This window comes from Corallincola spongiicola (assembly GCF_004284785.1).
Classification (GTDB): Bacteria; Pseudomonadota; Gammaproteobacteria; order Enterobacterales; family Neiellaceae; genus Corallincola; species Corallincola holothuriorum.
Genome location: NZ_SHLY01000001.1, coordinates 923594 through 981264, shown reverse-complemented (window position 1 = coordinate 981264; position 57671 = coordinate 923594). Strand labels below are relative to the sequence as shown.

At 49.3% G+C, this 57671-nt stretch carries 43 protein-coding genes and 1 pseudogene (1 of these 44 cut by a window edge); 31 read left to right on the top strand and 13 right to left on the bottom strand.

Features of this window, described 5'->3' with window-relative positions; genetic code table 11:
* Positions 1-44: 44 nt before the first annotated feature.
* From ybfE to EXY25_RS04305, 3 genes are read right to left on the bottom strand one after another with little or no spacing between them, the layout of a single operon-like run.
* Entirely contained in the window at positions 45-317 is a 273-nt protein-coding gene (gene ybfE / locus EXY25_RS04315; protein WP_114338030.1) for a LexA regulated protein, read from the bottom strand.
* Positions 318-319: 2 nt separating this feature from the next.
* Complete coding sequence (locus EXY25_RS04310; RefSeq protein ID WP_114338031.1) at positions 320-547, bottom strand: DUF2788 domain-containing protein; 228 nt, start codon at positions 545-547, stop codon at positions 320-322.
* A 54-nt stretch (positions 548-601) separates the two neighbouring features.
* On the bottom strand, positions 602-1375 hold the full coding sequence (locus EXY25_RS04305; RefSeq protein ID WP_130565837.1) for an alpha/beta fold hydrolase: 774 nt from the start codon (positions 1373-1375) through the stop codon (positions 602-604).
* 162 nt (positions 1376-1537) lie between these two features.
* Between EXY25_RS04305 and seqA the strand changes: the two genes are divergently transcribed.
* From seqA to EXY25_RS04290, 3 genes are all read left to right on the top strand, one after another.
* Positions 1538-2071, top strand: a complete 534-nt coding sequence (gene seqA, locus EXY25_RS04300) for a replication initiation negative regulator SeqA (protein ID WP_114338084.1) — start codon at positions 1538-1540, stop codon at positions 2069-2071.
* A 30-nt stretch (positions 2072-2101) separates the two neighbouring features.
* Entirely contained in the window at positions 2102-3754 is a 1653-nt protein-coding gene (gene pgm / locus EXY25_RS04295; protein ID WP_114338033.1) for a phosphoglucomutase (alpha-D-glucose-1,6-bisphosphate-dependent), read from the top strand.
* A 214-nt stretch (positions 3755-3968) separates the two neighbouring features.
* On the top strand, positions 3969-6470 hold the full coding sequence (locus EXY25_RS04290) for a glycogen/starch/alpha-glucan phosphorylase (RefSeq protein ID WP_114338085.1): 2502 nt from the start codon (positions 3969-3971) through the stop codon (positions 6468-6470).
* A 155-nt stretch (positions 6471-6625) separates the two neighbouring features.
* On the opposite strand, the gene EXY25_RS04285 is transcribed toward EXY25_RS04290, so the two are convergent.
* The 3 genes from EXY25_RS04285 to EXY25_RS04275 form a co-directional block, all read right to left on the bottom strand.
* Positions 6626-7588, bottom strand: coding sequence for a GGDEF domain-containing protein (locus tag EXY25_RS04285; RefSeq protein WP_130565836.1), 963 nt, complete (start codon positions 7586-7588; stop codon positions 6626-6628).
* Between the two features lie 198 nt (positions 7589-7786).
* Complete coding sequence (locus EXY25_RS04280) at positions 7787-9760, bottom strand: exoribonuclease II (RefSeq protein WP_130565835.1); 1974 nt, start codon at positions 9758-9760, stop codon at positions 7787-7789.
* Between the two features lie 52 nt (positions 9761-9812).
* The gene (locus EXY25_RS04275; RefSeq protein WP_114338036.1) at positions 9813-10292 is read right to left on the bottom strand and encodes a type III secretion system chaperone family protein; all 480 of its coding nucleotides are present in this window, start codon (positions 10290-10292) and stop codon (positions 9813-9815) included.
* Positions 10293-10485: 193 nt separating this feature from the next.
* Between EXY25_RS04275 and astE the strand changes: the two genes are divergently transcribed.
* The 3 genes from astE to EXY25_RS04260 all read left to right on the top strand — a co-directional run bounded on the left by astE (position 10486) and on the right by EXY25_RS04260 (position 15565).
* Positions 10486-11529 carry a succinylglutamate desuccinylase gene (gene astE / locus EXY25_RS04270; RefSeq protein WP_165419256.1) on the top strand — a complete coding sequence of 348 codons (1044 nt, stop codon included), beginning with the start codon at positions 10486-10488 and terminating at the stop codon, positions 11527-11529.
* Between the two features lie 165 nt (positions 11530-11694).
* Positions 11695-14760 carry a D-2-hydroxyglutarate dehydrogenase YdiJ gene (ydiJ, locus tag EXY25_RS04265; RefSeq protein WP_130565833.1) on the top strand — a complete coding sequence of 1022 codons (3066 nt, stop codon included), beginning with the start codon at positions 11695-11697 and terminating at the stop codon, positions 14758-14760.
* A 256-nt stretch (positions 14761-15016) separates the two neighbouring features.
* Positions 15017-15565, top strand: a complete 549-nt coding sequence (locus tag EXY25_RS04260) for a DUF2569 domain-containing protein (protein ID WP_207232102.1) — start codon at positions 15017-15019, stop codon at positions 15563-15565.
* Between the two features lie 96 nt (positions 15566-15661).
* Here the strand turns inward: EXY25_RS04260 and ybaK are convergent, their stop codons facing one another.
* Positions 15662-16132: a Cys-tRNA(Pro) deacylase gene (gene ybaK, locus EXY25_RS04255; protein WP_130565832.1), complete on the bottom strand. Its 471-nt coding sequence runs from the start codon at positions 16130-16132 to the stop codon at positions 15662-15664.
* A 199-nt stretch (positions 16133-16331) separates the two neighbouring features.
* Here ybaK and EXY25_RS04250 point away from each other — a divergent pair, with 199 nt between their 5' ends.
* The 23 genes from EXY25_RS04250 (at position 16332) to EXY25_RS04145 (ending at position 47609) form a co-directional block, all read left to right on the top strand.
* Positions 16332-16889: a Pvc16 family protein gene (locus EXY25_RS04250; RefSeq protein WP_130565831.1), complete on the top strand. Its 558-nt coding sequence runs from the start codon at positions 16332-16334 to the stop codon at positions 16887-16889.
* Positions 16886-17620: a hypothetical protein gene (locus EXY25_RS04245; protein ID WP_130565830.1), complete on the top strand. Its 735-nt coding sequence runs from the start codon at positions 16886-16888 to the stop codon at positions 17618-17620. Before EXY25_RS04250 ends, EXY25_RS04245 begins: the two co-directional genes overlap by 4 nt.
* Before the next feature lie 85 nt (positions 17621-17705).
* Positions 17706-19193 (top strand): phage tail sheath family protein, encoded by a 1488-nt coding sequence (locus tag EXY25_RS04240; RefSeq protein WP_114338042.1) that lies wholly within the window; start codon positions 17706-17708, stop codon positions 19191-19193.
* A 33-nt stretch (positions 19194-19226) separates the two neighbouring features.
* Positions 19227-19661 carry a phage tail protein gene (locus tag EXY25_RS04235; RefSeq protein WP_114338087.1) on the top strand — a complete coding sequence of 145 codons (435 nt, stop codon included), beginning with the start codon at positions 19227-19229 and terminating at the stop codon, positions 19659-19661.
* 16 nt (positions 19662-19677) lie between these two features.
* Entirely contained in the window at positions 19678-20124 is a 447-nt protein-coding gene (locus tag EXY25_RS04230; RefSeq protein WP_130565829.1) for a phage tail protein, read from the top strand.
* A 39-nt stretch (positions 20125-20163) separates the two neighbouring features.
* The gene (locus EXY25_RS18730; protein ID WP_158538013.1) at positions 20164-20328 is read left to right on the top strand and encodes a DUF5908 family protein; all 165 of its coding nucleotides are present in this window, start codon (positions 20164-20166) and stop codon (positions 20326-20328) included.
* A gap of 29 nt (positions 20329-20357) precedes the next feature.
* The gene (locus EXY25_RS04225; protein ID WP_130565828.1) at positions 20358-21038 is read left to right on the top strand and encodes a CIS tube protein; all 681 of its coding nucleotides are present in this window, start codon (positions 20358-20360) and stop codon (positions 21036-21038) included.
* Positions 21038-22789, top strand: a complete 1752-nt coding sequence (vgrG, locus tag EXY25_RS04220; RefSeq protein ID WP_130565827.1) for a type VI secretion system tip protein VgrG — start codon at positions 21038-21040, stop codon at positions 22787-22789. The genes EXY25_RS04225 and vgrG overlap by 1 nt, the downstream gene beginning before the upstream one ends.
* 28 nt (positions 22790-22817) lie before the next feature.
* Positions 22818-23111 (top strand): PAAR domain-containing protein, encoded by a 294-nt coding sequence (locus EXY25_RS04215; RefSeq protein WP_114338046.1) that lies wholly within the window; start codon positions 22818-22820, stop codon positions 23109-23111.
* 2 nt (positions 23112-23113) lie between these two features.
* Positions 23114-23518 carry a GPW/gp25 family protein gene (locus tag EXY25_RS04210; protein ID WP_130565826.1) on the top strand — a complete coding sequence of 135 codons (405 nt, stop codon included), beginning with the start codon at positions 23114-23116 and terminating at the stop codon, positions 23516-23518.
* A complete protein-coding gene (locus tag EXY25_RS04205) occupies positions 23518-27192 on the top strand; it encodes a baseplate J/gp47 family protein (protein WP_130565825.1) in 3675 nt (1224 codons plus the stop codon). The genes EXY25_RS04210 and EXY25_RS04205 overlap by 1 nt, the downstream gene beginning before the upstream one ends.
* Positions 27192-30569, top strand: a complete 3378-nt coding sequence (locus EXY25_RS04200) for a baseplate J/gp47 family protein (RefSeq protein ID WP_130565824.1) — start codon at positions 27192-27194, stop codon at positions 30567-30569. The genes EXY25_RS04205 and EXY25_RS04200 overlap by 1 nt, the downstream gene beginning before the upstream one ends.
* A gap of 29 nt (positions 30570-30598) precedes the next feature.
* Entirely contained in the window at positions 30599-34018 is a 3420-nt protein-coding gene (locus tag EXY25_RS04195) for a carboxypeptidase-like regulatory domain-containing protein (RefSeq protein ID WP_130565823.1), read from the top strand.
* A 24-nt stretch (positions 34019-34042) separates the two neighbouring features.
* Complete coding sequence (locus EXY25_RS04190) at positions 34043-35521, top strand: contractile injection system tape measure protein (RefSeq protein ID WP_130565822.1); 1479 nt, start codon at positions 34043-34045, stop codon at positions 35519-35521.
* 2 nt (positions 35522-35523) lie between these two features.
* The gene (locus tag EXY25_RS04185; RefSeq protein ID WP_130565821.1) at positions 35524-40110 is read left to right on the top strand and encodes a hypothetical protein; all 4587 of its coding nucleotides are present in this window, start codon (positions 35524-35526) and stop codon (positions 40108-40110) included.
* A gap of 40 nt (positions 40111-40150) precedes the next feature.
* The gene (locus EXY25_RS04180) at positions 40151-41545 is read left to right on the top strand and encodes an ATP-binding protein (RefSeq protein ID WP_165419255.1); all 1395 of its coding nucleotides are present in this window, start codon (positions 40151-40153) and stop codon (positions 41543-41545) included.
* A gap of 332 nt (positions 41546-41877) precedes the next feature.
* Positions 41878-42996: a methyl-accepting chemotaxis protein gene (locus EXY25_RS04175; RefSeq protein WP_130565819.1), complete on the top strand. Its 1119-nt coding sequence runs from the start codon at positions 41878-41880 to the stop codon at positions 42994-42996.
* Between the two features lie 2 nt (positions 42997-42998).
* Entirely contained in the window at positions 42999-43880 is an 882-nt protein-coding gene (locus tag EXY25_RS04170) for a nitrate- and nitrite sensing domain-containing protein (protein ID WP_130565818.1), read from the top strand.
* A gap of 813 nt (positions 43881-44693) precedes the next feature.
* The gene (locus tag EXY25_RS04165) at positions 44694-44915 is read left to right on the top strand and encodes a hypothetical protein (RefSeq protein WP_130565817.1); all 222 of its coding nucleotides are present in this window, start codon (positions 44694-44696) and stop codon (positions 44913-44915) included.
* 78 nt (positions 44916-44993) lie between these two features.
* On the top strand, positions 44994-45437 hold the full coding sequence (locus EXY25_RS04160; protein ID WP_165419254.1) for a DUF4279 domain-containing protein: 444 nt from the start codon (positions 44994-44996) through the stop codon (positions 45435-45437).
* Positions 45438-45527: 90 nt separating this feature from the next.
* Complete coding sequence (locus tag EXY25_RS04155; protein ID WP_130565815.1) at positions 45528-45959, top strand: hypothetical protein; 432 nt, start codon at positions 45528-45530, stop codon at positions 45957-45959.
* A gap of 87 nt (positions 45960-46046) precedes the next feature.
* The gene (locus tag EXY25_RS04150; protein WP_130565814.1) at positions 46047-46553 is read left to right on the top strand and encodes a hypothetical protein; all 507 of its coding nucleotides are present in this window, start codon (positions 46047-46049) and stop codon (positions 46551-46553) included.
* Between the two features lie 150 nt (positions 46554-46703).
* A complete protein-coding gene (locus EXY25_RS04145; protein ID WP_130565813.1) occupies positions 46704-47609 on the top strand; it encodes a hypothetical protein in 906 nt (301 codons plus the stop codon).
* Positions 47610-47715: 106 nt separating this feature from the next.
* Here EXY25_RS04145 and EXY25_RS04140 read toward each other — a convergent pair.
* The 5 genes and pseudogenes from EXY25_RS04140 to EXY25_RS04120 form a co-directional block, all read right to left on the bottom strand.
* A pseudogene (locus EXY25_RS04140) lies at positions 47716-48401 on the bottom strand (transposase family protein).
* An 839-nt stretch (positions 48402-49240) separates the two neighbouring features.
* On the bottom strand, positions 49241-50890 hold the full coding sequence (locus EXY25_RS04135) for a cryptochrome/photolyase family protein (protein ID WP_130565812.1): 1650 nt from the start codon (positions 50888-50890) through the stop codon (positions 49241-49243).
* Positions 50887-51057, bottom strand: coding sequence for a DUF2256 domain-containing protein (locus EXY25_RS04130; protein WP_130565811.1), 171 nt, complete (start codon positions 51055-51057; stop codon positions 50887-50889). The genes EXY25_RS04135 and EXY25_RS04130 overlap by 4 nt, the downstream gene beginning before the upstream one ends.
* Positions 51058-51076: 19 nt before the next feature.
* Positions 51077-52504: a DASH family cryptochrome gene (locus EXY25_RS04125; RefSeq protein WP_207232101.1), complete on the bottom strand. Its 1428-nt coding sequence runs from the start codon at positions 52502-52504 to the stop codon at positions 51077-51079.
* Positions 52505-53704: 1200 nt separating this feature from the next.
* A complete protein-coding gene (locus tag EXY25_RS04120) occupies positions 53705-54859 on the bottom strand; it encodes an IS110 family RNA-guided transposase (RefSeq protein WP_130565810.1) in 1155 nt (384 codons plus the stop codon).
* A 568-nt stretch (positions 54860-55427) separates the two neighbouring features.
* Here EXY25_RS04120 and EXY25_RS04115 point away from each other — a divergent pair.
* Both EXY25_RS04115 and EXY25_RS04105 read left to right on the top strand, forming a co-directional pair.
* Positions 55428-55859 carry a flavin reductase gene (locus EXY25_RS04115; protein WP_130565809.1) on the top strand — a complete coding sequence of 144 codons (432 nt, stop codon included), beginning with the start codon at positions 55428-55430 and terminating at the stop codon, positions 55857-55859.
* 485 nt (positions 55860-56344) lie between these two features.
* A complete protein-coding gene (locus EXY25_RS04105; RefSeq protein WP_130565807.1) occupies positions 56345-56662 on the top strand; it encodes a hypothetical protein in 318 nt (105 codons plus the stop codon).
* A gap of 277 nt (positions 56663-56939) precedes the next feature.
* Here the strand turns inward: EXY25_RS04105 and EXY25_RS04100 are convergent, their stop codons facing one another.
* Positions 56940-57671, bottom strand: partial view of an outer membrane protein assembly factor BamB family protein gene (locus EXY25_RS04100; RefSeq protein ID WP_130565806.1) — the end only. 834 nt of this gene lie beyond the right edge of the window; the window shows 732 of its 1566 coding nt (coding positions 835-1566); its start codon lies off the right edge, out of view; the stop codon is at positions 56940-56942.

Here is a 57671-nt window from a genome sequence, read left to right as displayed (position 1 = left end):
ATTTTTAGTTACTTTAGTAGAGGACCTTGCTTAGGCAAAGTCGTTCATTCCGATAATGCATTTTGCAATATTAACGCGATCATGGCACTTCGATTCAGTGCGTGTTGTTCGCATTGTGCATCTAGCTGATCAATCAGCGTTTGATGCAGTTTAACTTCTACGCGTTTCAGCCCATTGGCTTTGTCGCGTTTAAGTTGGTTACGTTTATTGATCTTTAGTTGGGCATCACGGGACAAAGGACTGGTTTTAGGGCGTCCTGGACGTCTTTGTTGCTCAAATAGATCTATGGTTGTTCGGTCGGTATTTTCTTTAGCCATGTTCAGCCATTGACTCCACTACCACTTTCCATAATGAACTGAATAACTCCCTTTGCAATGAACCCTGCACAACCAAAAAACAGCACCAACCAAACTACTGCGCGCCCAAATTTGGGCACATCGCCTTTTTTCAACACATCTTGAATGGCAAGTCCGATAAGTAAGAAGATGGCTGCAAAGAACAGGTTAAGGCCAATCGCCTCTATCTGTTCAAAATGCTCTGCGAGCATATCAGGCTCCTGATGGCAAAGAGGCGCGCACTATATCACAGGGATAAAGTTGGGTTAATCCTCATCTGGCAGCAAAAACTGTTCTACTAAGCGATTAAACAAGCCTGGTTTTTCGGCATGCAGCCAATGCCCTGTTCCCTGGATGATTTTCGCTGTTGCATTAGGGAATCTCGTCATGATGGCTGGACGATGTTCCGGCAAGATATAATCGGACTGCTCACCTTTAATAAACAGGGTAGGTCCAATAAATGCAGGCTGCTCTGAGGTCGGCTCTCGGATAGCGTCGTAACTGGCTAAGGTACCGCGGTAATTGAATTGCCATATCAAGCCGACATCTGAGCGCGTGACATTTCGCAACAGAAACAGGCGTACGCCGACATCGGGTAAAAATTCCTGCAAAATCTGATCGGCTTGCTGGCGGTTTGCCACGGGTAACTGCTGGTTGAGAGCGGCCAGCCCTTTTAGCACCTGAACATGATGGCTGGGATATTTAACTGGGGCGATATCTGCGACGACTATTCGTTTAAAGCGGTGGGGGGCTAGCATGGCTAACTCCATGGCGACTTTGCCGCCCATAGAGTGACCAACACAATGCGCTCGCTCAATGTTTAGCGCGTCCATAGTCTCTATTATGTCGCCCGCCATATCGATGTAGTTGGTGGCATCCTTATGACCAGAGCGACCATGGTTGATCAGATCAACACTGACGACATCAAAATGAGTTTGTAGATGTCGGCTCAGGGTGCCTAAGTTTTCCAGGCTGCCGAATAGGCCGTGAATAAGGATAACGGTAGGTCCTTGACCTTGGCGCTGAAAATGTAATTGCATGCTCTGTTCTCGTTTCTTTTAGCGTGGCGAAGTTTGCCTTTGGAATCGGGGCTGGGCAAGTAATCATTGCATTGGCTGAATTAGCGAAGTGGGAATTTCAGTGCGGGTATGTATAATGTTGCCCATTTTGTGCCAGCGCAAACGGAAGCGGTGACAAGAAGAATGAAAACCATCGAAGTAGATGAAGACCTATACCAGTTTATAGCGAGTAAGACGGAGCGCATCGGTGAGAGTGCTTCGGATATCCTCCGCCGCTTAGTGGCAATGGACGAAGAAGCGGCCAAGCCGGTTGAAGAAACGTCCGTTGGTGCGCCAAAAGAGGTGGTGCCTACCACTTCAGATTTTTCCATTGATAGTCGCCAACTAGCCAGTCAAAAAGGGGCGGTTGGGCGGTTCGTTTACCTTTTATCTTTGCTTCATAAGTATGCGCCTAAGCAATTCTCGTCGGTACTAGAAATCAAGGGGCGTAACCGCATCTATTTTGCCACCAGCCAATCTGAGTTGATGGCGGCGGGGAGCAGCACTGCGCCTCGTCAAATCCCAGATTCCCCCTATTGGGTTATTACGAATACAAATACCGGAAAGAAACGCGCCATGCTTAAGCGTGTTGCGGGCATGTTGGCGTTGAATGAAACACAGACCGAGCTGTTATTAAAAAGCTTGCCTGTGGTCGCCGGCAAGAAATCCAAGAGATAGTTTCATAATAGAGTAGGGTAGGTAATACCTATGGCATTACATCCACAAGCCGGCAAACCCGCTGGTGCAGAGCAGTTGTGTAATATTCCACGGCTAATGGCTGCGTACTATCAGTATCAGCCTGACGTCAGTGAAGCATCACAATTGGTGAGTTTTGGTACCTCTGGGCATCGAGGCTCTTCATTAAAGCGTTCGTTTAACGAAGCGCACATTCTCGCTATCACTCAAGCTTTAGTGGAATATCGTGCAGAACAAGGCACGACTGGACCTATGTTCGTAGGTTTTGATACCCACGCATTGTCTGAAGCTGCGTTTGGTTCAGCACTGCAAGTGCTTATAGCAAATGGTATTGAGGTGCGTTACCAAGAAGGGTTGGGATACACTCCTACGCCAGTGATCTCCCATGCGATTTTAAGCTACAACCAAGATCGTAGTGAAGGTCTCGCTGATGGTGTCGTGATCACGCCTTCTCACAATCCACCTGAAGATGGCGGTTTTAAATATAACCCCACCAACGGTGGACCAGCAGATGGCACGGCAACGGCCATCGTTCAGGCGAGAGCTAACCAGCTGTTGGCTGCCCACTTGGATGGCGTTAACATCGTCACCACGGAAGAGGCGATGGCCTCTCCGCTTGCTGTCGCTTATGACTACGTCACGCCTTATGTTGATGATTTAGGCAAAGTTATCGACATGGAAGCGATCAAAAAGGCGGGTGTTAAGTTAGGTGTAGATCCTCTCGGTGGCTCTGGTATCGCTTTCTGGCCCGCGATTAAAGCCAAGTATGGTATCGATATCGAAGTCGTTAACGACCGTGTTGACCCAGCGTTTGCCTTTATGACCGTTGATAAGGATGGCAAGATCCGCATGGATTGCTCCAGTCCTTATGCAATGGCAAGCCTAATCGAGCTAAAAGATAAGTTTGATGTGGCAGTCAGTAACGATCCTGATAATGATCGTCATGGCATTGTGACAAAAAGCGTTGGCTTGATGAATCCAAATCATTATCTCGCCGTTGCCATCGAATACCTGTTTACCCATCGTAAAGATTGGGGCGCAGATATGGCGATTGGTAAGACGCTTGTCTCTAGCTCGATGATCGACCGCGTGGCCGAGAGTTTAGGTCGTAAGCTATGTGAAGTCCCTGTTGGCTTTAAATGGTTTGTTGACGGCTTGTTTGATGGCAGCTTTGGCTTTGGTGGTGAAGAGAGCGCTGGTGCCTCATTCCAGCGTTTTGATGGCACTGTATGGAGTACCGATAAGGACGGCATCATTCTGGCGCTACTCGCGGCAGAGATCACCGCTGTCACGGGGAAAGACCCAGGGCAGTTGTACCAGCAGCTTGAAGCTAAGTTTGGCAGTCCCGTCTATGAACGCCTAGACGCGCCAGCCAACCACGAACAGAAAAAAGTGCTCTCTAACCTCACTCCTGAGATGGTAGAAGCTGCAACACTGGCAGGTGAGCCAATTGTTGCTAAGCTGACACATGCTCAAGGAAATGGTGCAGCTATTGGTGGCCTAAAAGTGGTTACGGAAAATGGCTGGTTTGCAGCACGTCCGTCAGGAACGGAAGAAATCTACAAAATTTATACAGAAAGCTTCATTGGTCGAGATCATTTGAAGCAGATCCAAGAGGAAGCGCAGCAGATTGTTGCGGCTGCTTTTGCAAAATCAGGCTGTTAATGCTGCTTTTTTGTACTGTTTTCGCGGTTTTATTGAAAAATGATGAAAACTCATTACAGTAAAGCCGCGAAAAATCAGACTTGGATCAAAAAAATATAGTGTGTCACCCGTTACGATTTGGCACCTTTGAAATTTTACAACAGAATGTTTGCTCGATTTTTAATCGGTAAGCAACAGTATGTCCCGTAACAACTTAACGAAGGACAGTAATACCATGGCAACCAAGAAAACTACTGCTAGTGCAAAAAAGAAGGCGGCTCCTGCAGCGTCATTCTCTTTGAACACAACAGATTTTAAGGAAAGCATCCTGAAGCATCTGCACTCAACTTTGGGTACAGATGAAAACAAGGCAAGCAATCGTGCATGGGCTGAAGCAACTGCTGCAGCTGCAAACGATTTCGTATACGAGCGTCTGCGTCAAACACAGAAAGCTCACTTCGAAGCAGATACCCGTGCAGTGCACTATCTGTCTGCTGAATTCCTTATGGGTCGTCTGCTTTCAAACAACCTCCATAACCTGGGTGTATTTGATGCAGCCGCAGATGCGCTTAAAGATCTTGGTCAAGACATCTCTGTAATTCTTGATGAAGAGCCAGACATGGCATTGGGTAACGGTGGTTTAGGCCGCCTTGCAGCATGTTTCATTGACTCGCTTGCAACCCTGAACTACCCAGCTATCGGTTACGGTATCCACTACGAGCACGGTTTATTCCGTCAGGAATTCCGTGATAACCGTCAGATTGAGCGCCCAGATGAGTGGCGTGAGTACGGCAGCCCGTTCGAAATCTGCCGTCCTGAGTCTGTACAGCAGGTTCCTCTGTTCGGTTACGTTGAAACTGTATTCGACGAAACTGGTAACATGAAGAAGAAGTGGCACCCTGGCCGCGTGATCAAGGGTATTCCTTGGGATGTTCCAATTGTTGGTTACGGTGCAGAAACTGTAAACATTCTGCGTCTGTGGGAATCACGTGCTTCTGATTTCTTCAACTGGGATGTATTCAACGCTGGCGGTTACATCGATTCACAAGCAGAGAACGCAGAAGCTGAAGCAGTTTCTAAAGTTCTTTACCCGAACGATGAAACTGAAGCTGGTAAGCAGTTACGTCTTATTCAGCAGTACTTCTTCTGTGCATGTTCACTGAAAGATATCATCCGTCGTTATAGCCGTGCACACGGTAACGATTGGAGCAAGTTCTCTACTCAGAACGTGATGCAGCTGAACGATACTCACCCAGCGGTAGCTATCCCTGAGTTGATGCGTCTGTTGGTTGACGAGCATGACCTGAACTGGGATGACGCTTGGACTATCTGTCGTGAGTCATTCGCATACACTAACCACACTCTGCTGCCAGAAGCATTGGAGAAGTGGGACGTATCTTTGTTCGAGCGTGTTCTTCCTCGCCACCTTGAGATCATTTACGAAATCAACCGTCGCTTCCTGGAAGACGAAGTTGAAGTTAAGTGGCCTGGCAACGATGAAATCAAAGCTAAGCTTTCTATCATCGAAGAAGGCGACTCTCGTAAAGTTCGCATGGGCCACCTGTCTGTTGTTGGTTCATTCAAGGTTAACGGTGTTGCTCAAATTCACTCTGAACTGGTTAAGAAAGACTTGTTCCCAGAGTACGACGCACTGTTCCCAGGCAAATTCACTAACGTGACTAACGGTATTACACCGCGTCGTTGGTTGAAGGCTTGTAACCCACGCCTGTCTGCATTGCTGACTGAAAAAGTTGGTGAAAACTGGCCGCGTGACCTTGAGTTGCTTCGTGATATCGCTAAGTACGCTGATGATCCTGCATTCCAAAAAGAATACATGGATATCAAACTTGCCAACAAAGTTGACATGGCTGCGACTATCCTTGAACTGACCGGCGTTGAAGTTGACCCAACGGCTATCTTCGATATTCAGATCAAGCGTCTTCACGAGTACAAGCGTCAGCAGATGAACCTGTTGCACATCTTGGCTCTGTACCGTCGTCTGTTGGAAAACCCAGACTACGACATGAATCCTCGTGTTGTTATCTTCGGTTCTAAAGCAGCACCTGGCTACAAGCTGGCGAAAGACATCATCTACGCACTGAACTGCATTGCAGAGAAAGTGAACAGTGATGCACGCATCAAAGGTAAGTTGAAGGTTGTATTCCTGCCTAACTACCGTGTAACTATCGCTGAGAAATTGATCCCTGCAGCTGACTTGTCACAGCAGATCTCTCTGGCCGGTTACGAAGCTTCAGGTACTGGTAACATGAAGCTGGCTCTGAACGGTGCCTTGACTGTTGGTACACTTGACGGTGCTAACATCGAGATCGCTGAAGAAGCCGGTGAAGAGAACGTATGTATCTTCGGTATGAACGTTGATGAAGTTCAGGCGTTGCAGGCTCAGGGTTACAACCCTTGGGACTACTACTACAGCAACCCAGAGCTGAAAGCTGTTCTGGATTGGTTAGATACTGACTACTTCACACCTGGTAAGCCTGGTGAACTGTCTAGCATCAAGCGCAGCTTGCTTGACGGTGGTGACCCGTACATGGCTCTGGCTGACTTCCAGTCTTACTCAGATGCTCAGAAAGATGCTGACAGCCGTTATAGCGACAAAGCTGGCTGGGCACGTGCAATGATCATCAATACAGCGACTATGGGTAAATTTAACTCAGACCGCTCTATGGAAGATTACGTACGTGACATCTGGAAGCTGACCAAGTGTCCAGTAAAATAATTCTTTAGATAATAAAGAACGTTGAAAAAGCCACCTTCGGGTGGCTTTTTTATTGCCCTATCAGCGGCAACTGATTCTCCATTTATGGTTGGTCGGTGTTGCAAGCAGGGAAATGGTTTGGTGGAGCACTGAACGGTGGCTTACTAAATCGAATACTATTCAGCGACGACTTGGTTCCTACCGGAATCTTTGGCTTGATAAAGTCTCGCGTCAGCACGTTTTAGCCAACTGTCAGTGGTTTCGTTCAGAACTAACTCGGCAACACCAAAGCTTGCCGTTAGTTTTATATCGTTGGGTAATGCAATGTTTGTTATTGCATTACGTAGCTTTTCTGCCACAGCCATGGCATCCATCTGCTCGGTCTCAGGCAATAAGATGGCAAACTCTTCACCGCCAAAGCGGTACAGATGATCGGTTTTTCGTAGCTCTTTCTTTAAGCACTGAGTCGATAACTTAAGCACATCATCGCCGACAGTATGACCATGTTCGTCGTTTACTCGTTTGAAGTGATCAAGGTCAACACAGATAAGCGTGTAATGCCTGTGGTATCTGAGTTTCAGACGGATCGCTTCCTGCAGCGCGGGCTTCATTGCTCGGCGGTTCAGCGCGCCGGTGAGGGGATCCCGATTTGCCTGTTGTTCTAATGCGTCGTTTTTATCTTCTACCTGATAAGCGAAGAAGGCCGTAAAAATCAGTGATAGGGCTAAACCGATGGCAAATTTCAACACCATGATCGCGGGCGCACTATTGAGTGCTGCGAGCAGGGCAAAACTGGTAAAACAGATACTGAGTATTAAGCCGAGGCGGAAGCCAAAGACAAAGAACAGCATGGATGTTAAACCAAAACAGAAAATTAGCCCTCTAATACCGAGGAGATAGCAGATAGCAAGCATACCTCCGCTGGCCAGTAAGATAAAAATGCGGCTGTAGAGAACGTTGTTTTTACTTTGGGCTAATCTGACCGTTGAAAGAATGAGTGGCAGTGCGATGAGCATCAGCAGAGTGCCGACAATGACGTTTTCTTTGAACAAGTGGTATAAGCCGTAGCCAACGATGGGCACCAGCATCACCAAATGCAGTGGAATAGATATTTTCTTCGACAGGCCTGAGCTCAGCATCCGTTTGATAAATAGTCCGCCGTACCAATAGGTTAAGCGTACTACCTATTTGTCTAATTAGTAGTAACTATCGCTGATATAGATAGGAAATGTGAGGGGGCTTACATATGTTGGCGGAGTGACCTGTTGCTAGTTGAACGGGAAGGGGACGACTGATTGCCATCCCCGTTCTTAACGATTCAATGAAACTGGCGCATTTTAGCTTAGTGTCTCGGCGAGACGGGCGACTAAGGAGCGAGTGGCGCTGCGTGCTTCTGTTAATACCACAGTTATCTGGTCGGCAAGCTTCAATGCCACTTCCTGTTTTATTTTGAGGGTTCCGGCATCACGGTCGATCTCTAGCTCTTCTTTTTTACTGTGAATAAGAGAGGCCGGTACAAATGCCATCGCGCCATTATCAAGCAACCTTACGCGCGCGCCGCCACGATTAAGATCGATAATTTCTGCACCAAATTCAGTTTTCTCTTTTACCGCTTTTTCGAGAAAATTCACATACAACCAATCCGACATAGAGCGCTCGGCTTGGCGGTTACGCTTGCGCTGAAGGGTAAGGTGGTCGACGAGTTCTGCAGTGGGTTTCAACACAACCTCGGTTTTGTTCGCCAGAACCGCTTTTAATAACCGATGATTGATCATATCGCCGTATTTTCTGATTGGCGATGTCCACGTCGCATAGCTTTCAAAACCCAAGCCATAGTGTGGGCCCGGCTCATAGTGGATCAGGCTATAACTCTGTTTGGAGCGGATCCGCGCATCAAGGTAGCCGGTCTCCTGTGCATCAAGCCAACGCCGAAGATCGCAGAAGCCATCTAACGTCAGCAGGGTTTCGCGATTAAAATTGCCGCCCTGTTCATTCACTATCGCAATAACGTCATCAACCTTCTCTGGATCAAGCCCGTTGTGAACATTGAAGATGCCACTGTTTAGTTCTGCTTTCAGCCAGTTTGCAGCGCTTACATTGGCCACCAACATAGATTCTTCAACCATGCGATGGGCAATGTTTCTATGCTCAACATGGATCGCTTCAACCTCTCCCTGAGCATTCACTTCAAAGCGGTAATCGGGACGTTCAGGGAATATTAACGCATGTTCGTGACGCCAATTGCTACGCGCCAGGGTAAATTGGTGCAGCGCTTTAAGTTGTGCCGACAAAGCATCATCGGGTTGCCAGTTGAGGGTATCGTTGTCTGAGCTTTGCGCTGTGTTGTCATCTAAGAAAGCGGCGACGTTACTGTAACTGAGTTTGTGTTGCGATTTAATCCAGGCGAGGAAGAATTCGCTATTTCCGCTTAGGGCACCATCCTCATTTATGGTGACACGACAACATAATGCTGGGCGTTTCTCTCCTGCCACCAATGAGCATAACTCTTCGCTCAATTTCGGCGGTAGCATAGACACATTGTGTCCGGGAAGGTAGAGGGTAAATGCCCGTTGCTTAGCTTCTTCGTCCAGTGCAGAGCCATCTGCAATGTAAGCGGTTGGATCGGCGATAGCGATGGTCAGTTCCCAACCATTGCCCGTTTCGCGGATCATCAAGGCGTCGTCCATATCCTTGGTCGATGCACTATCGATGGTAAAGAAAGGTTGCTCGGTCAGGTCCAGACGTTCGCTTTCATCCTGAAGTTGTTCGTAGGCTTGTTCTGCCGGCGGTTGATCCGGTAACTCGTGCGTGGCTGGAACTACCTTCCATGCCGCCAGTTTATCATTTGCACTGGTGATCTTTCGTTCGATACTGGCAAAAAACGTGTTATCACCTTTAAGCGGATGGCGTTGCAGGCGAGCAACCACCCAATCTCCCTCTTCGAAAGTAACGTCTTGACCCGCGTCATTTCGAGCGTTGATCTGGGTTTTGATTTGCGGATGGTCAGCAACAAGCGCAGGACGGCGGTCTTTACGATATTTAATGCGGGCGATAAATCTGTCTAGCCCTGCTTCGAGCAAACTGTCTGGCTCAACACTCTCTTTCTCGCCATCTTTACGCAGTACAGCGACAACCCGGTCTCCATGCAGAACGGTTTTCATTGCCGGAGGCGGGACAAAGTAGCGTTTGCCTTTGTCGGTCTCTAAAAAACCGTAACTCTTGTCTGTGCCACGAATAGTGCCTTCGACCTTAGGTGCAGCCGCTTTGATCTCGCTTTTCAGCTGTTGCAGAAGAGGGTTATCTTTAAACATATTTTTCCTAAATAAACTTTACTGGTCGCCGAGATAGAGACTATCAAGGAGATTAATGCACCGTGTTAGTAGAAGAGGCCTCGACTGGAGCTTCTTCATCATTCGGCATCAGTACACCATTATCATTACACTCACCAACGACCTGCTCGATTATTTCACTGGTCTGGGTAAAGAAATGTTCAAACTGTTTGAGCGTGACCCCTGCGCCCACATACAGGGATTGACTGACGACAAGGCGGGGTAAAGTCGAATCCTGAATATCGACAAAGATCTTCGTGGTGGGGTAAGTTGCATTGAGATTCCCCATTTCTCCCAGCAGCGGCAGTAAGCCCGTGGGTTTTAATTCTGCCTCACAGGAAAGCAATACCCATTCAGGATCGGTGAATAGGCGTGCTTCCATTACCCCTTCGCAGCGCTGCAAAGCGGTTAAGTGAATAGCTTGGCAGTTGTCGCAGAGATAGGTTTCTACGCTGAAAGAGTCGAGCCAATGCTGAATTTGATCCCGGTCGGGACGGATTAAGGTGTCGACCATCTATCTGGTGATCCCGTGATGATAAAGTGAAGAGTGTAGGTGAGAATACTGGATAAAAACCTACACCTGTCATACAGACGTTACAGCGCCGAAGTATACGCATTTTGCAGCTTTTAAGACAGCCCTTGCCGCGTGTTGTAACGCCGTTATAGTAAAGGTCTGTTGGCACTTAGCTGTGAAAAAGGATAAAAGCTTGAACGCTCAGCACCTACTCGATAATAGTGATTTTCTAACCGAGCTTCTTTCTGCAGCAGGGAACGATTCTGCGCAACTGAACTGGCAACATCGTGGCGTTCAATATGCTTGGCTCGGCGAGGGCATACTCTTGTTGGAGCCATTAGCTAAGGCTGCGCAGACAGATTTAGTGTTGTCCTGTGGGATCCATGGGAATGAAACGGCGCCAATTGAGATCTGCAACCGACTGGTTAATGCGATCGTGAATGGCACATTGACGTTGGGCGTTAGGCTACTGGTGATTGTTGGCAATATTCCAGCGATGAAGCAGGGCACCCGTTTTGTTGATGAGAATTTAAATAGGTTATTCAAACCCGAACAGTTAACGGGTGATGCCAATCAGGAGCAGTGTCGGGCCACTGAGCTGATGACGGTATTAGATCAGTTTTATACTGCCGCAGGTGCTGGCCGGCGTCGTATTCATCTGGATCTACACACGGCAATTCGTGGTTCTAAGCATGAGAAATTTGCTGTACATCCTTTCCTTCATGGTCAACCTTATTGTGCCGATTTTATCCAGCTGCTGGCTGCACTTGAGTGCTCGGCCATCCTGTTGTCCCACGAGCCAACCGGGACATTTAGCTATTTCAGTTCGCGGCAATATGCTGCTCAAGCAGCTACCGTTGAGCTTGGAAAAGTAAAACTGTTTGGTGAAAACCGACTGCAAGATTATCTCGCTACTGAGCATGTTTTGCAGGAACTAATCGCTGAGCGATTCTCGCCGTCATCTGCTGGCTTGCCATCTACCGTGAGCTTCTTCCAGGTGTGTCGCTCTATTCATAAACTCTCTGACGAGTTTCACCTGAGTTTTGCTGACGATATTGATAATTTCACTGGTTTTGCCAAGGGAGAGCGCTTGTGTCATGACGGTGATGTTAGTTATGTCGCCGAGCATGAGGGGGAAGCGATAGTGTTTCCTAATGCTGGCGTTGCGATTGGTCAGCGTGCTTTATTGACGCTGAAACGGCTAGATGATCCGGTTGCGCATCTGCCCTTAGCATAAGCTGTCCCGTTTGAAGTAGCGCCGAAACATTAGATAACAATGATCCAAATGCCTAGCTCCCGGTGAATAACTGGTAAGCGCTCTCTATTTGTGAGAACAAAGCGGCGATATGCCGTGATATAATGCGCCCCCTTTTATGTTTAAGCGGCGAGAGATTGGCATTTCATGATACCCAAGATAGGTCATCAACACCTGCTGGCGCCTGAGTGTCTGGCATACCTACAAGCCTTAGAGCAAGCCGGTTTTGAAGGCGATATTGAAAAACAATATGGCAGTCGGTTAGCTGTTGCTACCGACAACAGTGTTTATCAGCAGCTTCCCCAAGGGGTTTTGTTCCCTAAGCATCATCAAGATGTGCAGCTGATGACTGTATTAGCCAATGAAAAACGTTTTCAGACTATTACTTTTAGCGCTCGTGGCGGCGGTACCGGCACCAATGGACAATCCTTAACACCTGGCTTAGTCGTGGATCTGTCGCGACACATGAATCGCGTGCTGGAAGTCAACGCTGAAGAGGGCTGGGTTCGGGTCGAAACCGGTGTGGTTAAAGACCAACTCAATGATGCGCTCCGCCCCCATGGTTTGTTTTTCTCACCGGATCTCTCCACGTCAAACCGTGCCACCGTTGGCGGCATGATCAATACCGATGCCTCAGGACAGGGGTCACTGGTTTATGGCAAAACCAGTGACCATATTCTTGGATTGCGATCTGTACTGGTCGACGGCACCGAAATTGACACCCAGCCGATCCCCCTAGCCGAGGCAGAAACCTTAGCAGCAGGTGAGGGCACGGTCGCCAAACTTTATCGTCAAATTCTGGCCAGTTGTCGTGATAAGCGTCAGGCTGTCTTGGATAAGTTCCCCCCATTGAACCGCTTTTTGACTGGCTATGATCTCAAGCATGCGTTAAATGATGATCAGACTGAAGTGGATGCAAGTCGCTTGTTGGCGGGCTCGGAAGGCTCTTTAGCAATAATCACAGAAGCCAAGCTTAATACAACGGTGATACCTAAGCATCGTGCTCTGGTTAACGTGAAGTACGACAGTTTTGAATCGGCCTTACGTAATGCACCTGTGATGGTGAAAGCGGATGCATTGTCGGTTGAGACGATCGACTCAAGGGTACTGAATTTAGCCAAAGAAGATATCGTTTGGCACTCGGTGAAAGAGTTGATCACCGACGTTCCGGGTAAAGAGTTGCTTGGTATTAATATTGTTGAGTTTGCCGATCACAGTGCTGATGATCAGCAAGCCAAATTGCAGGCTTTACGTGTGCAGTTGGACAAACTGATCGCCGATGAGCAAGGCGGCGTGATTGGTTATCAGGTCACAGAAGATCTGGCTTCCATTAACCGCATTTATGGTATGCGCAAGAAAGCTGTGGGCCTGCTCGGCGCTGCCAAAGGGCGTAAAAAGCCGATCGCTTTTGCTGAAGATACCTGTGTGCCCCCAGAAAACTTGGCAGACTTCATCATGGAGTTTCGCCAGCTACTGGATGATCATCAGCTTAACTACGGTATGTTTGGACATGTGGATGCGGGTGTGTTGCATGTGCGTCCGGCGCTGGACATGTGTGATCCCGAACAGGAAGTGTTGCTGCGTAAGATCTCCGATCAAGTGGTGGCATTGACTGCCAAGTATGGCGGATTGATGTGGGGTGAGCATGGCAAAGGCTATCGTAGCGAATATTCGCCAGCGTTTTTCGGTGACGAACTATGGGGTGAGTTACGCAAGATTAAATCCGCATTTGACCCATTTAACCGCTTAAATCCTGGCAAGATCTGTACGCCGTTTGAATCTGACGCTCAGCTGGTGTCGGTGGATGCAACTAAGCGTGGTTTTTACGATCGCCAGATCCCAGTTAAGGTGCGTGATAGCTTCACCCAAACCGTTGATTGCAATGGTAATGGCCTGTGCTTTAACTACGATCTGACTAGCCCAATGTGCCCATCGATGAAGATCACCAAAGATCGTCGTCATTCGCCGAAAGGGCGTGCCGGTTTAGTGCGCGAATGGTTGCGTTTAGCTGAAAACGAAGGGGTGGATGTACTCGCTCTCGAACAGCAAACGCAGCGTGGCGGATTAAGCATTAAGCATCTGGTAGATAAAGTGGGTAACACATGGCGCAAGTCGCAGGGCGAATATGATTACGCCCACGAAGTGATGGAAGCGATGAAAGGTTGCTTGGCGTGTAAAGCCTGTACCAGCCAGTGTCCTATCAAAGTCGATGTACCGACATTCCGTGCCCGCTTTATGAACCTGTATCACACGCGATACTTGCGTCCCGCGCGTGATTATTTGGTTGCGAATATCGAAAAAGCACTGCCGTTGATGGCCAAATTCCCAGGGTTTATTAACTTCTTCCTTAAGCAAGCATGGATTAAGTTCTTGACCAAGAAAACCGTAGGATTTGTGGATGCGCCGTTGATCAGTACACCGACGTTAAAGCAGTCAATGCACGGCCATGCTGCCTTAGGCTATGAACTGTCTGATCTGCAGGCGATCCCTGAAGTGCAACGCGGTGAGTATCTGCTGGTGGTACAGGATCCGTTCACCACCTATTACGATGCTGATGTCGTCCGTGATCTGCTATTGCTGATCGAAAAACTGGGTTATAAGCCAGTGCTACTGCCATTCAAACCCAATGGTAAACCACAGCATGTGAAAGGCTTTTTGACTGCATTTGCCAAAACGGCTAAAGACAGTGCTGAGTTTTTGCAGCAAGTGAGCGAACTCGGTATGCCGATGGTCGGTGTTGACCCATCGCTGGTGATGACCTATCGCGATGAATATGTTCATGCGCTGGGAGAAGCTCGTGGTGATTTCGAGGTGATGCTGTTCCAGGAGTGGTTCCTGAAAACCCAGCCGGAGCCGCCGAAACCGACAGTGGAACTGAGTAAGCAACCAGCCTACAAACTGTTTGGTCACTGCACAGAAAAAACCGCGTTACCTACCAGTGACAGCGATTGGCAGAAGATCTTCGAACTGTTTGGGATTCCGCTGGCGAATCAGCCGGTAGGGTGTTGTGGCATGGCGGGTACCTATGGTCATGAAGCGCCAAACTATGACAATTCGAAAGGGATCTACGAACTTAGTTGGCAAGATCCGATCAAGGATAATCCTACTGAGGCTGTACTTGCTACCGGTTACTCATGCCGTAGTCAGGTGAAGCGTTTTGACGGCTTTAAACCTAAGCATCCAGTGCAAGCGTTGTTGGCGCTTTATCAATAGGCCCTAGCGGCACGCATCGCATGTTGTGTTAATAAAAAGCCACTTGGGTCAAACCAAGTGGCTTTTATTATGGTGTCAGTTTATCGAATAGCGGGTTAGGGCGATAAGAAATTGATTGGCTGTTTTTAAATGGATCTAGTTGTGGGCGTGTTTATATCAGTGCATGATCCGGTTAAACGCGGTGAATAGTGTTGTCGCTTACATGACAAATTATGTGTGCCAGTGGGCGCTGTTATCTTAGATATAAGGGAAGCTGATGGAAGACCGTCAAATGGATGATGACAAAAAATATCAGGGAATCGGAGGGTGGCTGATCTTAGTGGCTATCGGTGTGGTGCTGAAGCCCATAGTTTTACTTGTGAAAACCTTACCTATCTTTGTTCCTATTTTTATCGACGATACGTGGCAGCAGCTAACCACGGCCGGCTCTGAGTATTACCATCCAATGTGGGCACCATTAATTATTGGTGAGGTGACGTTCAACATCGGGATGCTGATTGCTTCTGTTGCGCTGCTGTATCTGTTTTTTACTAAGCACTACCGTTTTCCGTTGCTGTTCATTCTGGTTTCAGTTGTTTCATTGGGTGTGTTGCCTTTGGACGCATGGCTTACCTCATTCCTATTTCCAGATGAACCGATATTTGACCCGGCAACTGTGAAAGAGTTATCTCAGACAGCGATTGTGGCGCTTATCTGGATCCCTTACATGTTGGTGTCAAAAAGAGTGCGAGCGACCTTTATCGAGAAACGTCCAATCGCTGCTGATGGCCTCACGGAGAAATCAAGCGTCAATACTATCGGTTAATGTAAGCATGTTTCTGTACTATATTTTGCGGTTAGCTCTGGCTAATGTGGAATTTTTGTATTGAAATCCTTGCTTGGTGTGCTGGCTGTGCGTGACTTAGGAGCCAGTCAGCACAGCAAATTTGCCATTGATCAGACGTCGTAAATCAGTTGCAGCCAGCTCGATCTCTAATCCCCGTTTTCCGGCGCTGACATAGATGGTATTGAAGGCGTTTGCTGACTCATCAATTAGCGTGCGGAGGCGTTTCTTTTGCCCTAAGGGGCTGACGCCACCGAGGATATATCCGGTCGCTCTTTCTACCGCTTGCTGCGGTGCCATGACTGCTTTCTTGGCGTTACAGCTTTTCGCTAACGATTTCATACTGAGTTTATGACACACAGGGATCACGGCAACGACAAGCTCCTTAGTCTCTAGCTGTACAACCAATGTTTTGAATACCTTCTCAGCGTCAACGCCGAGTTTCTCGGCTGCTTCCAGGCCATAGGAGTCAGTTGCGGGATCGTGTTTGTACTGATGGATCCGGTGTTCTATCGCCTGCTGCTTGGCAAGGTTAATCGCTGGCGTCATTGGTCATTCTCGTTAGGTTAGTCATTGGTTATTCAGTTACCCCTTATAGTTCGTGCGGCTATTATTTATTTCTAAATAATATTTTTACACTTTTCAACGCAATAGCTGTTTTCGCTGCTCTCAGGTTCGCCATCTACTGCTTTGTTGTCTAGGTTCTGTATAGGGTAGTTCCCAATCGACGTAACAGGGATGTGGCGACATGATTGCAGATGCACTGGAGTATATACGCAGAGAGGTCAGAGAGTATCTCAGCCTTGCCGATACTGAGGTGACGCTGGGACATGCCCATGAACTAAAAGATATTGGTAGTGCGGGTGTCCGGCTTACTCTGGTGAGTCTGGCTGAAGAATCAGCCCTTAGAAATCAAAGTCACACGGTAAGAACGCTCAACTCATTCGAATATCAACAGCCCCCTGTATTACTCAATTTGTTTCTATTGATCTCATTTGATTTTAGCCAATATGAAACCAGCCTTTTGCGTTTGTCGCAGACGGTTGAGCGGTTTCAATCCCAGCGCTATTTTGATCATAACAATGCCTCTGATCCCAACCTTTGGCCCGACGGGCTGGAGCGACTTGTATTCGATCTGCATAACGTCGGATTCGAGCAGTTAAACCAGTTATGGGGGGTCTTGGGGGGCAGCTACTACCCGTCGATTTTATACAAAGTGCGACTAGTGAAAATCCAAGCGCAAGAATCAGTGTCAGGCCCAGAAATTACCTCAATGCAAGTGAATACGAGGTTGATTAAGCCATGAGTTTTCGCCGTGATTATCTGCCTCTGTTTAGTATCGAATTAGTCGACAATGACAGCGGCTTGCCTATTGCTGCTAGATTCTCTCCGACTGGGCGTTGTAGTAAGCGAATGGCCAATCACGGTTTGCTATTTAGGAAACGCAACAATATGGCTGAGGTGTATTACAGTCGTAATCCGTGGGCGGAGTCCCCCGTTATTGGCGCTATCAGCGCGCTAACCCAGTTTGATTTTTCTATCCGTTTACCTGACGGCTTTTATCAACGCTATCAAGCTGATTTCGCGGGCCTTGGCTTGCGACATATGCACCTGCAGAACCGGGCTGCCGATGGCAGCCTTCGCCAAACGGCAGTGGCTTCTCTCAGTCAAACAGCGCTGCTGGGTGATCAGGATGGTGCACTCATTGTTTCCCAGCACTACCAAGCGCGTATGAACTTGCCTATTGGCGCTTCAGCGATAGATATCAGGGCACAATTTTCGGAAACCATTGTGAAATCTATTGCGGTAACACAGGTAGGTAGCGATACCCCTGTTTCTGTCGATTTTTCCGGCTTGCCGTTTGGCCGATACACCTTGGCGCCTAACAATGCGCCGGCACAAAGGCTGACAGTTTATTTTGACGATAATCTGGTAGGCGATGGGGGGCATGGATTGGTGGCGGTATTTATCAATCAATCTCAAGCGCTCGCGCCTGCCCAAGGTTATCGTTTTGTGGCTCGTGTAGAACCCCGTTAGCAAGGGACCTTGTCCGAAGTCTGTTGATGGTATTTAACAACCGTTAACCCTGTGGCTAATGAAAGCCGCAGTAAGAGGACTGATTATGGCTTCGTATAATACCCCCGGGGTCTATATTGAAGAGATCACCAAGTTCCCTCCCTCCGTTGCCGCTGTGGAGACTGCCATTCCTGCCTTTATTGGATTTACCGAAAAGGCGGAGGATGAAAATGGCAACCCGATCCCCAATACCCCCACTCGAATTACCTCCATGGTGGAATATGAGGCGCGATTTGGGCGGGCGCCATTGCAAGCTTTTAGTGTCGATGTCTCACAGAAGGTGTTGAGCACTGGCAATAAACTGCTTTCAACCACGGTGAGCTTTGATGGCACTAAGCCAAGGTTTCCCCCTTATATGCTCTATTACAGCATGCTGCTGTACTTTGCCAATGGTGGCGGCCCTTGTTATGTGGTCTCTATTGGTGACACATCCAGCACGGCGTACAGCACGGGGTTGTTTACGGCAGCGATCACCAAACTGGAAGAGTACGATGAGCCGACGCTTTATCTCTTTCCTGATGCCTGTTCTCACCGCGCCAGCAATGAAGGCACGGACAGCGGGGTGGGGGATATTATTGATGCGGCTTTGACTAGCTGCGCCAAACTGCAGGATAGGTTTACCATTGCCGATGTCCGTAATGCAGTGACTGGCGGCACAGATACGAATGCAGAAGTCACCACCCATCTGCGAGGGCAGGTGCTGTCTGACAAAGATATCATCAAGTATGGCGCCGCCTATTTTCCTTACCTTGATACTTCGATCGATTTCCTCACCGGCGATGGCGCGATCACTATCAATACCCACACAGTGATCAGCGTGGCTGATGATGGCACAGAAACCTCCGCTCCAGGCCCGATCGCTGCGGATACCCTGCTCAGCGACGCGTCAGTGGTGCAGAGCCAAACCACGGTTTACAACGCGGTCAAAGCCTTTCTTCGAAACAACGGCAAAGTGACTCTGCCGCCAAGCGCTGCAGTGGCCGGTGTGTATGCCCGCGTTGATGCCAGCCGAGGCGTATGGAAAGCGCCTGCAAATGTCGGCTTAGCCCTCGTCGATAAGCCTGCGGTTACTATCACCAACGATATTAACGACGGGCTCAACGTCGATCCGGGGTCGGGTAAGTCGGTCAATGCGATCCGTGCGTTTGCCGGTAAAGGTGTGTTGGTGTGGGGCGCTCGCACCCTGGCCGGTAACGATAATGAGTGGCGCTATGTGCCAGTCAGGCGCTTTTTTAACTTTGTTGAAGAGTCGATTAAGAAAGCCACCTCGGCGTTCGTGTTTGAACCAAATGACGCTAATACCTGGGTCAAGGTCAGAACCATGATCGAAAACTTCCTGGTACTGCAGTGGCGTGATGGCGCGCTTGCTGGCGCAAAACCAGAAGATGCTTTCTACGTCCATATAGGCCTCAATCAAACGATGACAGCCGACGACATTTTGAATGGTTACATGAATGTCGAGATAGGTATGGCGGTAGTGCGTCCTGCGGAGTTCATTGTGCTGAAGTTCTCCCACAAGATGCAGGAATCATGAGCGGTTACCCAACTTTGAATGTGAGGAATGATCATGGCTAATAACTACCCCTTACCCAAGTTTCACTTTTCCGTGGAGTGGGGCGGACAGTCCATCGCTTTTTCAGAAGTGAGTGGGCTGGATGTTGAAACCGAAGTGATTGAATACCGCAGTGGCGCGCATCCCGAATACAGCAAAATCAAGATGCCCGGTATGCAGAAGTTCAGCAACGTCACCATGAAACGTGGTGTGTTTAAGTCTGATAACGAGTATTTCGCTTGGTACAACAGCGTCAAAATGAACACCATTGAGCGCCGAGACGTCATTATCAGTCTGCTGAATGAAGAGCATGAGCCCGTGATGGTTTGGAAAATCAAGAACGCGTGGCCAACTAAGATCCAATCGACCGATTTGAAAGCGGAAGGTAACGAAGTCGCGATAGAAAGTATCGAGTTGGTGCACGAAGGTTTGGTGATCCAAAACGATTAGCGAGGGTGCTTGAACGATGGTGCAGTCTGGCGTTGGTTATCCCATGGTGGGGTTTCATTTCCGAGTGGAGTTCGCTCTCTCTTCGGCCTCCTATGATATGCAGTTTCGTGATGTCTCTGGCTTATCGATGGAATTAGATGAGGAGAGTGTCACCGAGGGGGGAGAAAACCGTTTTATTCAGCGCCTACCCAAGCGAGCCAAATATCCAGACCTGGTATTGAAGCGGGGCATGCTGCAGGACTCAGAGTTAAGAGAGTGGTGCCGAGCCGCGATCCAGGAAATGGATATTCAGCCGGTCACGGTCTGGGTCATTCTGCTGAATGAACAACATGAACCCTTGCAAACCTACACCTTTATTAACGCTTGGCCGAAGCGTTGGCAGCTGTCGGATCTGAACGCCGAAAGTAGCGCGGTCGTTATCGAAACCCTAGAGCTGGCTTACCAGTATTTTACCGTGAATTGATGTGGACATTGTTTACTCATATTCCCACAGGAGGTTGCGATGCCCATTGTCATTGATGAATTGATCGTGACAGCTGAAGTGACGTCACCTTCGGGTGCAGAAACAACGACGGAGCAGGCTTTGTCTGATCTCGATCGTGAGCAGTTGATCCGCGAGTGTGTGGATGAAGTGTTGGCGGTATTAGAGCGTCAGTCAGAACGATAGTGGCAGACAGATAGAGCGGAGAATCTATTGTGGTTGATGGTTACCTCGAAAAGCTCAAAATTACCCCCTTTTTACAGGGCGAAGGTGTTCAGTCCTCCTTACCTGGTGGTGCGCCGTTTCTTGTTCAATTTAATCCAGAGAGCTTTTCTGTCAAAAACGATGTCAAACTCAATAGTGGTCAGGTTGCCACCGGAGCAACAGCGAAAGAAGCGAAGCAGGTATCTATCCCGCCCCGTGAATTCAATTTTGACTTCCTGCTTGATGGCACAGGTGCCAGTGGCCCAAGCCCTGATGTGACGGTGCAAATAAAGCTGTTTGAGAAGACCACCGGATTCACCGGACAAACCCATAGGAACCACTTTTTGGTATTGCAGTGGGGGCAGTTTGTCGTCAGTTGCGTACTGAAGTCATTCACTATCAAGTACACGCTGTTTCGTCCCAACGGTACGCCATTGCGAGCCAATTTGTCGGCGGTGTTTGTTGAGCATAAACCGAAGCAGCAGCAGAACCTTGAAAACAACCTCAAGTCCCCTGATGTGACCCATACCCATCGGGTTCAGGGCGATGAACACCTAGCGACTTTATGCCACCAATATTACCGCGATCCGACGCTCTACTATCGGGTGGCTGCCGCTAATCAGTTAAATAATTTGCGGCAGATCCGCGCCGCCGACGAGCTGCTCTTCCCACCAGTAGAAGGGAAGCGCTGATGCCAAGAACCCTACCTAATACAGGCGACCTCATTACTTTCACCCTAAAGTCAGACGGTGTTGCGCTATCCGCTGACTATGAAGTCGAGATGCTTGATATCCGCCGTCATGCCAACAAAATCGCATCCGCGACCCTCGTGCTGATAGACGGAGATCCTGCCCGTGCGACGTTTGCCCATAGCAGTGCTGCAACGTTGGTGCCGGGTGCAGAGATTGAGATCCTGGTGGGTTACAACAGTCGCGAGACATCCTTGTTTAAAGGGATTTTGCTGCGTCAACAATTGAAGGTGACTGAAAACGGAACCAGTCGGTTGAAAGTGGAGTGCCGAGATGGCGCGTTCGTTATGGCGCAGGCTGCTAAGTCCCGCTACTTTCAGCAGTTGTCTGATTCAGGCTTGTTTGACCGTTTACTCTCCGACTACTCAGGTCTGACCTTAACTGCGGTAAACACCCTGTTTACTCATCCAGAAATTGTGCAATTTCGGCAAAGTGATTGGGAGCTGATGTTGCAACGTGTGGAGCTCAATGGCCTCTATATTGCCACTGAGGATGGCACCGTGCGGATCAGTGAAGTCGCTGATGAAGTGAACCCAATCGCCGTGAGATATGGCATTGATGTGATCGAATGTGATTTCCAGCTGGATGCGCGTAATCAGTTTAGTGAGGTGACCTGTCATGCATGGTTACCGGCAGATCAGCAGATGACATCGGCGACCGGTACACCGGCTAATTTCAGTGCACCTGGAAATATCCCGCCGCAGGCATTGGCGCAAGCCGCTGGGAACCAACCAATGAGTCAAACAACCAGCGGCAGCTTTGCTATCGAGCAACTGCAATCGGCCAGTAATGCTCTGGTTGCCCGGCAACAGCTGGCTAAGGTCCAGGGAACCGTCACGGTACAGGGCGTGGCAGCGTTCCAAATCGGTAGCTGGGTTGAATTGCAGGGATTTGGTGAACGTTTTAATGGCACCGCTTGGGTGGGGGGGCTCCGGCATGTGGTTAGTCGTGGAAATTGGTTAACCACGCTACAAGTGGGGATGAGCCCGCAGCCGCAAACTGAACATTGCTTGATGCCGCCAACGACTAAATCGCCGTTTGCTACTGCTTCGGCAGCCAGTTTGGTGTCGGGATTGCAGATAGGAGTGGTAACACAATTACAAGATGATCCGATGGGCGAAGAGCGGATCTTGGTAAAGCTACCCAGTATTGATGCTAACCATGACGGCATCTGGTGCCGATTAGCGACACTGGACGCTGGTGATCAGCGGGGCGTTGTTTGTCGTCCAGAGATTGGTGATGAAGTGGTTGTCGGGCTATTTGATAACGATCCCCATTCCACAGTAGTACTTGGCAGCCTACATAGCAGTGGTAAGGCACCTCCGATTGCAGCAAGTGATGATAACCATGAAAAAGGGTGGACGACCCGCTCCGGGATCGCTTTCACCATTGATGATGAGAAAGCCAGCGTGATGGTGGCAACCCCCGCAGGCAATAGCCTCACCATCAATGATGACCAAAGCACGATCGTGGTCGAAGACCAACATGGCAATAAGATCACCATGGAGCAGGCGGGGATCAGCTTGTCTTCCGCTAAAGACCTGACGCTGAGTGCCAGCGGAGATATCAAACTGGAAGCAACAGGTATCGATATCGCTGCCAACGGTGAAGCTAATCTCAGCGGGCAAGCTGGCACGAAAGTAGAAAGCAGTGCCAATACCGTGGTCAAAGGCTCCTTGGTTCAGATTAATTAGTGAGTGGCATATATAAGAGGGATTTTCGATGAAGCCAGCAGCGCGAGTGAATGACTTTCATACGTGTCCGATGATAAGTCCCGGGCCGGTGCCGCATGTTGGCGGCATCATCTCGCCTCCCGGTGCCGTCAGCGTGTTGATTGGTGGCATGCCTGCTGCTCGGGTTGGTGATATGGCTATCTGTGTTGGCCCACCCGATACCATTGCATCGGGCTCATCCACGGTATTGATTGGCGGTGCTCCGGCGGCACGACTGGGTGACAGTACGGCCCATGGTGGTGTCATTGTTGCTGGTGATCCGACCGTGTTGATAGGAGGCTAATCATGGCTGATTCGGAGCAGATCATTGGACGCGGCTGGAGCTTCCCTCCAAGTTTTGATCGTGGGCGAGGGGAGGTGGCTATGACCACGGGTATCGATGATATCCATGCCAGTCTGCAGATAATCTTTTCCACCTCGCTGGGCGAGCGGCTGATGCAACCCATCTTCGGTTGCAGTTTGCAAAGCATGGTGCAAGAGCCGATGAATAGCGGCAACCTTGGCTATATCAAATACCTGATTGAGACCGCGATCCTCTATCACGAACCGCGTATTGATGCGGAGGAGGTGGGGGTGAGCTTTAACGCCGAGCTGGGGGTATTAGATATTGCGATCTCATATTTGGTGCGCGGCTCTAACTCCCGTTTCAACTTTGTTTATCCCTTTTACATCAATGAGGGCGAAGCATAGTGACTGACTCATGTAAACGAGACAATCCGCTGCATCGTAGAGGCTCTGATCAGCAGAGTCGACAGCTTGCTGCGCTGTCACCCGATCATTTTAAAGTCGATGAGCGAACTCTGGCTGACTTTTTACTGTTTGCCAGACGCTACAGTGAACAGATCCGTTTTTATGGTCCCGGCGCGAATGCAAGCAGCGACTGGAAGCCGTTTTTCCAACAAGATGTCAGCGTTGTCTTGGCAGGGTTAAGCCAGTTACCTTATCGCCAGTACCTTACTTTTTCGCAGGCGCTTAAAACCTTTCTCGCCAGTGATCCTAATGCTGATAGCAGTGTGCTTAATCAGTATTTCTTGCTGCAAATACATCTGCCCCTTCTGCTCCTCGCAGAGGTGAACGACAGCTTGAAGCTATTGCCACAGGATCATCCACTAGTGTTCCAGTCTGATGCGTGGGTGAAACGCCATCTAAGTTCGCCACTGACCAGCTTGATGGGATATTACAAAGGTGCACTGGCTGCTCCCTTGCAGGGGTTTAGCGACCAGCCCTTAGATACGAATTTACTTAATCTTGGTTCCGATCCTTTATCGCCGTACCTATTGCTACCTGGCTCTGTGGCTTCCCGTTTAACTCCGTTAACCTGGCCATCGCTATGGCAGCAGCGCTGTGCCGATCTAGCTGATTTGGCTGCTATTGATTATGCCTCGATTGCGGCGGTGACCAACCCTTACCTGCAAGCAAGTGGCACCTTTGAGCAGATCCAGGATGCGTTGAATTACAACCTGTTGGTTAACTCGGTCGAATCGATTATCACGGCGATGGCGGTGATCGTTGAGCAAGCGAACGCTGCGTTGTCGCAGTCTTTGTTGCAAGGGGATCACGCGCCCCACTATGGTCTCTGGTTAGCCTTTGTAAAACTTTACCAAGAACCGCAAAAAATACTTAATCGCTTCACTGGTCGGCACCTTGATTACTATTACCGCGACATTTTGCAGATCCCACCACAGCCTGCGGTACCAGCAAAAGTAGCTGTGGTATTGACCCCAGCCAAGCAGGTTAAAAGTCACCTGCTGGCCAAAGGCAGCTTGCTCGACGCCGGTAAGTCTCCCAGCGGGCAGCCGCTGCAGTTTGCTTTGCAAAGTGACTTTGTGGTTAATCGTGCCACGGTCAAAGAGCTACGGGGCTTTCGCCGTGTTGTCACCGATAATGGCGAGATCCCTTATACCTCATCAGTCGCTAATAGTGCTGATGGTCAAGGCCAGGCCCTGCCAAAATCGGATCCCAGCTGGCCAGCTTTCGGACCTGCCAATGACAGCAATCAGGCTGAATTGGGCTTTGCAGTGGCTGATCGTCAGCTGCTGCTGTCCGATGGACAACGCTTTATCCGCTTGATAGCACAACTGTCTGCACCAGCGTCAGCAAGCTGGGCGCTGGCATTTAAAGCTGCGATCACCACCGAAAAAGCGTGGTTGGATCTGGACTCAACGCAACTGTCTGTACAGCGGATCGGCGATGATCTGGAGTTTGTCATTCGTTTAGAAGGTAGCGTTCCTGCGATAACTTGTTACAACCCCAAAGTACATGGCGCCGGTTACAAGCAAGGAACACCCGCACTGCGGATCTGGATCGATCCAGACTCAGGCCAGTTCGCCAACCTTATCGACCTCAAATTTAGCCATTTGCTGCTTGATGTGGCAGTGATTGGTAGTCGTCACTATTCACTTAGTGGCGATCACGGCGTGCTGGATCCCAGTAAACCGTTTATGCCGTTTGGGCCGCAACCCAAGCCCGGAAGTCAGTTAATACTCGGTGGCAAAGAGCTGTTTGGTAAGCCATTGCAGTTACTCGTGCTCCGTGCCTCGTGGCAGGAGTCATTCGGTTATCAGAGCCACTTTAAAGCGCATATCACCGCGCTGAATGCTCACTGTCACGTCAGTACGTTAGCGCAGGGGGGTTGGCAACCCATTCCCGTCGCGGCGGAAGTGCCATTTTTCGTTAACGCTGCAGACCAGTTTGACATTCATGCCTATCTGCAGTTGGTAAATAGCTCTGGTCACGCCAGCGAAGATGAGAGTAGCTTTGCGCTGTTATCGCAACTGGACTATTTGACCCGTCTTGCTTTCGCTCCGTATCTAAAAGGGATCTGGCTCGATAATTTGGACACGGTGGCTGATCTCAATAGTGATGGTGACAGCTATCAAACCAGCAGCATTAGCGGTTTTGTTAAGTTCACCCTGGGCTCTAATTTTGGTCATCATCAGTTCGCTGCTGAAAATAGCTTGGCGCTGATCGGCAAAACTGTGACATCACCAGCGTTCACTCAGAAGAGCTATTACAGCTACGACAGCGCTATTCCGAAACCGCCATACACACCAGTGATGACCGAGCTACTGGTGGATTATTTAAGTGTGGCGGCGACGCAAACGGAGTTTTATCACCATGACCTGTTTGGGGTCAGACAAATTGATCTTACTGCTACATCTACCGTCGAACATCGCTTGTTTCCAGAACATAAACAGGCGGGCGAGCTCTATCTCGGGATCGCCGATCTGCAGCCGCCGCAATCCTTGTCACTGCTATTTCATGCCCAAGAAGGCAGCGCTAATCCGCTGAAAGAGCTGGCGACCCTGCAATGGGATTATTTAGTCGGCGATCAATGGCAGCCATTTGATAACCCCAAACCGATTGATGGCAGCTACTCGCTTTCAGGCTCCGGCATTATCACGCTGGTGATCCCGGAAGCTGCGGATACACAGCACGCTATTCTGCCCTCAGGCTTACATTGGTTGCGGTTATCGGTGACTGAAGATGTCGATGCGCTTTGTCGTTTGATCGAGGTGCTACCGCAAGCCACAACAGCGTATCAGAGCAGCGCGTTGAACGAGGTGGCCACCCTGCCTGCTGGAACGATCAGTAAGCTGCTGTTGAGTGACAGCGGAATAAAAGCGGTGAACCAGCCGCTGGCTTCATATGGTGGCAGCGCAGCAGAGCCTGATAGCGGATACGCGCTTCGGATCAGCGAACGGCTGCGACATAAGCAACGGGCGGTATCACCCTGGGATTACGAGCAGTTGGTGTTGGCACAGTTCCCTGAGGTGTTTCGGGTGCGTTGCCTGAACCATAGCGCCTTGTGTGAAGGCGCATCGCAACCGATTGTGAATGGCCGAAAACCCGGTTCAGTCCTGATTGTGCCGATTCCGCAGATGATCGACGGACATTTTCAGGCGCCTAATCGTCCTTATAACACGCGTCAAACCTTGGCAAAAATTGCTGAATATCTGCGTTCTAGGATCAGTCCCTTTGTGCAGTTGCGTGTTGAAAATCCGCAGGTCGAAGAGATCAAACTGCAGCTGAATGTCGCATTTAAGCCAGAGATCCTAGATACCGACTTTTATATCGAGCAGTTAAAGCAGGAGGTTGATCGCCACCTGATGCCGTGGGCATACGGTGACGGCGCGCAGCTGGACTTCGCAGGTAGCTGGCATAAATCGATGTTGATCAATTTTATCGAACAGCAGGCTTACGTCGATTACGTGACCGATGTGTTGATGTTCCACCGTGTTGATATCAATGACAGTGATCCCAGCTGGTTAAGCCGAGACCTCGATCTGATAACTGCGTCGTCGGCGCGGTCAGTATTGGTTTCCCACCTTAACCATAACTTCTCAATTGCAGGGTGTGCGTGATGGAATCCTTAACCCTCACAACTGACACTAAACTGGAAACCGGCCAGGACTACGGGCAATTGCGTGCCTTGGGGATGGAGTATATCCAGCAGTTTTGCGCTGAAACCTGGAGTGACCATAATCTGCATGATCCAGGGATCACCACCCTGGAACTGCTTAGCTATGCTTTGACCGATCTTTCGTACCGCGCCTCGTTTAGCACTAAAGATCTGTTGGTGCCAGAATCTGGTTACATCAGTGACAGCCAGATCTCAGGGTTTTTCCCTGCGCAGGATATTCTCCCCAACACCACGTTAACTCAACTCGATTATCGTCAATTACTGCTGAAAATTGAGGGGATTAGAAATGCCTGGCTACAGCCCCTGACCGATCCGCAAGCGCCAGCGAGTGAAGTGCCCATTTATCTCGATCATTTGGCCGAGCGTTTAAGCCTAGATCCGAAAAATTCCTCAGGTCAGGATAATGAGTCGCTGCATCTGTCCGGCTTATATCAGGTGTTGCTGGAGTTAGAGCCGGATCCTGAGCTGGGTACATTGAACGAATCAGAGCTGACATTTGTTTTGCGTAGTACCTTGTTTAAAGGGCGTGATGGGGCGCTGGATTATCTGCAAGCAACGGCGTTGCTGTTGACCTCTGATGCTTTGCAACAGTGGGCTGCAGCTGCCGAATGGCTGACACAAGAGGTGCCAACTGTCACCCTTGAGCCTGTGAGTTTATGGCGGATCAATGTGCGGGTCTCGCTCAGTACAGGTGATCTAGCGCCGTTAACCTTGCAACTGCAGCAACCGGCACCTGATCCTGCTGTTGACGATGATTGGTTGATGCTTCTATCGCCCGCCGGAGACGATCTATTGCTGCGTTTCGCCCGCAAGCAGGCGCAGATCTTGAAGGTGTTGACCTATGCTTCCGCAGCGCTACACGACAGCCGTAACCTGTGTGAAGACTATCGTGCTGTGACCACGGTGGCTGCCGATTATATTGCTATCTGTAGTGATATTGAAGTTGCGCCCGCTGCTGATCTCGAGCTGGTACAGGCGCATGTCTATTTTGCGGTGGAACAGTATCTTAATCCGCCAGTGCACTATTACAGTTTGAGTGAGATGTTGGCGGCGGGGATCCCTGCCGATGAGGTCTATACCGGCCCCTATATCAATCGTGAGTTGCAGGTTTCCGACACTGCGTTAGGGATTGAAGCGCAGCCGGTGTTTACCAAACCTGGCTTTAACAAAGCCGATGAACTTGCCAACAGTGAATTACGCACCGCCATCCACAGCTCTGACATTATTGCCGCTATTATGGCGCTGGATGACGTCGTGGCGGTAAAGTCATTGAGTTTACGTAAGTACAGTGCGGCGGGGCATCCTAGCGGCGATAGCGAACGCTGGTGTTTGTCTATCAGCCCCGGCCATCAACCCGTGCTGACAATTGCTCATTCCAAGGTGCTGTTTTTCAAGCGTTCCATCCCCTATTTAGGCCAGAGCAGCGAGTTTCAGTCTACTTTGCGTTATCTACGGGCTGCGGCGGCTAAAGCCAGCTATAGCGGCTCAGAGGAGGCGTTGATCGCCCCGGTGGGTGAGTACCGAAACACCAAGGATCATTATCCGGTTCAACATGATTTCCCGCAAACCTATCAAATTGGCGAAGCGGGACTGAAAGCCGGTGCTGAGCCTCAGCGAATTGAGCAAGCTCGGCAAATGAAGGGGTATTTACTGTTTTTTGAACAGGTACTGGCTGACTACCTGGCACAACTGGCCAATCTTCCCCACCTGTTTTCTCTCGACAGCGGCGCTGAACACTCCTATTACAGCCAATACCTATCCAATATTCAGGCCACATTAGGCACCTTTGAAGATGAGTTCTATATCGACAAAGGCAAGTTGCAGGATGAGCTGCAACGGAGCGCATTGTGGGAGGATGAAGCGAGTTATCAGGCGCGGAAAAACCGCTTGTTGGATCATCTGTTGGCGCGCTTTGGTGAGCAGTTCAATGACTATGTGCTGATGCTCTATCAGCAAAATGGCGACACATTGAAGAGCAACCAAACGCTGATCACAGACAAAACCCAGTTCCTGCAGTCGTTGCCTGTGATTAGTCGTGAGCGCAATCGCGGCTTTAACTATCGTCCCACAGCTCTTGCAGCCATCTGGAACAGTGACAATGTCTCAGGGCTGGAAAAAAGGGTCGCGTTGTTAACCGGTATGGACAATTTCGCGCGGCGGGATCTCAGTTGCGACAGGTTGCTTACAACGCTTTTCGACACGCGTAAGCATGGCAATGAGTTCCGCGTCGAGATAAAAGATCCATCGCAACATTTGCTATTTAAGTCGGTGGAGCTGTTTGTTAGCAGAGACGAAGCGATGGCGCAGGCGGTTCTGCTTTATGGCGGTCTGGATGCAGATAACGCCATTGTCTTGAGTGAGCCTGACAGCGACGGTCACCAGACGCTGACGATAGAAGTGGACGCCGTTCGCCTGACCCATGATGCCGAACTGAGCGTTGCAGATGCCGCGGCACTAGCCACAGCGATCCGCCAGCGCTATACGGCGGTTAGCGCCGAGGCAACAGAGGAAGACCCTGCCAGCGTGCTGTTTGATACCCGTCAGACCGGCAATGATTATCGTCTTGAGATCAAAGATCGCCAACAGTTTATTCTTTTTAAGTCGGTGGCGCTGTTTGCCAGCAGAGAGGAGGCGATGAGCCTCGCTGCTCGCTTGTTTGTCGGCGTGCGTGAACGGAAGAATTTCCATATTGATAGCAGTGGCGGACCCGGAGCGATCGAGTTATCTCTGCGGGTTGGTGATGATTTGTTGGTGCATGAGCAGGGCTTCGATACCGTGGCCGATGCTGATCAAGTCGCCAGAGATGTGATTGATCGTTATCGCGAGATCCTCGGCGGTATTCATTGTGCCAGTGAAGGGTTTTATTTAATTGAGCATCTGCTGCTCAGACCTCGCACCGACCAAGCCCGTTTACTCACCGCGTGTATCGATAGCAGTAGCGGCTGCGGTGACGAAGATCCCTATTCGTTCCGTGCCTCGGTGATTTTGCCCTATTGGCCAACTCGCTTTCAGCAAGCTGGCTTCCGCCGTTTCTTTGAACACACCATTCGCGAGCAGGCCCCGGCCCATATCCATTTAAAGATCTGCTGGATAGATCATCATCAGATGGAGCAGTTAGAGCAGGTTTATCAGCAGTGGTGTCAGCAGATGGCGACACAACTATTCGACAGTGCCAGTTTGACGCAGGCACAGAACCAATTGATCACACAGTTAGCACAATTAAAGAGTGTCTATCCTGCGGCAGTACTTCATGACTGCCGAGATGATGATACGACTACACCCGTTCGCCTTGGCAGCACTAATTTGGGCGTTGACTAGACAAGGAACAGCTTACGCTGGGTAGCATTATGCAAACATTCTATCCCGTTTTTGAAAGTGGCCAGGTATTGACGTCGTCGCACCTCAATCAGCTTTCTACCTGGTTAAATGATCAGGACACATCGACGCGGCGCTTAATGTTAGGCATAGGCCGGGTATGTGGTTTAGAGGTAACGCGCGGCAGTGGCAATGCTATTTCAATTGGTCGTGGATGTGGCGTCACCTCAAATGGGCTGCTGATGTTGCTGCCTGATACCGAGACCTATAGCCATAGTCGCAACTATCAGCTGCCGACCGCGGTGATGGTGGATGATGACGGCTTCAACGATCGAGTCGCACAAGCTGGCGGCCTGCTAGGCGACAACAACTTTGACCTGTGGGAATTGGTCACTGATGAGTACATAGAAGAGCCTAACAAACCCGTTGCGACGGCGCTAACCCCCCAGTTCTTGCAAGACAAGGTGGTGTTGCTGTTGCTGGAGGTCAATGTCGAGTCGCTGAAACGTTGTGACCTTAATGATTGCTCTGACAAGGGGGCGCGTGAGCTGCATCCGGTTCGGCGTTTACTTATCTCGAAGCAAGATGCCCGTACCTTGTGGGCGCAAGAAACCGCTGAACGAGAATTTCTGACCCCCAGAGATCTGGATTGGCAAGGTAAGCGCGAAGCGTTAGCGCCCCTGTTTGCTCCCAAACTCAATATGGCGGCGACCAATAGCCACAGTTTATTGCAGCTACGTCAGTTAGCAGCGCAGAAAGCACAAGCATTGTGGCAACAGCTATCGCAGCAGTTGCAGCTTAGTTTTGAGGTTTACCAGTATCTACTCCACGAGGTTTTTCCAGCCACCGAATTCCCCAATGGCCCTTGGTTTGGTTTGGCTCCGGTACCGGAAACTAACATAAGCAATTTGCCGCAGCTGTTTACCGATATTCATCAGCTCGACCGGCTGAAAGATATCGTGAGTTCATACAATGAATTTCTCGAACTGGCACTGCAACATCAGGGGATATGCTGTCCGCAGCCGACGCGATTCCCATTTCATTTGCTGCTTGGTGCACCACAAACTAAAGCCCATGCCGATAATCAAACCAAGGCGCAACCAGCAGATATAGATTTTGCGCTGGGGGGCAATATGGAACCGATTCCTCTGCGCCACGGCTTTTACTCCAGCCCGCAACTGAACAATCAGCAACAGATCGCGAGCCTGCTGAAGCAACGCTATTACCGCACGTGGTTGTTGATGAAGCGTTTCTACCTTGATGCGTTGGAAAATCAGTCGTTGCGGATCACGCCCAGTCGATTGAGTGCGTCATTGTCACAACAGGCAATACCCTACTATTACCAGTTACGGCCATTGGATGATCTGCATCGGAACTGGCATGGGGAAGCGACTTCAAATCAGCGTTTGCAGCAGGTGTTTGGCTACGCTTTTACCGGCAGTTCGCCTCATCCTCTGACACATGAATTAGACGACCACGATTTCTATCGTGTTGAAGGACTGTTAGGCAAAGGTTTGGGGCAAGCCATTGCAGCGTTAAAACTACAAAAGATGCAATACGGCTTGCCATTCAGTATTGAGCCGGTGTTCGCTTCGGTTGAATCGATGACAACACCGGAAGCGAAGCTTCAGGCTTTTCAGTTGCTGCAGAAAGATCAGACCTTAATGCGTCTGTTTAAATGCAAAACCGGCGATCTGGATATGCTGCTGTTACTGGTGCTGTCACTGATATTTCAGCTGTTGCTTGCCTTGTTATATGCCTTAGCTAGGGTGTCATATTCGCCGCAGATGCTGGTGATGAATGTGATGGCAGCAGAGGAGGAGAGTACAACAGAACAACCCGAATCCAACAGAGAGACCGCATCAGACCAACCTGCAGATAGCGTCCCTCTGATGCGTCTAGAACGCGGCCACAGAACCTTTAATACCGTTGAAGCCAAGCGCATGGATGATGAAAGAAGTCGGGCGATCACGGCAATAGCTGCGCAGTCTATGCAATCCAACGATATCGCAGAGATGGTGCTGGATGAGGTGAAGCAGGGCGATATGGAGGTGCAGTATATTCTCGACATGCTGGATGATGACGAAGATAAGCAGAGTGAAATCAGTACCCTGTATAAGTCAGTCAGAGCCGCCGAAAACAGCAGCAGCTTGTATGACCGGATGCGGCAGAAAATGGGCGCAGAGGCGTCCAATGACGAGGTCGAAGAGACATATGAAACCGTCAGAATGATCGCCCATACCGAAGCCTTGATGGCTAAGGCGTCGGTGAGCAGCGGTGCAGATTTCGATTTCGATGATTTTGATACCGAAATGAAGGGGCTCAGCGAAGCGTTTCAGGCATTTCAGGCGCGTCCGGCAGAGGGTGACGGTGCCAAGCTTCGTGCCAGTATTAGTAATCAGGTCAGCATGTTGAATACGCTAACCTCCAGCGCGTTGTTGAAAAACCTGGCAGGGGAGATGCAAAAACGGGTGAAACAGATTTTTGTCGAGTTTTCACTGCAAGGGTACTTGAATAAGCATCCGGGGTTGGCTCACAAGTGCGGTGTGCCAAAGGGAGGCACCTTAGTACTCGTATATACCCACCGCTCTATGTTGGATGCGCTCAACAAGAAACTGCAAACAGTAAAAGAGACCGACGAGCCTGCTTTTAATGTGGCTGAAATGCTGCCGAATGCGATGCTTTCTACCGAGTTTGTAGCGTCTCTTGCCCACCGTGTTAGCGACAGTGATGACAGCGAACGAGCGATGATCAGGGAGATCTCTGAGGTAATGCGTCGTCATGGCAATGAGGAGCGGATGATGGCTATGCAGCCAGCGGCCAATCGTTCCGCGCCAGAAGTGGCCACTGACGCAACCACTGATGCGATGCCAGCAATGGCGCGAAGTGTGCACGTCGCCTCTGTAGCGAATGAGTCTAATCATGAAGCGGCCGTGGCGATGGCTGCGCCACGGGATGAAGTGTCGTTGCTAAGCGAGGCGGTGGTGATGGATCGCTTGGAGAAGTTAGATGCCGTCAGAGCCGTGGCGCCAGATGACCCGATAAACGAGTGGGTGGTAGTGGCGGATTTCTGTTTGCCAACCAGCTGTTGTGACAGTGATTGCACCGATCTCGATTACGTACCTAAGCCAAAACCTGTACCTAAGAAAATCAAAGTGTCTGGCCGCGTTGTGGTCGCACGGAGTGTTGCAAGTAAACCGGCGAAGTCTATTGTTGCCCGCCGCAAACAGGAAGTGATCCCTCATGCCGTGCTGACGGTGGTTGATCGTGAAGAACAAGCGGTGAAGGTGAAGATGGCGAAAGGGCACTTTGTTTTCACTGCGGCACCCGGTGTTTATCAAGTGACCGTGTCTGCCAAGGGGTTTGTTACACAACAGCGGGAGACAGAACTGATGACCTCGCCGCGCGAAGAGGTCATTGTGCAACTGCAACCCAGTAAAACCCGTGGCTAAGCCACTTTTTGAACGGGTACTGGTATGGATGACAGGGTAAAGATCCGGCGAACCAGACTACACATATCAACGGCTGAACAGCCGGAGCCTGGTGCGCGCTGGCATCAGCACTGGGCGAGTCGATTTCAGCGTGTTTATGCACCCTGTATTCAGCAAGCGCTGCTAGCTCAGTTAAAACGGCTTAACGAGCAAAGCGATGGCAGTGATGACGCTGCCGTTATCCATATTCCACGGCTAACCCTGCGGTTGGGTGATTTGCCGCCAGAGGACACCGCAGAGCAAGCATTAGCCGGGATGACGCGGGAGATTGAACGTCAGATTTACGATCAACTGCAGCCAGGGAAAGACACGCAGCTCTATACCCATACCAACGCAGAGTGGTTAATCAACGGTTACCTGAGCTATTTGCAAAACGGATTTTTCCATAACGGTGCCGACTTCGGCGCTATCAGTGAGCTGGAAACCAGATTAATGGCCAGTGCCGGTGACTCTGGGGATCTGTTGCAGCGGTTACGTCAACATGGCATTGACGACAATCAGATTTGTCGGATGGCCCTGCAACATTCTGCGCGTTTTATTCATTGGCTGATGGCCACTGTGTCTCCCGCACGACAGCGCTACCTTGCTGAATTGGAAAGTCAAAGCACAACGGAAGCAACGCAGCTAATGTGCCGGTTATTTGCCGTTTGGATCGGTGTACGCGAACCACCAAACAGCCAGCTGTCTGCGGTTAATTGGCGTGAGTTAACGGCACTTTTGGCGGCAACCACTGTGGCTGGTGATATCACAGGCGCAGAGAGTACCGCTGTTTCTCCTGATAACGCTTTTAGCGGGGTCAGTCAGGCGCAGCTACTCGCGACGCTAGCGATGTGGAGCAAACGCTGCCATGGCGAGCCGCAAGCAAACGCACTGTTGCAGCAACACTCGTCGTCAACGGCATCTTCTGATGATTTACCCCCAACTTCAAAGCAAGCCCATGACCCTCCAGTCGAGGCGAGTTCTTGGTTGGTTTGCCACTGCGGTGTGCTGCTGTTGCATCCATTTTTACCAACGTTATTTCAGCGGTTGGGATGGCTGAGCAGTGACAGCCCTGAGCGTCTTGCAGATGCCCACCAACTACAGGCGTTATTTGCGCTGCACTATCTCGCGACCGGTCAGCAGCAGGCAGAGGAGGGGGAACTTGTTTTTGCCAAGTTTTTACTCGGGATGGAGTTTAGTGAGCCGGTGCCGCACGCTCTGGCGTTGCAGCCAGCGGTATACAGCGAGTTAGATAGACTGCTTTGTGACGTTATCTCCCACTGGTCGGTTCTAAAGAACACATCGTTGGCGGGCTTACGTGAAACCTTCCTGCAACGCTCAGGGTGTTTAATGCCTTTGGATGAAGGCTACCGCTTAAAGGTGGAACTCCGTTCTGTCGATCTGTTGCTGCAGCAGTTGCCTTGGGCCTATCAGTTGATTGTGTTGCCGTGGCTAACTAAGCCGCTGTTTGTTGAGTGGCACTGACCATGCCAGTGAAAACGCTTGCCATCGCCCCGGAAAGCAGTCGCCAGCGCAGTCGCGTGCTATCGGCAACTACGCAGCGCGATACTCACCCCAGCCTAACCCTTGCCAGTGCAAGACAAGGCCGCCAGCCAGCTCATTCAGAGGGGCAAGTCAGCAGGGTGGGGCGTGTCATCACGACGTCGCAACCACAGGTTGTAGGACAAGATCCAGCGTCTGATGGGCAGCCGCGAGAGATGCCGCACAGAGAGTCGCCAACAGCCCCCGTGGCAGAGGTGGTTACCGAGAATAGCTCGCTGCAGGGAGAAGCCGCTAGCCAACAGCAGCGTACAGACGGTGCAGAGATAGCAGAAGCGGAGCCTGCCACGGATGCCACTCCTATATCGGCAAATGAAGTGGGACAAACCGAACAAGCGGGTGCCGCACAAAATAGCAGGCAAACGCAGTCGCGGCAGAACAGCGCCGTACTAAGTACAGATCACCAAAACACAGCCCCACGAAGCACAGCAATACAAAATATTGCTCACCAAAATACTGTTCATCAAAATACTGCTCCCCAGAATACGGCGCCGCAAAACGCTGTACCCGCCAATGCAGCTCCAGCCACCAACGGGCCGCAAGCGGTATTACAGCCGCAGGGTGAAACTCACCGTGAACAGCCAACATCAGAACAAGCCGCGGCGCTGGCGAAAGTTAATGATGTCAAGGTGATCAAGCCGCACAGCGGTGCGGCTAACGTGCCTGCTTCTGCTCACCAACTAGCAGCAAAAGACGAGCAGCAAAGTGAAACAGCAAAACCAGGTGCCAAGGAAGCAGGGGCTGAGCAGCCTGCGCAGGTGACAGTAAAGCTCCCCGCCGAAGTTTCTGCGCCGCCAGCGGTTGCGGCAAAGATAGCGCCGCTCGCCCTTAGTGGCGCTTCCGATAATGTCGTACAACAGTTTAGTTCTGCTTCGCCGTCGCAGATGGCGGTGAACGCTGCCAAACTGGGAACCAATGTCAGTGCTTCATTGATCAGCGAACACCAGAAAGAAGTTAAAAACGTCCCCGTGCTGAAAGTGGACTTGAAAGGCAAACAGCCAGTTAAACAAAAAGCAGGAACAGAGCAAACAACGCCCCAGGATATTGCCTCCGGGATAACCGCGCCGAATCCGACACCTGCAGTGCCCACCCCTCATAAGGATAAAGCCCCCGCACCGAACAACAGTGCATCCCTTAAGCAGCTGGATGCTGAACCAAACCGCAAAGGAATGAACTTCTGGGAGTGGTTAAAAGCGAAAGTGCTTAGCTTGACCGCCAATATTAAAACCACAGATCCCGGGGTGAACACCAAAGCAGGCAGTGCGAAGAAAGTGGCGTTAAAAGGGGAGGCTGATCCTGATCGTGTGGTTCGCCAGCGCAGTGACGCTCGGAGTCAAGTCTCCACCAAACAGCAAGCACTGGTGAGCAGCATTCAAGCCAACCCAGGGCAGGAGAAGATCCAGCCAAAAACGGTGCAGCAGGATTGTAGCGTGGTCATGGTGACTCCTGCGCCTACACCTTTGGTGACAGCATCTAACTCGCATCTCACTGACTACGCCAGTGCGGTGATCCCCGCAGAGGTAAGAGAGAAAGCCGACCAGACCCTGAAACAGAAGATGAATGCGCGTTTGGACAAAGCGCGTTTACAGACCAAGCAAGCGGTCAGCAAGCGGGATGGTGATAAGGGTAAAGCGTTACAGCAGGCGAAAACAAAAACGGCCGCCATTAACCAGCAGGCAGAAGCTAGGCAACGCCAGCAGGTCTTAGACAATCGCAAGCAGGTAGCCGCAGAACAGCGTGCTGGCATTGCAGAAACAAACAAGCAGCTGAAGCAGTTCGATCAGGAAGCGAGTAAAGAGCAAAGCTCGGTGGACAGTGCGGTTAAGGCGAAAGTCAAAGGTGCTGAGAAAGGCGCTGCAGACACCCTTAAGAAAGCGGAACAGGATGCGGATAAACGTAAACAGCAAGGAGAGGCTGACGCCGCGGTAAAGAAAAAGCAATTGAAAAAGGCGCAGAAGAAAAAGAGTTGGTGGCAAAAGGTTAAAGGGGCAATTAAATCTGCGGTGAAAGCGATCAGCAAGGCGATAGACGTTGTTTTTACCAAAATGCGCCAAGCGGTCAAGTTCATTATCGATAAGGCGAAGAATGCGGCCATTGGCCTGATAAACAAGGCTCGCAAATGGGTGGTGGACAAGCTAAACAAGTTTCGTGACTGGGCGAAAAAACAGGTCACCCGTTACATCGGCAAACTATTTCCTAAGCTTGCCAAGGCGATCAATAAGCTGATCGACAAGGTAGTCGATAAAGCGGTGAAGGCGGTTAACGCGATCGCCGACAAAGCGATTGCCGGTGTGAAAGCCGTTGCCGGGTTTATCGGCAAGGCGTTGGATAAGATCCTTGCGGTGTTCCAAACCGCATTAAAAGCGGCGGTGCAGATCGTTGGTGCCGTGCTCACGGGCGATTTTACCGAAGCGCTGAAAATCGCGATCCGTGCCGCCTGTGACATTGCCGGTATCAGCCCTAAGCCTATTTTCGATTTCATTAATCGTGCGGCTAGCAAGGTTGTACCTATTCTGGTTAACCCAGATAAGTTCATCAAAAACCTTTGCAAAGCCGTGGGGATGGGGTTGCGCAATTTTGTAAAACATATCCGTGTTCATCTGGTATCCGGTTTAGTGAGTTGGCTCACCGGTGCCATGTCGTCTGTTCCCATTACTTTGCCGAAAAAATTTGATGCCAAGGGTGTATTTAGCCTTGTCCGGCAGATCATGGGACTCACCTGGGAAAATCTTAAAGCGCGCATCATTAAACGGTTTCCGGCCGCAGCCGGGGTGATGGAGGGGATCGCCAAAGGCGTAACGATCATTCACCAGTTGGTGACCAAAGGGCCCGGCGTGCTTTGGGAGATGGTGAAAGAGAAACTGGCCAACCTGAAACAGATGGTGATGTCGGAGATACGCAAGTTTGTCATTTTCCGTTTAATTGAAGCGGGGATCTCCTGGCTGCTGGGGATGCTGAACCCAATCGGAGCACTCTACAAGGTGCTCAAGCTATTGTTCGATCTGGTGATGTTTTTCGTGCGCAACTTTCAGCGTATTAAAGCCTTTATCTTGTCTATCTACGGTGCCATTACGTCGATAGCCGCTGGTGTGTTGACCAAAGCAGCGAAAGCGGTTGAGGGCTCGTTGGCTCGCATTATCCCAATTGCGATATCGTTTTTGGCATCGCTGCTGAATCTCGGCGGGCTAGCGGGGATGATCCAAGGGATCATTAAAACCGCCGCTAAACCGGTGACGCGCCTGTTTGATTTTCTGGTGGATAAAGCGGTAGCCGTGGGTAAGCGCTTGCTGAAAGGAGGGAAGAAAGTCGCCAAAAAAGTAGTCGGCAAGTTGGTGGCGTGGTGGAAGGCGAAAAAGTCGTTTAAAGCCAATAACGGCGAAACTCATACGCTGTTGTTTAAAGGGCAGGGTAATAGCGCAGTGCTGGTGATGCGCAGTGAAGAGCATACCTACAGTAGCTTTTTGAATTCGTTGTCACCGACATCGCTACAACCGGAGCAAGTCACTGACCTGAACAAAGCAAAACTGATCGCAGCAAATATCGATCGTACACGCAAAGAGCTAAGTCGCGAAAAAAGTGATGCCGTTAAGAAAGCCAAAAGTCGTGAGATTGATAGCTTGCTTGAGCAGTTAGGTGTTAGAACAGCGTCACTATTTGGCGGCATTCCGAAATGTGGCAAGCCCAAATATGGTGGTTTTAGTGCCGGTGGGTTTGGTAAGTCGATGTACATCGAGCCGCTCACAAATCAAGATGCGCCAACCGGTTCGGCACCTAATCTCTCTCCAACGGCTGCCTATGCCGTTATTAATCTGCGCCGACACCCTAAGAACCCTGCCAAATCCAGCTTTTATATTCGGGGGCACCTGCTTAATGACAATCTTGGTGGAACGGGTACTGATTGGAAGAACCTGACGCCACTGTCGCGTTCAGGCAACCACCAGCATGAAGTTCAGGCCGAACGTTACGTTAAAAGAGGATTCAAGGCCGGGGCGATCATGCGTTATAGCGTGGTGCCTAAGTACACGGGACAAACAGGAAAGGTGCCACTAAAAGCTGCATTGCGAAAAGCTTATCCTGCGCAAGCTGCCACCTTTGACAAGATCGTTGATGCTGAGGCTCACGTCCCTGTATCACTGGAGATTAAAGCGGCGACACTAAAGCCTAAAAATAAGGGCTACATTGAGTTGAGCAGTAAATCATGGAATGTTTTAAATCCAATTGAGCGATCAGTCGAACGCTATGCTTTGGCGAATACGCCAAAGGTTATTCCAGTAAGATTAAATCAGCCATTTACGGTTAAGCAGTTGACCAACCAACCTGGGCAGGTGATTACTTCAACTCAAGCCACAGCGATTTGGAGCGCCGTTAACGCTAAGTTGAATGACCCCGCTTCGAAGTCAAAATCGTTTAGCTCTTATGACAAACTGTCAACAGCTACAAAACAATTTGGGTCACCTGTAAGCCTCAATCAACTAAATGACTGGCGAAAGATTAACTATATTCGCCTGCGTTAAAACGCTGGTATTTTTGATGTTTAAGAGGAGTGCAAAGCTGATGATGGAACAAGTGCCCCCGGGCTCCTTACTCGTTACCAACGCCGCCAACCTTGAACACGGCTTTGCATATTTGAAGCAGGTGTTTTTGGCACGGATAAAGTTGCATGAGCAGCAACAAGTGTCAGGTGAGGATAGGGATCAAGCGGCGATTGCCGATGAGGTTGAGTTACCGCCGTTGGCGTTCTATCAAGATGGCTCCAGCTTTTCGTTGTTTATCGAAGCGCACCAACCCAGCTTTGAAGAGTACGTGATCCTCCTACTGGCCTTGGTGCCCCATGTGCAAGGCTGTTTTTTCGACCAAATATTCGAAGCGCATTTTGAGCATGGTGCGCCAGCGGAATTTGGTGGTAGCCGTCAGAATGAACACCGGCTGTTTCAACCGACCGGAGAAACAGCGCTTTATCTGTTGGCGGGCGGGGATCTGGACAGGCGATTTCAAGTACAACAGCTGTTGGCAAGCCAGCACTGGTTGGCACAGCAAAACATTGTGCGATTGGAAGCCCCCGATACGGGGCAGTCTTATTTGAGTGGACGGCTGACCATGGATGCTGACAAGGTCGAACAGTTTACGGTGGGGCACAGCCCTGAGCCTGATTTTAGTTCGGCATTTCCGGCGCAAAAGATCACTACCCACCTGGCGTGGGACGAGCTGGTGTTGCCAGACGCGGTGATGAACCGTATCGAAGATATTAAAGATTGGATCAGTTACAACGCCACCATGATGGCTGACTGGCAGATGGCACGGAAATTAAAACCGGGGCATCGGGCGCTGTTTTATGGGCCATCGGGTACCGGAAAAACATTAACAGCAACGCTGCTGGGCGAAGCAACTAACCGGTCGGTATACCGGGTTGACCTGTCTACGGTTGTTTCCAAGTACATTGGTGAAACTGAAAAGAACCTGGCTAAGCTGTTCGATACTGCCGATGGTCAGGGTTGGATCCTGTTTTTCGATGAGGCGGATGCGCTCTTTGGTAAGCGCACGGCAGTCAATGATGCCCATGACCGCTACGCCAATCAGGAAGTGTCATTTTTGCTGCAAAAAATAGAAGAGTTTGATGGCTTGATTATTCTTGCATCCAACTTCAAGACCAATATGGATGATGCCTTCTTACGACGTTTTAATAGCGTGGTGCATTTTCCCTTCCCAACGGAGCAGGAGCGAGAAGCGATCTGGCGCAATAACCTACCAGAGGCGCTGCCTTGGCAGCAGGGGGACAATTTACCCAAATCACTGGCGCGTTATGAGTTGGCGGGAGGCGCCATCGTTAATGCCGTGCAGTACGCCTGCATTAAGTCCCTTGCTCGCAAGCACAAAGAACTCCAGCAAGAGAGTTTGTTGGATGGCATCGCCTTAGAACTGGAGAAGTTGGGTAAAGTGTTTCGTAAATAGCTTAGGTGATGCATCTGTATGTTTTTGAATGAGGCGAAAACAAGTACGCCAGTTGCGTTTATGTTTGCCTATTAATGGTTCTTTACCTGCTGCAATTTTTACTGGCACCGTTCTGGTGCGCTCGCCTACTTCTAGTGATTGTAAAATAACCTGACACTATTCATTTAGGGTTAGCTGCTGTTCATGAAATTCCATTGGTTGTTCTTCTCTTCTATTTAATGCTAATTAAGTCAGTTGGTTAGAATGTTTTTAGGTGCTTTTTATCAAGGCTGGAATAGCTCTTGCTCTGGTTAGGGGAAAGCAACAACCGCCTTTAAACGAGGGAGCGTCAGATGGATAGGTATCTGCAATCTTTAGGAGTTCGTGGGGCATCACGTATACAAGTAACGGCAATCGCCATTGGCCTGTTACTTATCGTAATGAATCTTGGTCAATATGCGTTGTGTGTGTTTATCCTCTCAGCACTGTTCTCATGGCGTGTTTTTGCCGCTATTGAGCGTGACCAAAATAGCTTTGAATCAATCTTGCTTGACGTCAAAGCGGGTAAGACCAAGGATATTGACTCGGTAAACTCCGGGCCGCTGCAAGCCCTCTATCCGTTAATTGATGATCTGGTACGCCACGCTCAACGTGAGTTGTCAGCCATTAAATCTGTCAGTGCCGAAATGGGATTCTCAGCCAAAGAGCTAGCCAGCAACGCCATTGAGGTGGCAAGCCATTGTCAGCAGCAGTCTGACGCCACCACGTCATCCGCCTCTGCCGCCACCGAGATCAGCCAGAGTATCGACGATGTGTCCCACCGTATCGAAGTGACTCGGGATGCAGTCGAAAACAGCAGTCAGTTATGCCATCAGGGGCGCGCCGAACTGACCAAAACCAGAGAACAAGTTGTCAGCGTCAACCAAAGCGTAATTTGTACTGGAGAAAGCTTGAAGGCACTGGATGAAAAACTGGGGGCGATTGTCTCTATGTCGCGCTTCATTCGTGAGATCGCCGAGCAAACTAACTTATTAGCCTTGAATGCAGCGATTGAAGCCGCGCGTGCCGGTGAACATGGTCGAGGCTTCAGTGTGGTTGCTGATGAGGTGAGGGGGCTGGCACAGCGCAGCCATGAATCCGCCAATGCAATTACCAAGCAGGTAACCGAAGTCACCAGCAGCATGTCTGAGGTCGGCCAGCAGATGCTGCAGGCGTTGGGATCAACTGAACAGTGTCAGCACAGCGTTGATGCAGCTTACGCGTCATTAGAGGCCATTGTATTAGCAACAGAACAGGTCTCTGACCAAATCGGTGGTATTGCTACGGCGTCCGAACAACAGGCGATTGCCACACGGGAGATATCCCAGAACATGGAGCAGGTGGCGGTTACCGCCGAGCGTAACGCATTTATGGCGAAGCAAAACGCCAGCGTTGCAGATCATTTGCAAAACATCACCCGCATGGAGGCTTGAACATGCTGAATACTCACATTGATATCTCAATTGTCGTTACCTTGGTTACTGCCTTGTTGTTCCTCGTTCTGGTGATCAGTTGGGTGCACCTGCGTAATAAGCAAGTGATGACGGAACGGGTGAGCGATGGCCTGGCATGGCTTAAGAGCTTCCGCCAGCTGTTGACTCTCATTCAGCAACATCGTGGTTTAACCAACGGTTACCTGTGTGGTGACAGTGGCCTGAACAAACGCATACTGCCGTTGCAGGGTAAAACCACACGGCTGATCCGGCAGCTGCAGCTTAGCGATAGCTGGTTGGCAGACAACCCTGAGTGGCAAGGCATTGAACGCCACTGGCAGCGCCTGTCTACTGGTTTCAACAATCAAACCTCCGCCAATAATTTAGAACAACACAACAAGTTGATCACCAACCTGCTTTATCTGGTTGATGACTGTGGTGAAGCCCACCGCTTATACGAGCTTAAAGATCAGCAGGGGCGCTCTATCCGTTATTTGTGGCAGTCATTACTGGTAACCGCTGAACATATCGGCCAAGCACGTGCGATTGGTACCGGGGTAGCGGCGTCTGGTCAGTGCGATAGCGTGGATCGGATCCGTCTGGCTTACTTGCAAAAAGCGATTGCTGATTTTGTCGCCGTTGAACGGGCAATGAATAAAACTGCGTTGAGCAACTTATTGCAGGTGTTAGCGCAAGAGGTGATTACCGATCGTCCTACCGTCAGCGCTAACGCGTATTTTGACATTGCCACGCAAGCGTTAGAGGAGGTGTTTGTCTCATTTGATCAGGCGATTGAGGCATTACAGGAAACCCCGAGTGGCTTCACTCAACAGGCGCAAGCCCCGAAGGGCTCAGGCTATGCCACGAATCCGCAGCATGTGTGATGTGTAGGTTATGTTTAATGGCTAGCTAAGAGATGGATAGCCCTGCTAACTGTTTTTATACGGAACGGCATTCTTCTTATCTACAAGGTATGGCTAACTAGCTTGCTGTTTTTATTTATTATTTAGCTTTCTCTAGCGTGCATATAGGAACTCTATAACGCCGCATTCTCGCTTTCACCGGCACAGGATAGTGTATAAACAGCCCAAACATTGAGCTAACTGCTTGATAGATATAAAGTTGAGAGCGTATATTGGTGAGATAATTGATTGGCGGACGCTGTGGCTTAGTGAGAATTCCGTCTAAAACACTGTTATGTGTCACTCAGAGTTGAGTCAGTAATATGAACTATGATCCTGAAAAAATGAGATGTTTTACTATTGAAGTGAAGATTCCAAATCGATCTGCACCTAAGAATCTACAGGATAGTCATTGGGAATGTAACGAAGATACGATGATAACTTTAGGGGTTAGCACTTCTGCTCGATTGACCCATAAACGTATTTACCTTGATTCTAGAGAGCTAGCGGATGCTTTTGTTAATCACTTGCATGAAGTTTTTTCTAAGCGAGCATATTGTGACGAGTATTTCATATTTATCAGAGATCATTCTCACGACTTCAGTAAATTGAAAGCTCGTTGGAAAATCAAGCACAGTAAAGAAGTTCGAGTTAAATTAAACACATAACAAGTCACTTCAAGCGACACATTTTGCTACGCCGTTTTTGTGCAGGTGTCGCAAGCTCCAAATTATTGCACAAAAACACTACTCAAAATGAGCGCCTGAGTGAGGCGTTACATTGCATGAAGGAACTATGGACGAAGTAACACTTAAAGTGACAAAAGATGAAGCTCTCGTCTTATTTGATTTCCTTTCGAGATTTTCAAATGAGGATAAACTCTCCATTCAGGATCAAGCTGAGGAAAGAGCACTTTGGAATCTAACTTGTGTCTTTGAGAAACAGCTTGCAGAGCCCTTCGATAAGAATTGGATTCAGATAATTGAGGCTGCTCGAAATAGACTCCGCGATGAGTGACATTCACAATGTAACAAGTGCGGGCACGGGATTCGTTCCTCACTCGTGCCACAAACGTTAGGCTTCAAGGGTATACGATTGCACGAGATTGACGATGAGTACGCCACCTGCACCGGTACATATGCCACTTTGAGGATTACCTCGAAGGTGCTGGATCCCGAGCAGATCTCTACGCTCATTGGTTTTGAGCCAACGCGCAGTTTCAAGAAGGGTGAGGTGCGAACGCAACATCCCTCAGCAAAGAGTAAAACCCATGCATGGAGTGGCTGGTTTTACTCCACCAAAGAGCTCAGCCACTCGCGCGATTGTCGCCGTCACCTAGAAGTCTTATTGGCCGGTCCACTAAAAGACAGTTCTTCGTTGGGGCAGCTTCGCGAAAGTGGTTGCGAGACGGATGTAGCTGTTATGTATGGCTATACGCAGGGAGGCCCAACGATTTCCCCGCAACAAATGCTCGGCCTGGCTGAAGCCGGCGTCGAAGTGTGGTGGGATTTGTATCATGAGCCGGAAGCAGATGAGTGATGAAGCCTAACAAGCAAAACCAAAATCGCCCGCAAGCGGGCTGGACTCGCCCCACTAGCCTTTGTTTTGGGCGTTAGTTGTCAGGATAATATGAAGTTCAATCCGTACATCGTAGGACTAACCTTGATAGCCGTTCTAGTGATGTTTGGCCAGAATGCGGCCGTTAAGTCATTGATGAGTATAGACGGCGAACTTTCTCAAAGTGATTTACTCTCTATCTCAGAGCATACAAATCAGAGCTTACCCCTGATGGTTGACCCTGATACTCGCCTAGATGAAACGCTTGTCGAAGAGAATACTTTTGTATATCGGTACACCGTTACTAAATACAATGCAGATGAATTGACCTCATCCAACTTTGCTTCTCTAATTCAAGAGGATTTGGCATCCGCATACTGTGAAGCAGAGGAAACGAAACAGTTCTATGAAAGCGGTGTGCTGCTAAAGTACGAATACACTGACTGTTGCGGAAAGTTGGCTGCTGTGGTTGTGATTAGCCCGTCTGATTGCGATGACAGCTAACAAGAAAAACCATTGGGACAATTTAAACAGCGCGGCTTTGCCGTTAACTTGCTCCCTGTTTAAGGCGTTAAAAGGCAAAAGGAAGTCATGACACATCTTAGTATTTTGATTATCGTGCTACGGGTCACTGCTATAGTTTTAGCGCTGAATGTCCTTGAGAGCTTTCCACTCCAGTATGCGGGAATGGGTGCTATGGAAAGCGAGACCATGCAAACTCTGTTTTGGACCTCTTACGTCATACCAAACGCGATTAAGCTCTTGTTGGCAGTGGCTTTATGGTTGTTCCCAAGATCAATTATTGGCGTTGTAGTTCCTGACTCGGCTAAAGGCGAAGAGAGTCCTGAGTATTTTCAAAATCTCAACTCAGCATGCATATCCGCGATCGGTGTCTACATACTTTGTTTCTCTGCTGCCGATTGTGTGTACTACGTAAGTCTGAACCATGAGCTTTCCTCTCAGTTGGGTTACGGGGCATCGTTTACACCGCATGACCAGGCCGCTTTTATAGCCACTATTGCCGAGCTGACTTTAGGTTTGGTGCTTGTTATTGGTAACAAAGCTTTGTCAGGGCTACTCAGTCGGATAAGGGCGTAATGCCTTTTAACAAGTCACGCAATTGCACTCCGGCCGCTGAAAAGCGCGGCCTCCGTGGGACTGGCTTAGCCAGCCCATTCGTGAAGCTTAAGCTTTCTAAGGAGTCTCCGCATTAAACGTGTTTTTCCAGTTTTTTTTGTAGTTCTTATATTGGGGCTATTAGCATTCTTTTCTCAAAAGCGAATTCCTATTCCCACTGGTGATGCGGAAGATTATTGGGAGTTTGCTTGTGGAGTAGAGCTTGAAGCATTTGATGGGTATTTCCCTTATGCGCACTGGACAGGAATTTTTCCCAATAAGGGAGATTGGTACTTCTACTATTACCAAGAACATCATGGGCGTCATGTTTATAAAGTGAGTAAGCAGTCTCTACTTAAACAAACTGAGGATGTTTTTAAGCTTCTTGACGTTAAAATTGAAAGTTCAGTTCAATCTATGGGGAGAAATGATAGCCTCAGTGGAAAAAATACTCGAAGGTTAAGCTGTCTAAAGGCTAAAGAAACCGTAGATTCAAATAAAGAAGAGTTTATAGACGCAATTAGTAACCAAAGTAAAAATCAAGAAAATACAGCTAGTGCTCTCGATAGTTTTGATCTTCAATGGGAGCGAAGTAATAGATATTGGGTTTCAATTGTTTTTGAAGCAATTTTTTTACCTCTGTGGTGGTTGTTTAGTTTTCATGGGGGCGTATTCGGGAAATATAACAGTAAAATTTCTGTAAGGCTTGCTGTTTCTCCGCTATTACTATTCACACCATTCTATCTTGGTTATACCCCATATTTGTTTTCCTCAGGGGGCTCTGGTGGGATCTTATACCCTTTGCTTGCTATGTTGGGAAGCATTCCGTTTATCTGGATCCCATATAACTCTTTTGATATTGGTTTTTTAAATATGCTACCAAGACCATTGGCATTTATATCACAGGTACCTTCTTCACAAATGGCTGTAAGCTTTTTTGGTGGAGTAAGCCCTACGATATTATTCACTTACATTGGTGTGGTTTTGGGGGGGAGCAAGTTGATAAATAAATATCGCAGTGCAAAATCAAAAGCATAACAAATGCATTAAAAGGATGATGTAAGCCAGCCGCTTTATTACAAAGAAGAACCGCAAGAAGCAGTCCAATTTACACCGCCTATTATGCGATCGCTGGAGGATCCCCTCATAAATCCTCCAATCCAGCGGTGTGAACCAGCCTTACCAATTCATTGATAGCCCAGCGCATTCGCTGCTCTGAGATAACAAAATCTGATCGCCTTCGAACTTCTTTGCCTAAACGAACAATCGACAACCCAGCTCGCTTTCTGATGGTATTCGCCTGAAAGTGGCGTTGCCATCCAATCTGTTGCGCCACCAAGCCTAACCACCAAAGCATGATTTCTGCGAGCATGGCGATTAGCAGCAGTACATCGTAACGGCGCGGACAGCGCGAGCGACTATGACGCAAGCCAAAGCCGTATTGCGGGCTTTTTAAATCGCGAGCGTTATCGAGCGTCCTTTCACCGAGACAGAAGCCCGCAATGTCATCATTCGTAACTGCTCCCGCACATCAGCCCAATCCACCAAAACAACCGGCATGGGATTGGCACCACATAGCTGCCGCGCGTGCCACTGATATACCGCCAATCGTTCGTTATTCAGATGATGATTGCCCAAAAACCGGTCCATCCGTTTAATGTTGTGCTTGGGCGCCACACGCCCCTCAATGTTCCGGCCTAATTCAGTCAATGACAAGCTGTCGCCATCAAGCAACGATTGTGTGGCAACTATCAGGGAACTCAGGCGTTTTTTGTGAATTTGCGGACACTGTTGTGCAAGCATTTGGTGTAGGATTTGAACTTCGCGAATCCCGACTGCCTCCGTGCAGGGTGAGATAGGATTTGTTTTTGGCGAAATTAATTAGATCAAACCACGGGGTGCGCGTCTACTTTTATGAATTTCCTAGGGATTATGAGGGGATTCGCTAGAATGAGGCGTTATGTGTACCGAAGGTTCGGAGCTAAATTGAGCATTTTAGAGTTAATAAGGAATAGGTTTTTCCCCACTTATAATGCAGTCATGTTTTTTGGCTTTAGCCTTTTACTTTGCTATTTTTATTCTGTTCTACATTGGGATGTACTTTTTCAAAATACGGCTAAACTCGATGACAACTTAAATCCAGTATTATTTGATCTACTTTCTTTATTATACAGCTACAAAGTTTTTGCTATTGCTTCATTATTATTTTCTATTTGGGGTTTAATCAGGAAAAACTGTTTTGTTATAAATTTCTTTGTGTCATTATTTTCAATATTCTTAATCATTACAGTGACGTAAGTACACATAACAAGCTGTTCAAGCGGGAAATGTAGTTGACCCGATTCAGTAGACACCAAAGTCAAACAAGGCGGAGGACATCATCCACCCGACTAGGTCGCTAACGGACTCCAGTTTTTTGCTGTTTACTCTGCCCCTGCAGAATTTGAGCAACGCATGTTTAGAAGATGAAGGGGGCAGCCTCTCCCTGATGCTCGCAGGATACCCACCCGAACGGATGGCTAAATGGCTGTTGGTTCACCCTCTCCGCCACGGGATTTTTGGCTATGCTTATTTGTTGGCCAGGTTAGCAAAGCGGGTCAGCAAAATCACCTCATCTGAACCACGATGCTTGTTCGCGCTTTGGTGTTAAAAGAGACTGGCCAACTGCGTTAAAGCGAATCCAGATCTGCCAGATAGGTGCCGGCTTGGCTTAAAACTGCGGTGCGGTTTTCATCACTCATCTTGTCCCAGTTGCGATACACCATACCGATGCGTGGGTTGCGGGCGATGCGGTCACGATGTTCATTCATAAAGTGCCAATAGAGGGCGTTAAACGGGCAGGCTTTCGATCCGGTTTTTTGCTTCACTTGATAATGACAGTTGGCGCAGTAATCACTCATCTTATTGATATAGTTTCCGCTAGCAGCGTAGGGTTTGCTGGCAAGTAAGCCTCCGTCTGCAAACTGGCTCATCCCCCGGGTGTTGGGCATTTCCACCCATTCAATCGCATCGATATAGACGCCGAGATACCAGGCGTCTACTAAGTCAGGATCCATACCTGTGATGAGTGCAAAGTTACCGATCACCATCAAGCGTTGAATATGGTGGCCGTAGGCATATTCGAGACTTTGGCCCAAGGACTCCCGCATACAACGCATCTGAGTTTCGCCATCCCAGAAGTACTTTGGCAGTGTTCTATGGCCATTTAGTGCATTTTTTTCTGCGTATTGCGGCATGTTTAGCCAGTAAATGCCGCGAACATATTCTCGCCACCCCAGGATTTGACGCACGAAACCCTCCACCTGGGCAATGGTGATGGCGCCGACTGCTTGCCGGTATGCTGTAATGGCTGCATCGATCACCTGTTTTGGATGCAACAGCTTGGCATTCATGGCGAAGGAAAGTCGGCAGTGATAGAGGCTCCATTTGGTTTCGCTCTGGCAGGTCATTGCATCCTGAAATCGGCCGAATTTAGGCAGTAGCTGCTGACAAAAATAGTCGAGCAATTGTAGCCCCTGTTGGCGGGTAACTGGCCACAACAGGGCGCTATGATAACTGCCGAAATATTCGACCTTGTGTTTGTCGAGTCGTGCCTTGATATCTGTGACATCATTGGCGAAGCAGAGTGGCTCAGGCAGCGCTTCGATCTCCTGTTGGCTTAGCTTCTCTCTGTTGTTGGCATCGTAATTCCATTGGCCACCTTCGGGTTCATCGCCGTTCATCAGCAACTCATATCGGCGGCGCATTTTCCGATAGAAGGTTTCCATGCGGTGTGCTGTATCTACTTTGAAATAGTGGTTAAGTTCATCGAACGGGAGTAAAAAATGTTCACTGTCCCATATGGTGCGGCTCACACCATCAGGTAGCTGCATGGTCTCTAGTTGCTGTTTTAATCGATACTCATCTGGCCGCTGAAACTCAAAACCGTTGGCGCCCGTGAACGTCAGTATGTCGTTTATCAGTGGTGGCAGGCTCTCATAGGCGTGAGTGTCGTCTAGCGTCAGGTGAAGTACCTGGTGACCTGCGGTTTTTAGTGCGTTGGCAAAGCCCGCCATGGCACAGAAAAAGGCACATATCTTTTGGATATGATGTTTGACGTAACCGGTTTCCTGTTTCAGTTCAGCGATCAGGTAGAGCGTGCCGGGATCGACAGAGCGATACCAGCTATGAGACGGGTTGAGCTGATCACCCAATATCAGTCTGATCCGCTCAGTAGGTAGCAGAGGGCCAGACGGCTGAGTTTGGTCAGCGAGTTCGCCTCTCTTGGAAAGGTAAGTCTGGGCGCGTTCTAAGGCTGACTGCAGTGCTTTATCTATCATGTACTTATTCTCGGATTGGTGTTAGCCGGTTTTCGTTTTGATTGACGGCGACATCGTTCAGAGCAGTATTTGACGTCATCCCATACTTTTTCCCATTTTTTACGCCAGTCAAATGGCCGCTCGCAGATCGGGCAGCGCTTAGATGGAAGTTGAGTTTTCTTGTGCATTGGCGACCCTTCTTCGGCTTCACTTATTCACTGGAACAGAGACCGGCCAATCTGCTGCATCGACGGAGTCGATAACTGCACCGCAGGCACCCTCATCACCATGCCACTTGGCAATGTAGTCACCCTCTGGGTCGAACATCTGTTGCTGTTTTTTGAGATTAAAATGGCGACCCTGACGGGGATCTGCACCCACGCCAGCGATGTACTGCCAGTTGCCCCAGTTGGATGCTACGTCATAATCCAAAAGCTGTTGCTCGAAGTAGTAGGCGCCAGCACGCCAATCGAGTTGCAGTTCGTGAATGAGACAACTGGCGACTATCTGCCTGCCACGATTTGATAGCAGGCCTGTTGCTCTAAGTTGATTCATGCTGGCGTTCACTAAAGGGTAGGGTGTGGTGCCGTTGATCCAGCGGGCAAGCCTTTCGCCATAAAGGCAGCCCGTCACTGGTTTATTGGTGATCCCGCGAAGTTGAAACAGCTTGTTGCCATGCTTGATCGCGTAAAGCTGAAAGTATTCGCGCCAAAGCAACTCAAAGCAGATCCAGTAGGTGCTTTCGTTTCTGCCGTGCAAACGTTGGTACTTTCCCAGCGCCGCTAAAACTTGGGTCGGAGAAAGCGTGCCGTTAGCCAACCAAGGAGAAAACCGAGTGCTGGTGAACTCACCATCAAGGGCGTTGCGGGTTTCCTTGTAGTGACTGGCTGCTGATGTTTGGAAGTAGGCACGCAGAAAGTCTGCTGCTGCATCTTCGCCGCCTTTAATGGGCAGGGAGGTTAACTGAGGTTCCTCTGACGCGTCTGTGGTGCTTGAATAGCCTAACCTGGCCTGCCATTTGTCGACGGGTAAAAGTGCAGGCTGACTTCCTTGCTGATCTATTTCTGTTGGTGGCGGGGGCAGTGATGGCGGGGCGGCCAGCACCTGCGCATCATCATAACTTGGCGCGGCCTGTTCTATCAGCCTGCGAAACTGGGAGAAGGTGTCCGGCAGGGCTTCAACACTCATTGGTAACTCGTCAGGTTGGTAGATGCTTTGCACGGCGGCGCTGATAAATGTTGTGTTTGGAAATCGACTTTGCAGTTGTTGCCAAGGATGCTGCTCCTCACTGGCTACCTGGCGAGCGCGATAGATAGCATCGGGTTGAAGTTGTTCAATCAGGCCGTCAAGGATGGCTGTTGGTTCGCCCTCTGCGTAATGCAGGGTTTGATCTAAATTTTTCAGCTTGGTGTTTAGTGACTGCAATGTCTGCCACTGAAAGCGACGCCTCTCTGCACTCATGCGGCTGACAACAAATCGGTTACCACGGATCTGCTGTGGGCTTTGAATGAAAATGAATAGCAGGTGTTGGCATTGCTGCGCAGCACGCACCAGCAGTGGATGATCTTTGAGCCTTAGATCGTTACTGAACCAAAACAGGCCTAGCCGATATTTTTGTGAGTCGGTTGCGAGCAAGTCGTTTTACCTTTGCGGCGACAAACAAAATTGTTTGTTATCGCAAAGATATACGTTACCTCGAAGCGTTTGGGTTTAAATCTGTATCGATTTGAACGGCTTTATTTAAAAGATAAGAGGAAAATCGGACGCCCGCCCTCTGTAGGCTTTAGCCAACGGGCGCAGGCAATGTAGAGAATCCTCAGCATGCGTGATGTGTAGATCATGTTTAATGGCTAGATAAGAGATGGATACTTCTGTTAACTGTTTTTATGTGGAACAGCATTCTTCTTATCTCCAAAGTATGGCTAACTAGCTTGTTGTTTTTATTGCTTATTTAGCTTTCTCTAGCGTGCATATAGGAACCCTATAACGCCGCATTCCTGCTTTCACCGGCACAGATGAGTGTATAAACAGCCCAAACATGGAGCTAACTGCTTGATAGCTTTAGAGTTGAGGGCGTATATTGGTGAAATAATTGATTGGCGGACGCTGTGGCTTAGTGAGAATTCCGTCTAATACACTGTTATGTGTCCGTAGAATTCTTGGAAAGTAATCAATGAAATTGCTCAAAAGGTATAGAACATTCATCTCTACGATTTCTATTGGTGCTGCTGTTTGGTGTCTGTCTATGGTTGGCTTTCAGATAAGTTACGCTGAGAAGATCTCGAATACAGTAGAAAAGTGTTTTGTTGAGCAACAGGAAAATTGCTCAACGAGGGATATTGGAATAATCAAGGTCAACTTGTCTTTGTGGGATAATTCTGCGAAATACTATCTCTTTATGGCAGTAATCTTTTTTACGACTTACGGCGCCACAGGGTTCTCCGTGAGAAAAAGTCGTGAGTAATCAACACATAACAATGCAAAGCAGTAAAGCAGCTTTCGGCTGCTGGACTCGCTGCGCTCGCCCCTGTTTGCGGCGTTGGTATGACTCCCACTGTCAAGTTTGACGCACTGATCCGTGCTAAAAAACTAGCCATCGTTTTCTTCTAAAAAAGAGCTGATACATCAGATGAAGCCGGTACTTTCGTCGGTTGCTATGCTGGTATCCGTGGATTACTCATTTTCATGAGCAGCGCCTACCTTACTTGTTCCGCCGTGGCACCTGTCTTCAGTCTATGTTCGTGGATCAACCGTTTGCGCGGTTGCCATCCTAACGCCGTCGGTGGTTGTGCCACACCCGTGGCTTGATCCAATGCATCAGCTCACTACCTGTTGTCATGCTGGCACCCGCGCCAGACGATTTGCTGGAACCACGTGACTGAGTACCACTTCTCGAGCAATGGCCCAGATATAAGCGATCATCTCTCTGGCGATCGCGGCGATCGCCACGTTGTAATGCTTACCGCGCTTCATTAGCCGCTGATAACGACGGCATAGCCGCAGCTGAGCCTGCCAGGCGATATCAATGATCTCCTGACCTAATGATTCTTGTCGTTTTTGCATCTCGGTGGAGATATTGGCGGCATAGCGATAAGAATGTGCCCCTTCAACCAATAGCCTGCGGGCCCGATGATTACCGGATTTAGTTATTGCCCCCAGTTTTCGTTTATCACTGCTGGTGTGCTCACTGGGGACTAACCCGAGATAACTCATTAACTTCCTGGGGTGGTCAAATCTGGTTAAGTCGCCCAGCTCTGCGATCACACCCACGGCAACCAATAGACGCACCCCGCGCATCGCCTGTATTGCTTTGACGACAGGGTAGTAACGCCAGCGTTTCACATGGTGAAGTAGTTCATTATCCAACCGCTCCAGTCGTCGCATGCGCTCAGAGACGGTTTGAATATACTCCTGTAACACGATCTGCTGTGCAGGATGGGGAAGCACTAGTTCGGTCAGCCAGCGGAGATGTTTCGGTGACCAGTTATCTTTTACAGTGCACTGAATGTGATTACGCAATAACAGCGCCTTGAGCTGATATTTGGCGGCTTTAAGGTCCTTCATGCAGGCTTCTCTGGCACGGGACAGATCCCGTATTGCTTCGTCTTCAGGCTCAGGTACGTAGATGGGGGTGAGATCGCCATTACGAATACAACTGGCGAGCTTAATTGCATCCCTGCGATCGGTTTTAACCCGGTCACCAGGCTTCTTGGGGATAAGGGAAGGGGCAACGACGTAACAAGAGTGCCCAAGGCTGGTTAAGAGGCGGTAGATCCAGTAACCGCAAGGGCCGGCTTCGTAAACAAAATGAAGCGTGTGGTTGGGATATTTAGACGTAAATTGTCGGGCCAATTTGGAGAGCGCAGCCTTGGTGCTGTTTACTCGGCCAAAGTGTTTAATTTCAGCGCGTTGACGATCTTCACAATAAGCGACTTCAGAGAAGGTTTTGTGCGTGTCTAAGGCGATAAAAAGTATGCTACTGTAATTCATGCTGACCTCCAGCTTGTATTGTTGACACATACATTATGGCTCTGGCTTTTAGCTAACCCACGAAGGCGGAGGTCAGCACCTTTTGTGGGAGTCATATTGTCTATACGTATGGGGCATGGAGTGGCTAATAAAACATATCCTAAGAATACTGGGTGGGAAAACGTCGAATACCGATTCGAACTGAGCAATTCCGATAATGAAAGGGTGAACTTCATTCTCAACGAAGCTTGTCATGTTTTCTACTATCACGCAGACGGAAACTGGAAGTTGGTATACAAGGATAAGTACGCTCTGGATTTGCTCGAAATTTTGGAGCGGAATTCTGGGTTGAAAGACGAACTTATCGAAACAGGTGATCGTGTCATAAAGATGATTACCTATCGGGCGAACGAGTTGAGAGCCAAGCGGTAATGGCTGCTACAAAACCTACAGTGGTTCAGTTCAGGCATATAACAATCAAATTAACCAAAGCACTCGTCGCTTCACTCCTCGCGGTGACAAGTGTTACGACGCGGCGGAGCCGCTGGCCTTTGCCCGTGCTTGCGGCGTTATACCTCACGGAGGATTTATGTTTGTAAATGGAGTTGGTGTAGTCCTTTGTGGAAGTGCAGAAGACTATGTCGGTATGTCTATCGCGTGGCTTACGAAGGTTGAAAAGGATCATGTTCTGATCTCAGTACCTAAAGGCGCACTAGGTACTGAAAAACTACTCGAAGAAGGCCGGTTCACGCTTAGTCTTTTAGCTGAAACTCAAACCGAAATTGCACGCCAATTTGGTGGCAGCAAGCAGAAAGTTGTAGTGGAGAAAGATCAGACTTTTTTGTTTTCAACTGACTGGGGCACGCCGGCTGTGGGCGAGTGTAGTGGGGTATTTCTTTGTGAAGTAATAAGTTCTTCTGAACTAAATGATCAAGTGTTGGTTATCGCGCAATTATCTGGGCCTGTCGCTTCCACAGAGCTGAGCCCGCTGGTTTTTCGTAAATCAGACTTCTTCGCTTAGCGCGAGGTATAACAATGCAAGTTATTGACTCGTCGCTTTGCTCCTCGGGGACAACGGCGACGAGCCGCTGTTCGTTGCCGATGCTTGCGGCCTTAATTGTCAAGAAATGGATTTGAAGATTTCGATATAGATTGCGAGAAACACGGTAAAGGTATAGCTGTCACAGTTTGCTGTCACTTGGTTAAGAATAATGGCGCTCCATTAGGCTTTATCGAAAATAGTTCTGAGCCCGGCGACTTCCAAGGTTGGTGCTACGCCTGTGAACATATGTTCTCGCAGGAAGAAGATAAGACAGAACGCTTTCGCAAATTTTGTAATTTTTCTGTAATTTGTGAAGAGTGCTATCGCAGTATAAAAGAGCACCACGAGTCAAACACTTAGCAGGCCAAAACTGTTCATGCCAGCCATAAACAGCAACGCGGCATTGGACGCTATTTCGCTGCGCTTCATTGCGCCAATGTTTAGGAACGTTAGGCATATTTCGTATGAATAGAGATTTAGAGTCGTTCTTCGATACTTTAAAACTCAACTCCGTGACGACTGAGTACTTGCCAGATTGGGTCGCGGATCTTGCCTTCGCTAGCATTAACGAAGGCAATGTAACTGAGATTTTGAAACTTTTGGCCAGAGCTGAAGGTGGAGCAAACCTCAAGTTCTGGGAAATGATAAACGAAGCCCCCACAACTGCAAAAGGTTGGAAGGAACTCCATTGTATTGGCAGCGGAATAGATCCCGAGCAATACAAGAAAACTCATAGGCGCGTTGTAGAGATTGTCAGGAAACAGCAGGATCCTATCCAGTAAAATGCCAATGCGCTTTTCAGAAAGTATATGCCTAACAAAGCGCTTAGATAGCGGTCGCTTCGATGCTCTGAGATAACAAAATCTGATCGCCTTCGAACTTCTTTGCCTAAACGAACAATCGACAATACAGCTCGTTTTCTGATGGTGTTCGCCTGAAAGTGGCGTTGCCATCTAATCTGTTGGGCTCTTCTGCATTCAATTTGAATCAGCTTGGTATTTTTATACTGTTCTTGTGTTTATTCAGGTTTGCCGTATAGGGGGCACGGTTTTCGGATAGTTAGCCTGCAACAGTTCCACTGATGATTTGTTTTAGCTCTGATAAAGCCGGTTCATTAAATTGCGCTGTCGGCGCTGGAATACGATCATCGATCAATGGCGGTACTTGCGCGGCAAAGGCCAACAGCGCCTCGCGGTAGCCATTCGCCATCGTCTCATCATCAAGCAATGCCAGATATGTCAACGTCTCGGAGATCTGTGCGCTGTCATCGGGTCGACGCCAGACATATTTGTTTTGCAGCGCAGGGAGTTCTGGCAACAGATCGTCTAACGTCTCTTTGAGTAGCAGGCTGCCCTGTTTTTTCGCTTCCCGCATGGCGGGCTTAAGCGTTTTTAACCACGCCGTCATCATGTTTTCTTTGTGTATACGAGCCATCGATGGAGATCCCTCTAAGTAAGGATCCCGGGCACGGTTTACCCACAGCGCGACTAAAAACGGCAGCTCGCGCAATAATTGCCATTGCCTGTCGCTAAATCGGCGGCGTAATGCCAGCGCCTTCTTCGCGGCAGGAGTGCTGAGCGTAAAGTCTGGTAATTGGTACCATCCCAAACGCCGCCCTTGACCATCTAACACCATAAAGCGATCTTCGAAGAAATCGATAAAGTCAAAGTTAATACCGTCACGTACTATCTGACGATACAAAATTTTGTGCTGTTCGGTGTCGTAAATGCTAATACAACAGCCGTCGAACAAATACAGTCGCCCTTGGTAGCTGTAATAGTGATTATCTGA

Bases quoted from the DNA above. Each gene is read 5' to 3' on its own strand.
- ybfE (WP_114338030.1), bottom strand. From the start codon at position 317: ATGGCTAAAGAAAATACCGACCGAACAACCATAGATCTATTTGAGCAA.
- EXY25_RS04310 (WP_114338031.1), bottom strand. From the start codon at position 547: ATGCTCGCAGAGCATTTTGAACAGATAGAGGCGATTGGCCTTAACCTG.
- EXY25_RS04305 (WP_130565837.1), bottom strand. From the start codon at position 1,375: ATGCAATTACATTTTCAGCGCCAAGGTCAAGGACCTACCGTTATCCTT.
- seqA (WP_114338084.1), top strand. From the start codon at position 1,538: ATGAAAACCATCGAAGTAGATGAAGACCTATACCAGTTTATAGCGAGT.
- pgm (WP_114338033.1), top strand. From the start codon at position 2,102: ATGGCATTACATCCACAAGCCGGCAAACCCGCTGGTGCAGAGCAGTTG.
- EXY25_RS04290 (WP_114338085.1), top strand. From the start codon at position 3,969: ATGGCAACCAAGAAAACTACTGCTAGTGCAAAAAAGAAGGCGGCTCCT.
- EXY25_RS04285 (WP_130565836.1), bottom strand. From the start codon at position 7,588: ATGCTGAGCTCAGGCCTGTCGAAGAAAATATCTATTCCACTGCATTTG.
- EXY25_RS04280 (WP_130565835.1), bottom strand. From the start codon at position 9,760: ATGTTTAAAGATAACCCTCTTCTGCAACAGCTGAAAAGCGAGATCAAA.
- EXY25_RS04275 (WP_114338036.1), bottom strand. From the start codon at position 10,292: ATGGTCGACACCTTAATCCGTCCCGACCGGGATCAAATTCAGCATTGG.
- ydiJ (WP_130565833.1), top strand. From the start codon at position 11,695: ATGATACCCAAGATAGGTCATCAACACCTGCTGGCGCCTGAGTGTCTG.
- EXY25_RS04260 (WP_207232102.1), top strand. From the start codon at position 15,017: ATGGAAGACCGTCAAATGGATGATGACAAAAAATATCAGGGAATCGGA.
- ybaK (WP_130565832.1), bottom strand. From the start codon at position 16,132: ATGACGCCAGCGATTAACCTTGCCAAGCAGCAGGCGATAGAACACCGG.
- EXY25_RS04250 (WP_130565831.1), top strand. From the start codon at position 16,332: ATGATTGCAGATGCACTGGAGTATATACGCAGAGAGGTCAGAGAGTAT.
- EXY25_RS04245 (WP_130565830.1), top strand. From the start codon at position 16,886: ATGAGTTTTCGCCGTGATTATCTGCCTCTGTTTAGTATCGAATTAGTC.
- EXY25_RS04240 (WP_114338042.1), top strand. From the start codon at position 17,706: ATGGCTTCGTATAATACCCCCGGGGTCTATATTGAAGAGATCACCAAG.
- EXY25_RS04235 (WP_114338087.1), top strand. From the start codon at position 19,227: ATGGCTAATAACTACCCCTTACCCAAGTTTCACTTTTCCGTGGAGTGG.
- EXY25_RS04230 (WP_130565829.1), top strand. From the start codon at position 19,678: ATGGTGCAGTCTGGCGTTGGTTATCCCATGGTGGGGTTTCATTTCCGA.
- EXY25_RS18730 (WP_158538013.1), top strand. From the start codon at position 20,164: ATGCCCATTGTCATTGATGAATTGATCGTGACAGCTGAAGTGACGTCA.
- vgrG (WP_130565827.1), top strand. From the start codon at position 21,038: ATGCCAAGAACCCTACCTAATACAGGCGACCTCATTACTTTCACCCTA.
- EXY25_RS04215 (WP_114338046.1), top strand. From the start codon at position 22,818: ATGAAGCCAGCAGCGCGAGTGAATGACTTTCATACGTGTCCGATGATA.
- EXY25_RS04210 (WP_130565826.1), top strand. From the start codon at position 23,114: ATGGCTGATTCGGAGCAGATCATTGGACGCGGCTGGAGCTTCCCTCCA.
- EXY25_RS04200 (WP_130565824.1), top strand. From the start codon at position 27,192: ATGGAATCCTTAACCCTCACAACTGACACTAAACTGGAAACCGGCCAG.
- EXY25_RS04195 (WP_130565823.1), top strand. From the start codon at position 30,599: ATGCAAACATTCTATCCCGTTTTTGAAAGTGGCCAGGTATTGACGTCG.
- EXY25_RS04190 (WP_130565822.1), top strand. From the start codon at position 34,043: ATGGATGACAGGGTAAAGATCCGGCGAACCAGACTACACATATCAACG.
- EXY25_RS04185 (WP_130565821.1), top strand. From the start codon at position 35,524: ATGCCAGTGAAAACGCTTGCCATCGCCCCGGAAAGCAGTCGCCAGCGC.
- EXY25_RS04180 (WP_165419255.1), top strand. From the start codon at position 40,151: ATGATGGAACAAGTGCCCCCGGGCTCCTTACTCGTTACCAACGCCGCC.
- EXY25_RS04175 (WP_130565819.1), top strand. From the start codon at position 41,878: ATGGATAGGTATCTGCAATCTTTAGGAGTTCGTGGGGCATCACGTATA.
- EXY25_RS04170 (WP_130565818.1), top strand. From the start codon at position 42,999: ATGCTGAATACTCACATTGATATCTCAATTGTCGTTACCTTGGTTACT.
- EXY25_RS04165 (WP_130565817.1), top strand. From the start codon at position 44,694: ATGGACGAAGTAACACTTAAAGTGACAAAAGATGAAGCTCTCGTCTTA.
- EXY25_RS04155 (WP_130565815.1), top strand. From the start codon at position 45,528: ATGAAGTTCAATCCGTACATCGTAGGACTAACCTTGATAGCCGTTCTA.
- EXY25_RS04150 (WP_130565814.1), top strand. From the start codon at position 46,047: ATGACACATCTTAGTATTTTGATTATCGTGCTACGGGTCACTGCTATA.
- EXY25_RS04135 (WP_130565812.1), bottom strand. From the start codon at position 50,890: ATGATAGATAAAGCACTGCAGTCAGCCTTAGAACGCGCCCAGACTTAC.
- EXY25_RS04130 (WP_130565811.1), bottom strand. From the start codon at position 51,057: ATGCACAAGAAAACTCAACTTCCATCTAAGCGCTGCCCGATCTGCGAG.
- EXY25_RS04120 (WP_130565810.1), bottom strand. From the start codon at position 54,859: ATGAATTACAGTAGCATACTTTTTATCGCCTTAGACACGCACAAAACC.
- EXY25_RS04115 (WP_130565809.1), top strand. From the start codon at position 55,428: ATGTTTGTAAATGGAGTTGGTGTAGTCCTTTGTGGAAGTGCAGAAGAC.
- EXY25_RS04105 (WP_130565807.1), top strand. From the start codon at position 56,345: ATGAATAGAGATTTAGAGTCGTTCTTCGATACTTTAAAACTCAACTCC.